This is a genomic window from Streptomyces sp. CNS606 (genome assembly GCF_000426325.1).
The window spans coordinates 1-55,863 of the sequence record NZ_AUFD01000014.1 but is presented as its reverse complement, the minus strand read 5'-3'; the positions used below and the strand labels follow the sequence as shown (position 1 = coordinate 55,863).

Sequence of the window (55,863 nt, the reverse complement as noted above, 5' to 3'; positions counted from 1 at the left end):
CTTCCTGGTTGGTCGTCCACGGCGTCGCGGCGTAGCGGGCCGCAGCGCGTTCGCGGGCCGCGAGCACCCGGGCGGCGACGGTGGCGGTGCTCTCCCCGGCGCCGGACGCGTTCAGCTCGGAGCGGGCCAGCGGCTCCACGGTCACACGCAGGTCGACCCGGTCCATCAGGGGGCCGGAGAGCCGGGCGCGGTAGCGGCGGACCGTCGAGGGGCGGCATTCGCAGTCGGCTCCGCGCACCCCGTGCCGTCCGCATGGGCACGGGTTCGCCGCCATGACGAGGACGAAGCGTGCCGGCATGCGCATCATCCCGCCCGCGCGGGCGACCACCACGTGGCCCGATTCCAGCGGCTGCCGCATCGCGTCCAGTACCCGCCCGCTGCATTCGGCCGCTTCGTCGAGAAACATCACGCCGTGGTGAGCGAGGGAGACGGCGCCGGGCCGGGGCAGGCCGCTGCCGCCGCCGACCAGGGCGGCCATGGTGGCCGAGTGGTGCGGGGCGCAGTACGGCGGCCGCTCCACCAGGGGGCGCCCCGGGGGCAGTGTCCCGGCGACCGAGTGGACCGCCGTCACCTCCAGCGCCTCCTGCGCGGTCAGGGGTGGCAGCAGGCCGGGCAGCCGCTCGGCCAGCATGGTCTTGCCGGCGCCGGGCGGGCCCTTGAGGAAGAGGTGGTGACGGCCGGCCGCGGCGACCTCCAGGGCGGTGCGGGCGACGGTCTGCCCGGCGACCTCGTCGAGGTCGACGGGGTGGTCGTCCACGGCGAGGGCGGCGCCGAGACCCGGACCCGCAGGGGCGGGGCCCAGGGGATCGGGGCGGACCGCGGCGGTTTCCTCGTCCTCCTCCGGCACCGGCTCGTCGCAGAGCAGGGCGATGAGCTGGCGAAGGCTGCGGACGCCGAGCACCGTCACGTCGGGGACCAGGGACGCCTCGGCGGCGGCCTGCTCCGGCACGACGACGTGCCGGTATCCGGCGTCGGCGGCTGCCAGCACCGCCGGGAGCACGCCCCGGAGCGGGCGGACGCGGCCGTCGAGGCCCAGTTCGCCGAACATCATGAGGTCGGCGATCGCGCGCGGGTCGATCCGCTCGGCGGCGGCGAGCACGGCGCAGGCGACGCTGAGGTCGAAGCCGCTGCCGCCCTTCGGCACGGAGGCCGGGCTCAGCCCGACGGTGAGCTTCTTCTGCGGCCATTCCGCGCCGGAGTTGACCACGGCGGCACGGACCCTGTCGCGGCTCTCGACCAGGGACTTGTCGGGCAGCCCTACCAGGGTGAAGTGGGCGACGCCCGGCTCCAGGTCGGCCTGTACCTCGACCGGGACGCCCTCGACGCCGACCAGCGCGACCGAGCAGGTGCGGGCGAACCCCATCAGGCCGCCCCCCGGACGTGCTCGACCAGCGGGGACCCGCGGTCCGGCAGCAGGATGCCCACCACGTCCAGCCTCACGCCCCCGGTGGGCGGCCTGCCGTACCGGGCGATCCAGCGCTCGGTGAGCCAGCGGGACGCGAGCCTGCGCAGCCGCGCGGCCTTGGCCGGGGTGACGGCGGCCATCGGGTGTTCCCACCCGCCGGCGCGGCGCGTCTTGACCTCGCAGACCACCAGGGCGTCACGGTCGCGCGCGACGATGTCGATCTCTCCGGCGGCGCAGCGCCAGTTGCGTTCCAGTACGGCCATGCCGGCGGCACGCAGCCGCCGCGCGGCCAGGTCCTCGCCGTAGCGGCCGAGTGCTTCTCGGGCATTCATGTGGGACCACCTCCGTCACCGACTGTGACGGAGGCGGAGCTGGGGCGGGGATGTCGGGCCGGATCTGTGGACCGGTGCCGGTCTGGGGATATCCCCGTCACCCCCGGGGGTGACGGGGAGAGGGGGGGGGGAACGGTGTGAAGGGCCCGCGGCCCGGAAGGTCCTGCTCAGGTCAGCCCTTGAAGCCGGAGTCCTCGGGCAGGTCGAGTTCGCTCTTGTTGAGCTCCTCGATGTTCACGTCCTTGAAGGTGAGCACCCGCACCTGCTTCACGAACCGCGCCGGCCGGTACATGTCCCAGACCCAGGCGTCTGCCATGGACACCTCGAAGAAGACCTCGCCCTGGACGGAGTGCACCTGCATCTCGTAGTCGTTGGTGAGGTAGAAGCGTCGTTCGGTCTCGATCACGTACTTGAACAGCCCGACGACGTCGCGATACTCGCGATAGAGCTTGAGCTCCATCTCGGTCTCGTACTTCTCGAGGTCCTCGGCGCTCATGGCGTGTTCCCCTTCAGCCGTGCGTGCCCCTATTGTGCGTCAGCTCCGGCGCCGGCCGTGCGAGGCCGCCGCCGACCGGCGGGACAGCGGCCCGTGCGCCGCCCCTCCCATGATCAGGACGGTACCCGCGACGACGGCGATCAGCATGGGGACCAGCGGTCCGGGCCGGGACACTCCGCCCGGCAGCTGCGCGAAGCCCTCGGGTCGTTCGACCATGCCGAAACCTTCCAGCGGCCAGGCCGTCGCGTCCACCCGCCCCCGCACGGCGTCGCGCGGCACGGCCCAGTGGTCGGCGTCACCCTCCAGGCGCATCAGGGAGTCCTGGGAGGTCGTGCGATGGTCGCCCAGCAGGAAGAGCCGGCCTTCGGGGACCCGCTCGTCGAAGCGAGTCATGGCCTTCCGGTCGTCCGGCCCGAGGTACTCCTCGTCGACGGGTTCGCCGTTCACGGTGATCCGCCCCTCGGCGTCGCAGCAGGCCACCGTGTCGCCGCCGACCGCCACGACGCGCTTGACCATGGGGACGTCCCCCCACACAGAGTCGTAGAAGACGACGACGTCGCCGCGCCGGACCTGGTCACCGCCGACGCGTTCGGCGAGTACCCGGTCGCCGGCCTGGATGGTCGGTGCCATCGAGCGGGTGGGAACCGTGTACGGCTGGTATACGATCGCGCCCCAGACGAAGCCGCCGAGGAAAAGCACGCAGCCGATCGCCACCGCGACGCCGGAGAGGGTGTCGCCCAGCCCACGGCGCGGCCGTGTGCCGCCCGGGCGTGCCGCACCGGTCGTCCGTACTGCGTTTCCCATCCCTGCGCTCCCGGGTCCGTCGCCGCCTCGCCGCCATCGCACCGCCGGGTCGCTGACGGCCACGGGGCGTCGCCCGACCTGCCCGGAGGTCTGGGCGAACCCTACCGGCGAGCGCGCGCTCTCCGGGAGTGCGGAGGACGGCACGCAGGAGCGAGGTGTCCACGTGGGGGGCGCCTCATCCGCCGGTCACCACGCGGGGGCCGAGCCGCGACACGTGTGTGGCCGGGCCCTCCGGGGCCCGGCCACACCTCGGTCCGTACCGGGGACGGGGCTCAGTCGCCCGTCGTGATCCGCTCCGCTCGGCGCGAGGCGTCCGCACGCACCGGGCGCCGGCGAAGCCACAGGGCCAGCGGTGCCACTCCGGCCACGCCCATCAGGGCGGGGGCGGCACCGACGGCCTGGGCGGCGACGCCCTTCTGGTCGAAGGTCCCCGGCACCGGGAGGGTCGCCCAGCGGTCGAGGGGCCAGGCGACGACCACGGCGCGGCCGATGGCCTCGTCGACGGGCACCATGCCGCCGTCGGGGCCGTCCTGGTGGTAGCGCGAGTCCCGGGAGTTCTGCCGGTTGTCGCCCATGACCCACATGTGGTCCTCGGGCACGGTGACGGGCCCGAAGGGCCTGTCGTCGCACGGCGTGCTGCCGGGCTTGAGGTACGACTCCTCGAGCGCGGCGCCGTTGACCTTCACCGGCCCGCCCTTGCGGCAGGAGACGGTGTCGCCGCCGACCGCGATGACGCGCTTGATCAGGTCCTGTTCGTCGGCGGACGGCATCAGCCCGATGAAGCTGAACGCCTTCTGCAGAGCGTTCTGCTCGTTGGGGATGTCGGGGAGCCAGCCGCCCGGGTCGTGGAAGACGACGACCTCGCCGCGCTCCGGCTCGGAGCCGAACCAGGGCGTCAGCTTGTCGACGAGGACGCGGTCGCCGATCTTGAGGCTGTCCCGCATCGACTCCGAGGGGATGGAGAACGCCTGGAGCAGGAAGGTCTTGATGACCAGCGCCAGCACCAGCGCGATGCCGACGAGCAGGGGCAGTTCCTTCCAGAACGGCCGTGCCTGCTTCTTCTTGCGGTCGCGGCCGGCCCCGCCGTGCCCCTCGCCGCCGTCACGGCCGTCACGGGCGCCGTCTCCGTCGTCCCCTGTGTGCGACACGCCCACGGTGTCCGTCTCGCCTCCCTGCGGGCTGGGCCGTTCGTCACTCATCAGCGGCGTCGGTCCGCGGCCGTCTCCCTCAGGTCCCTCGGGATAGTCGTGACCGGACCGCGCGCCGTAGCCCATGTCCCCCACTCTCACTCCTCACACTGCGCTTTCGTCGGTCCCGGTACCGGGCCAGACCCACCACTGTGACAACGAGCGAGAGTTCCAAGGGGCTCGGAAGCCCACTCCTTCGGATCTGCTCGGCAGCTTGTGCGGTCGCCTCCGTGCCGGAGGGGTCCGGCACCGCGGCGAAGGTCTCGTTCTCCGACAGCCGCTGCCAGTGGTCCACCGGCCAGGCTACGACCATGGCCCTGCCGACGATCAGTTCCTCCGGAACCGTACCCCGTCCGGGTGAATCGAGGTGGTACCGGGAGTCCGCCGAGTTGCCGCGGTGGTCGCCCATCACGAAGTACCGGCCCTCGGGGACCGTGACGTCGAACTCGATCTTCGACGGCGCGTTGCCCGGGTACAGGTACGGTTCGTCGACGGGGTGGCCGTTGACCGTGATCCGGCCGTCGGAGCCGCAGCAGCGGACGCGGTCGCCGCCGACGGCGACCACCCGCTTGATGAGGTCCTGCTCGTCGTCCGACGGGAGCAGGCCGACGAACGTCAGCAGGTCCTTGACCTGCTTGATCCCGACCGGATCGGTCCCCTGCTGCTGCTGTTGCGGTTCGCCGTCCAGCCAGCCGCCCGGGTCCTGGAAGACGACGACGTCGCCGCGTTCGGGCCGGCCGCCGAACCACGGGGTCAGCTTGTCGACGACGACGCGGTCCCCGATCCGGATGGTCTGCTCCATCGACCCGGAGGGGATCACGAACGCCTGCACCAGGAAGGTCTTCAGCACCAGCGCTATCACCAGCGCGATGCCGATCAGGATGGGGATCTCCTTGGTCACCGACAGCCGGCGGCGCCGCTTGATGCGCCTGGCCGCACGTCGCCGGTCGGCGCGGCCCTCGCCGGGGCCGCGCAGGGTGGCGGGCCGGTCGGCGGAGGGCTGCGGCGGGGGTGTCGCGTCGGGACGCCGGTGGTGACCGGCGGGTCTGCCGCGCCTACCCATGTGGCCCCGCCTCGCGAGCGGCGCGTTGCGTACCGGCGGACAGGGTGGTCCAGCGGTCGTGGGGCCAGGCGATCCAGTCGGCGCGGCCGATGACGCGGTCCAGCGGGACGGTGCCGCCGCCGGGCAGCCCCAGGTGGTCCCGGGAGTCGCGGGAGGCGGAGCGGTGGTCGCCCATGACCCAGAGCCGGCCTTCCGGAACGCGGATGTCGAAGCGGACGGCGGAGGGGGCGTCTCCTTGGTGAAGGTACGTCTCGGTCAGCGGTTCGCCGTTCACCACAAGCCTCCCCCGCTGGTCGCAGCACCGAACGCGGTCCCCGCCGACGCCGATGACCCGCTTGACGTACTCCGTGTCCGCCGGGTCCGACAGGCCGAGGGCGGAACCGAACCTGCGGAGCAGACCGGACAGCGCCCCCGAGCCGGTGCCGGACGGGAGGAAGGACCCCCTGCCGTCGAACACCACGACGTCCCCCCGTTCGGGACGGTCACCGAAACGGTAGGCCAGCTTGTTCACCAGGACCCGGTCCCCCACCTTCAGGGTCGGCGCCATCGACGAACTGGGGATCGAATAAGGCTGCACCACGAAGGCGCCGACCAGCAAGACCGCCACGAGAACGGCCGCGGCACCCGTCGTGAGCCGAAAAGAGCGCGGCCGACGCCGGTGCCCCTGCTCGGGGACCTCCGCGCGGCCGCGCTCCGTTCGCACGAACGAGATCAGTTCTCGCGCTTCTCCTTGATCTTGGCGGCCTTGCCGCGCAGGTCGCGGAGGTAGTACAGCTTCGCGCGGCGGACGTCACCGCGGGTGACGACCTCGATCTTCTCAACGATCGGGGTGTGCACCGGGAAGGTGCGCTCGACGCCGACGCTGAAGCTGACCTTGCGGACCGTGAAGGTCTCGCGCACGCCGGAGCCCTGGCGGCGGATCACGACGCCCTTGAACTGCTGCACACGGGAGCGGCTGCCCTCGACCACGCGGACGTGGACGTTGACGGTGTCGCCCGGGCGGAAGGGGGGGACGTCCTCGCGCAGCGAAGCCGCGTCGACGTTGTCGAGCAGGTGAGACATGATCGTCTGCTTTCCTCGCCGATGCCACAGGCCATCAGCGGAACATGGTGAACGGATGTACGGTCGCCGCCGCTCCGGTCGGGCGTTGATCCCCCTGTGGCAGGGTCGCGCGCCGGACGCGAGGCAGCGGCCTATTCTTCCACGGGCCTCGTCGTGCGCCCAAATCGGCCCCCGGTTCCGACCTCCCAGCCCAGTGCGGAGAGCGTCGCCCGGTCCTGCGCGTCGAGCCCGCCGGGATCGCACGCCTCGATCAGGTCGGGCCGGTGGGTGCTGGTGCGGGCGAGCGCCTGGTCGCGGCGCCACCGGGCGATCCGCCCGTGGTGGCCGCTGACCAGCACCTCGGGGATCTCCCGGCCGCGCCACTGAGGGGGCTTGGTGTACACCGGGCCTTCGAGCAGACCGGCCATGCTCCCGGGGGCGAAGGAGTCGTCGCGGTGGGACTCGGCGTTGCCGAGCACTCCGGGCAGCAGGCGGGCGACCGCCTCCACCATCACCAGTACCGGCGCCTCTCCCCCGGCGAGCACGTAGTCGCCGATGGAGACCTCGCGCACGTCCAGGCGCGACCCGTACTCCTCGACGACGCGGCGGTCGATGCCCTCGTAGCGGGCCGGGGTGAACACGAGCCAGGGTGCGGCGGCGAGTTCGACGGCGAGGGCCTGGGTGAACGGCCGTCCGCTGGGCGTGGGAACGACGAGGACGGGCTCGCCCTGGTCCGGGGCGCCGGAGGCGAGGATCTCGTCCAGCGCCTCGCCCCACGGCTCGGGTTTCATCACCATGCCGGGCCCGCCGCCGTACGGGGTGTCGTCCACGGTGTGGTGCCGGTCGTGGGTCCAGGTGCGCAGGTCGTGCACCCGGACGTCGAGCTGCCCGCGGGCGCGCGCCTTGCCGACCAGGGAGACGTTCAGCGGCTCCAGGTACTCCGGGAAGATCGTGACGACGTCGAGCCTCACGCGCCCTTCCCCTCCTCCTCGTCGAGCAGCCCGGGGGGCGGGTCGACGACCATGCGCTGCGCGGACAGGTCGATCTCCGGGACGATCTCGGTGACGAACGGAATCAGCGCCTCGCCGCCGTCGGGGCGCCGTACGACCAGCAGGTCCTGCGCGGGCAGGTGGGCGATCTCCTCGACCCGGCCGACGGCGCGCCCGTCGCGGGTGACGACGTCGAGGTCGAAAAGCTGGTGGTCGTAGAACTCCTCGGGGTCGTCCGGGCTCTGCTCCGGGTCGACCTCGGCGACCAGCAGGGTGTTGCGCAGCGCCTCGGCGCCGGTGCGGTCCTGCACGCCGGCGAAACGCAGCAGCAGGCGTCCGCTGTGCACCCGGCCCGTCTCGATGGTGAGCGGGCCGACGCCCGGCGGGTCGGTGGCCAGAACGGCTCCGGGCGCGAGTCGCACCTCGGGCTCGTCGGTGCGTACCTCCACGGTGACCTCGCCGCGGATGCCGTGGGCGCGGCCGACGCGGGCGACTACCAGCTGCACGGTCTCGGGTTCCCCTTCTTCTCGCGTGTCCGCCGCCGGGGCGGGTGGTGCGAACAGCGGCAGCGGCCGGGTGCGGCCGGAGCCGCCCCCGGCCGCTGCCGGTGGTGCGTGGTACTGCTCAGCGTGCTGCTGCTCAGCGGATCTGGTCCACGTCGACGAGGTCGACGCGGACACCGCGGCCGCCGAGGGCTCCCACGACGGTGCGGAGCGCACGGGCCGTGCGGCCGTTGCGGCCGATGACCTTGCCGAGGTCGTCGGGGTGCACCCGGACCTCCAGCACGCGCCCGCGGCGCAGGGTGCGCTCCGCGACCTGCACCTCGTCGGGGTGGTCGACGATGCCCTTCACGAGGTGCTCGAGGGCCTCCTCGAGCATCCTCAGGCCTCGGTCGACTCGGTGGCGGCGTCAGCGGACTCGGCCTTGGCCTCGTCCGCCTTCTTCTCGCCCTTGTCGGACTTCTTGGCCTTCGGCGTGATGGCCTCGCCCTTGGGCTCGTTCGCCGACTGCTTTGCCGCGGCCTCGAAGAGGGCCTTCTTGTCGGCCTTCGGCTCGGCGACCTTCATCGGCTCGGGGGCCGGCAGACCCTTGAACTTCTGCCAGTCGCCGGTGACCTTGAGGATGGCCGCGACCGGCTCGGTCGGCTGCGCGCCGACGCCCAGCCAGTACTGGACGCGCTCCGAGTCGACCTCGATGCGGGAGGGGTTCTGCACCGGGTGGTACAGGCCGATCTCCTCGATGGCGCGGCCGTCGCGGCGGGTGCGCGAGTCGGCGACGATGATGCGGTAGTGCGGCGAACGGATCTTGCCCAGTCGCTTCAGCTTGATCTTGACTGCCACGGGTGTGGTGTCTCCTGGTCTTGACGTGGTGGGGCGCGGCGGAAGGCCACGTGGGGTTGTGGTGTCCTGGCGCCCGACGGACGCGTCAGCCGGAGGAGAGAGGGGTCCTGGACGGCTGCCGAGTACAGCCGCCCATGATGCCACACCTCACCGGTCCGGCCGAACCGGGGGCCGGACCGGTGAGGTGTGGCCGCCGCCGGCGCGTTCAGCCCGCGACGGCCATCGGTTCCTTGGACGGCGCGGCGTCCGGGATGCGGAAGGGCTTGCCGCAGGCTCCGCACATGATGGGCGCCTGCGCCAGCACGGAGGGGACGACGCGGACGTTGCGCCCGCAGTCGCAGACCGCCTTGACCCGTACCCCGCCCCCGGAGGAGCCGTGCCGGGCCGCGGGCCCGCGGAAGCTGCGGCCGCTCTCGGTGGTGGTGGCCGCGTCGTGCGCCTTGAGGGCGCGGTGCAGTCGGTCGGCGGTGGAGCGGTAACGCCGGCGGGTGGCCGGGGTGAGGGCCACGAGGGAGAAGCCGCTGCTCGGGTGCGGCTCTTCCGCGTGCTCCAGCCCCAGCTCTTCGGCGATCGCGAGGAACCGGCGGTTGTGGTAACGACCGGCGCGCGAGGTGTCGCGGACGCCGCGGGCGGCGGCGATCCCGTGCACGGCCTCGTGCAGCAGCCGTTCGAAGGAGAGCTCGGCGCCGCAGGCGGACGAGGACTCTCCGATGAGTGATTCGGGCGCGGCCAGGTCCGGCAGCTCGGGATGGTGCCGTTGAATGTCGGCCCAGGCGGCTGCCAGCTCGGCGGCGAGAACTGGTGGTGTCGTGCTCACGTCGTGAACAACGAGCGAGGGGGTCCGGGTGTTCCGATTCGGGGCCATCCCAAATAATTTTCCCGTACCGGTCAGTTCACTCCGATGGGCCCTGACGAGGACGGGTGCGCCGATCTGCGGAGAAGACGCACAGTCGTGGCATTCCCGGACGTAGTTCCGATTCGTACGCCTTCGGTACGCCGGGCCGCCGCGCGGGCGAGCGCACGCTCCCCCGCGCTCACTGGGACGCGCGCGCCGCCGGTCGCGGTTCCCTCGCCCCTCCCGGATGCCACGACCATATGTCCCGATTAGCATGACTTCGCGTCGCGGCCCTCCGCCCGGCGCATGCTACGGCAGTGCCCCCGCGACGCCGGATGCCGGATGCCGGGCCCGGACGGCGACGTGCTGCGGCGTACGGCGGCGGCCCGAACCCCGCGGCCGATCGGACGGATCGACGGATCGAGGCGCCTTGATGACACCCACGCTGGTCCACCACCCGCAGCGCGCCCGCGACTGGGCGGAGATCCAGGAGCGGATGATGGTCCCGCTCTACGAGGCGGTCTTCGACCGGCTGGAGGTCGGCTCCGCCTCCCATGTCCTGGACCTCGGCTGCGGTTCCGGGCTGGCGCTGCTCCTCGCCGCGGCCCGCGGTGCGTCCGTGACGGGCGTGGAACCGGACGAGACGCGGCTGGCACTGGCACGCGAGCGCCTGATGCCGGAGCCCGGCGGCGCTCCGGGCGGCCGGAGGGTGCGACTGGTGGGCGCCCGCGTGGCGGACGAGGTACCGCTGCACGAACCGCTGCCCACGGTGGTGACCGCGTTCGAGGCGCTGCCCGGCCCCGAGGTGCTGTCCCGGACGGTGGCCTCGCTCGAACGGAACACGCCGGTGGTGCTGGCCGGGTGGGGGCCTGCCGAACGCTGCGGAGCAGCGTCGGTGCTGCGGGTGGCCGAGCGGGCGGCGGACACCGCGGACATGCAGGACGGGGAGGCCGGGGAGGCCGGGGAGGAAGCCGGGGAGCCGCCGCGTATGCCGGGGTGCTGGCAGCCCGGGGGGCGTGACGGGCTGGAGGAGCTGGCCCGCACCGCCGGTCTGCGGCTGGACGGCTCCGGGCGGGTTTCCTGCCCGTTCGGCTACGCCGACATGGACAGTGCCGTCCGCGGGCTGCTGTCCACCGGGCTGTACGACCGGGCGGAGCGGACCGCGGAGGAGGGGGTGGTGCGCGCGGAGCTGATCGAGGCGCTCGCCGCCCACCGGCGCGGCGACGGCACGGTGTGGATGCCGAATCTCTTCCGGTACGTGATCGCACGGGTCTGACGCCCTCCCGGTCCCGCGCGCGGAACCGGGAGGTCCAGGCACCGCGGAGGACGCCCCCTGCGGGGGAGGTGCCGGATGCCGGCCGGTCAGCGGGGCCGGACGGCGTTGAGCCGGGCGGCCTGGCGCGTGAGGTGGTCGCGCTCGGCGCGGTCGGGTGCCTTGTGGGCCGCCTCGGCGTACAGCCGGGCCGCCGTCGTCAGGTCGCCGTCGCGCTCGTGGAGGTAGGCCGCGACCGCCGTGTGGCGGGGCAGTGCGGCGTCCAGCGGCGCGAGGGCCGCCAGACCGGCACGCGGTCCGTCGGCCTCCCCGACGGCGACCGCCCGGTTGAGCCGGACGACGGGGTTGTCGGTCAGGCGCGCGAGCTCGTCGTACCACTCCACGATCTGCACCCAGTCGGTCTCGCCGGCCGTCGGGGCGTCGGCGTGGAGTGCCGCGATGGCGGCCTGGGCCTGGAACTCGCCCAGCCGGTCACGTGCGAGGGCGGCCTGGAGGATTCCGACGCCCTCGGCGATCGACGCGGTGTCCCACCGGTCTCGGTCCTGCTGGGCGAGCGGCACCAGGCTGCCGTCGGACGCGGTCCGCGCGGCCCGCCGGGCATGGTGGAGCAGCATGAGCGCGAGCAGCCCGGCCACCTCGGGGTGGTCGATGGCCGCCGCGAGCTGCCGGGTGAGCCGGATGGCCTCGGCGGCGAGGTCGACGTCGCCCGAGTAGCCCTCGTTGAAGACGAGGTAGAGGACGCGGAGCACGGTGGCGACGTCGCCCGGCCGGTCGAAGCGCGCTCCGGAGACGGTGCGCTTGGCCCGGCTGATGCGCTGCGCCATGGTCGCCTCGGGCACCAGGTAGGCCTCGGCGATCTGGCGGGTGGTCAGCCCTCCGACGGCGCGCAGGGTGAGCGCGACCGCCGATGCCGGGGTCAGCGACGGGTGGGCGCAGAGGAAGTAGAGCTGGAGGGTGTCGTCCGCCGAGGGAGTCGGGCCTGGCGCCGGCTCCTCCTCGACGCGGCCCTCGCGCCGGCGGCGGGAGGCCGCCGCCCGGGTCGCGTCGAGGAACTTGCGCCAGGCGACGGCGACCAGCCAGCCCTTCGCATCCCGCGGAGGGTCGGCCGGCCAGACCCGGAGCGCCTCGATCAGGGCGTCCTGCACGGCGTCCTCGGCCGCCGCGAAGTCGGCTCCGCGGCGGACGAGGACGGTGAGCACGCTCGGCGTGAGACTCCTGAGCAGGGCCTCGTCCATCTGCGGGGTCACTCCGTGATGGTGGGGGGCTCGGTCAGGAAGGGGCGCACCTCGAGCCACTCGTGGATCGGCTCGCCGCCCGCCCCGGGGGCGGCCGACAGCTCCCCGGCCAGTGCGACGGCGCGCTCGTAGTCGTCGACGTCGATGATCATCCAGCCGGCGATGAGGTCCTTGGTCTCCGCGAACGGCCCGTCCGTGACCGGCGGGCGTCCCTCACCGTCGTAGCGGACCCACGCCCCGTCGGGGGCGAGCGCCTGGCCGTCGACGTACTCGCCGGTCTTCTCCAGCCGGGCCGCGAAGTCGTTCATGTACTGCACGTGCGCCGAGATCTCCTCGGGGCTCCACCGGTCCATCGGCACGTCGTTGACCGGGGCGGGGGCGCCGCGGTAGTGCTTCAGCAGCAGGTACTTGGCCATGACGGTTCTCCTCGGTGCTCGTGCGGCCCATTGTGGCCGCCTTCACCCCGGGGACGGAGCCGGACGCGGGTTCTCGACATCTCCGTCCGACTTTCTTCCGGGCTCTCTTTGAACGGGCCCCGACGCGCCCGGTGCCGCCGTCAGGCCGCGCCGGGCCACTCCTCGGCGGTGAGCGCGAAGCGCTCGTGGTCGCGCCAGGCTCCGTCGAGGAAGAGCATGCGCGGCGAGAAGCCCTCGTGCCGGAAGCCGAGCCGTTTCGCCATGGCGAGCGAGCGTTCGTTCTCCGGCTGAACGTTGATCTCCAGCCGGTGCAGTCCCAGGCCGTCCGGTCCCTCGGCGAAGCAGCGGTCGACGATCAGCCGCATGCCCTCGGTCATCCGTCCGGTGCCCGCGTAGGGCACGTAGCTGTCGTAGCCGAGCGAGCCGTTGCGGAAGCGCGCGCGGACGATGTTGGCCACGTTGACGCGTCCCACCAGTCCGTCGTCCTCACGGTCGAAGATCAGGTAGGACCGCAGCACCGGGCCCTGGCGGCGCACCAGGTCGGGCAGGCCGTCCGGTTCGACCGGGTTCCAGGGACGCAGATGGTCGGCCGACCGGACGACGGCCTCGCTGTAGACCCGCTCGTCCTCGGGACGCGGGGGACGGATGTAGACGCGCATGGGTCACATCATCCCCCGCCCCCGTCTCACTTCGGCGGGAGCATGTCCTTGAACTCCTGCGGCAGCTCGAAGTCGCCGGCGTCCTGACCCGCACCGGGCATACCGAACGCGCCGCCGGCGGCACGCCGTTCGGCCGCGGCCTGCTCCTCCTGCCGGCGCTTCATCGGGTTGCCGGACTGGCGCTTGCCCTTGGCCTTCTTCTGCTGCTTGCCCTTCTTCCGCCCGCCGCCCACGCCGGGCATTCCCGGAACACCGGGCATACCGGGCATGCCGCCGCCCTGCGCCATCTTCGACATCATCTTGCGGGCCTCGAAGAAGCGCTCCACCAGGTTCTTCACGGCGCTGACGTCGACGCCGGAACCGCGGGCGATGCGCGCACGGCGGGAGCCGTTGATGAGCGTGGGCTCGGCCCGCTCGCCGGGGGTCATCGACTTGATGATGGCGGCGGTGCGGTCGACGTCCCGCTCGTCGAGGTTGTTGATCTGCTCCTTCATCTGGCCCATGCCGGGCATCATGCCGAGCAGCTTGGAGATGGAGCCCATCTTGCGGACCTGCTCCATCTGGGCCAGGAAGTCGTCGAGCGTGAACTCCTTCGGCCCCTTCGCCAGCTTGGCGGCCATCTTCTCGGCCTCTTGCTGGCTGAAGGTCTGCTCGGCCTTCTCGATCAGCGTGAGCATGTCGCCCATGCCGAGGATGCGGGACGCCATGCGGTCCGGGTGGAACGCGTCGAAGTCGTCCAGCTTCTCGCCGTTCGAGGCGAACATGATCTGCTTGCCGGTGACCTGCGCGACGGACAGGGCGGCACCGCCCCGGGCGTCGCCGTCCAGCTTGGAGAGCACCACGCCGTCGAAGCCGACGCCGCTCTGGAAGGCCTCCGCGGTGGTGACCGCGTCCTGACCGATCATCGCGTCGACGACGAACAGGATCTCGTCCGGGCGTACGGCGTCGCGGATGTCCGCGGCCTGCCGCATCAGTTCCTCGTCGATGCCGAGACGGCCGGCGGTGTCGACGATGACCACGTCGTGCTGCTTGTCGCGGGCGTAGGACACCGAGTCCTCGGCGACCTTCACCGGGTCGCCGACACCGTTGCCCGGCTCCGGGGCGAAGATCGCCACGCCGGCGCGCTCGGCGACGACCGAGAGCTGGTTGACCGCGTTGGGACGCTGGAGGTCGCAGGCCACCAGCAGCGGGGCGTGTCCCTGCGTGGTGAGCCAGCGGCCGAGCTTGCCGGCCAGGGTGGTCTTGCCCGCGCCCTGGAGACCCGCCAGCATGATCACGGTCGGCGGGTTCTTGGCGAACCGCATCCGGCGCGTCTCGCCGCCGAGGATGCCGACCAGCTCCTCGTTGACGATCTTGACGACCTGCTGGGCGGGGTTCAGCGCCTGGGAGACCTCGGCGCCGAGCGCGCGCTCCTTGACCTGCTTGATGAACGACCGGACGACCGGCAGCGCGACATCGGCCTCCAGCAGGGCGATGCGGATCTCGCGCGCCGTGGCGTCGATGTCCGCCTCACTCAGGCGGCCCTTGCCTCGGAGGTTCTTGAAGGTCGCTGCGAGGCGATCGGAAAGAGTGTCGAACACGGCGGTCGCGGATCCTTCGCGTCGGATGTGGTGCGGGCGGTCGACCCCCAAGGGTATCCGCCCGCACCGGGTGCGGTCAGGTCCCCTCGGCCGGGGCCCGTTCGGCCAGCGCGCGCTGCACGCCGCGGGCGACCTCCTCGGCCGCCGCCGGCGGCAGCGGCGCGCCCTGGACGTCGGTGACGTAGAAGGCGTCCACCGCGTTCGCGCCGAGCGTGCCGACGTGCGCACTGCGGACCCGTACGCGGGCCTGCTCCAGTGCCCGGGCGATGCGGTACAGCAGGCCGGGCGCGTCCGGCGCACGCACCTCCAGCACGGTCGCACGGCGGGATGCCTCCGGCGTGGCGACGGTGACGCGGGCCGGCGGGGGCGCCACGCCGCGCCGGGGCGTGCGGTACGCCGCCTCGCGCTCGGCGAGGCGGGCCTCGACGCGGAGTCCGCCGTCCAGCACGCGGTGCAGGTCGGCCCGGAGCCGTTCGGCGTCCGGCAGCCGCCCGTACGCGGCGGCGACCCGCCACCCGAGGAGCAGCACGGCCGGGTCGCCGGGGTCGGCCGAGGTTTCCCCGTCCCCGGGATCTGCCGGGTCGGGGTCTGCCGGACCGGGGTCGGTGCGGACCTCGGCGGTGCGCACCGTGAGGCGGTGGAGGGCGAGCAGGCCGGCGACGGCGGGGAGGCCACCCGGCCGGTCGGGCAGCGCGACGAGCAGGTGCGCGCCGTGCGGTGCGGTGGCCGCCTCGGCGTCCTGAGGTCCGGTGTCCGGTTCCGGGAAGAGTTCCAGCACCGGCGCGCCCGTGCGCCGGGCCCGTTCGACGAGACGTGCGGTGCGCGGGTCCTGGAGCCGGCCGGGAGCCGCCTCGGGCGCCTCCCCCGCGAGCACCGCGTCCACGCGCTTGACCAGGTCGGCGACGAGCGACGCGCGCCAGGTCGACCATGCGGCGGGCCCGGTGGCGAGCGCGTCCGCCTCGGTGAGGGCGTGCAGCAGTTCCAGCGTGCCGCGACGCTCCACGGCGGCTGCCACCGCCTGCACGGTGGCGGGATCGTCCGGATCGCGCCGGGTCGCGGTCTCGGCGAGCAGCAGATGGTGCCGGACCAGCGTGGCGAGGACCCTCGCGTCGTCGGGGCCGAAGCCCATCCGGGCGGCGGCGTCCCGCGCGATGGTCTCCCCCACGACCGAGTGGTCGCCCGGCCACCCCTTGCCCAGGTCGTGCAGCAGCGCGGCCACGAGCAGCAGGTCGGGGCGCTGCACCCGCCGGGTCAGCGCGGAGGCGCGTACGGCGGTCTCCACCAGGTGCCGGTCGACGGTCCAGCGGTGCACGGGGTTGCGCTGCGGACGGCAGCGCACCCGCTCCCAGTCCGGCAGCAGCACGTCCGTGAGCCCCGCCGCGTCCAGCGCCTCCCACACCGGCACCGTCTGCGGCCCTGCGCCGAGCAGGCTGACGAACTCCTCACGGGCACCCGGCGGCCAGGGCACGGGCAGGGGCGCCGCATCGCGTGCGAGCCGGCGCACGGCGGACGGGTTGAGCGGCAGTCCCGCCTGGGCGGCGGCCGCGGCGGCACGCAGCGGGAGAACGGGATCGCGGTCGGGGCGAGCGGTACGGGCCAGGGAGACCTCGCCGTCGAACGCGACCACGCCGTCGGCCAGCGGGGTCCGCTCCGGCTGCGCACCACGCGGGGCGCGACGCCCGGCGAGCAGGCGCGTGCGACCGGGGCGTGCTGCGCGGGCACGCAGGACGCGGGAGACGTCCCGCCAGGTGACGTCGGCGGCGTAACCGATGGTGTGCGCCGCCTCGTACACGCGGCGCAGCAGCGCGTCGGCGTCCGGCAGGCCGAGAGCGGCGGCGACCGGGTCCTGTTCCTGGAGGGCGAGCCGGTCGGTGGTGCGGCCGGTGGCGAGATGGAGGGCGTCGCGCACGTCGAGCAGCGCGGTGCGGGCGTCGGCCAGCCCCTCGCGCGGAGCATCGGCGAGCCAGGACGCGGCGACGGCGCGCAGCGCGACGGCGTCGCGCAGGCCGCCGTACGCCTCCTTGAGGTCGGGTTCGAGGAGGAAGCGGAGTTCACCGTGCCGGTGGGTGCGTTCGCGGACCAGTTCGCGGAGTTCGGGGAGGCGGCGGTGGGCGTCCGCACGCCACGCGGCGAGGGCGGCACCGCGTACGGAGGCGGTGAGCCGGGGGTCGCCGGCGATGTGGCGCAGGTCGAGGAGGCCGAGCTGCACCTTCAGGTCGCCGGCGGCGGCCTTCGCCGCCTCGGCGGGGGTGCGCACGGAGTGGTCCAGCGCGATGCCCTGGTCCCAGACGGGGTACCAGACGCGGTCGGCCAGGGAGGCGACGGCTGCCGCGCCGGCGCCCCCGCCCGCGCGCGGCTCGTGGAGGAGCACCAGGTCGAGGTCGCTGGCCGGGGAGAGTTCGGCGCGGCCGTAGCCGCCGGCGGCGGCGAGGGCGGTACCGGCCGGGGGCTGCCCGGCGCCGTGGAAGAGGGCGCCGTGGAAGAGGGTGACGAGCCACTCGTCGGTGGCCCTGGCGAGGGCCTCGCGGCGCGCCGGGCCCGCGCAGCCGGCGGGGTCGCCGTGGAGCGTGCGGTCCCGGAGGGTGGCGTACTCGGTCACGGTGGGCCTCCTTACTCCGTCCTCGGTCGCCGGACGGGCGCGGTCGCCGTCCGCGGTGCTGCTTCCGCCGCCTCGGCTCCCGCGCCGCCTTCCGGGCTTCTCTCCGCCGGGCCGGGGCCCGCAGCGGGTGTCGGCCCCGAGGCCGGACGCGGTCGCCGCGCGCGGGTGGATGAGACGCCGGCGCGTTCCGGAAAGCCCGGGGCGTCCGCCGCGCAGGGGCACGCGGCGGAGCGCTCGCGGAGCGTCAGAGCGCGTCGGGGCCGCGTTCGCCGGTGCGGACGCGGACCGCGGTGTCGACGGGAACGGACCACACCTTGCCGTCGCCGATCTTCCCGGTGTGCGCCGCCTTCACGATCACGTCGACGATCTGCTCGGCGTCGTCGTCCTCGACGAGCACCTCCACCCGCACCTTCGGCACGAGGTCGACGGTGTACTCGGCGCCGCGATAGACCTCGGTGTGGCCGCGCTGGCGCCCGTACCCGCTGGCCTCGGTGACCGTCAGGCCGTGGACGCCGAACGCCTGGAGGGCCTCCTTCACCTCGTCGAGACGGTGCGGCTTGATGACTGCGGTGATGAGCTTCACGCGTCCACCTTCCTGGTCGTGTTCTTCCCGGCCTGCGGGGCCGCGGCCGGTTCGTCGTGGGCGGCGCCGCCGGACGTCGCGGGCGACGCGGCACGGGCCACCGCCGTGGCGCCGACCGCGCTGAAGTCGTACGCCGTCTCGGCGTGGTAGGCGTGGTCGACGCCGGTGGTCTCGTCGTCCTCCGTGGCACGGAAGCCGACGGTGACCTGGACCAGTTTGGCGAGCAGCCAGGAGGCGACGAAGGAGAAGCCCAGCACGGAGAACGCCCCGATCGCCTGCTTCCCGAGCTGGGTGAGGCCGCCCACACCGTCGGTCGCGAGCACGCCGACCAGCAGCGTGCCGATGAGGCCGCCGACCAGGTGGACGCCGACGACGTCGAGGGAGTCGTCGTAGCGCAGCTTGTACTTCAGGCTGACCGCGGCCGAGCAGACCGCGCCGGCGACGACGCCGATGAGGATCGCGCCCAGCGCGTTGACGTGAGCGCCGGCCGGGGTGATGGCGACGAGGCCGGCGACGGCGCCGGAGGCGGCGCCGAGGGTGGTGAAGGCGCCGTGCCGGATGCGCTCGTAGGCCAGCCAGCCGAGCATCGCGGCGCCGGTGGCCACCTGCGTGTTGAGCGCCATCGTGGCGGCCGTGCCGTCGGCGGCGAGCGCGGAGCCCGCGTTGAAGCCGAACCAGCCGAACCACAGCAGGGCCGCGCCGAGCATCACCAGCGGGAGGCTGTGCGGACGCATCGGGTCCTTGCGGAAGCCGATCCGGTTGCCGACGACCAGCACGGCGGCGAGCGCGCCGATACCGGCGTTGATGTGTACGGCGGTACCGCCGGCGAAGTCGATGACCTCGAGTTCGTACAGCCAGCCGCCCTCGGCCCACACCCAGTGCGCGACGGGGAAGTAGACCAGGGTGACCCAGAGGCCGATGAAGAGCGCCCAGCCGCTGAACTTCACGCGGTCCGCGAGCGCGCCGCTCATCAGCGCGGGCGTCAGGACGGCGAACATCAGCTGGAAGAGGGCGTAGGCGAAGACCGGGATGCCCTCGTCGCCTCCGGTGAGGGACTCCACGGTGACGCCCTGGAGGCCGATGTGCTCCAGGCTGCCGATGACGCCGCCGTGGTCCGTACCGAAGGCGAGGGAGTAGCCGTAGAGCACCCACAGCACGCTGACCACGCCCAGCGAGACGAAGGACATCATCAGCATGTTGAGTGTGCTCTTCACCCGGACCATGCCGCCGTAGAAGAAGGCCAGGCCAGGGGTCATCACCATGACCAGCGCTGCGCTGATCAGTACGAATGCGGTATCCGCGCCGTTCACTGTGGGCGTCTCCTTACACGGTTGCGACCCGTGGGACACAGATCTGGGGACCGGTTCAGCCCAGAGTCCCGGGATCGCGTTTCGGCCGTGGTGGCGCGTTGTTTCGCCGTGGTGACGAAGACGACCGCGGTGTTACGGGTGGGTGAACGCGTGCGTCCGGGCGCCCCCGTGGAAAAGGGGACCGGCCGCGACGCCACCCGGTGTGACCTGGCGGGGGAGCCGAGTCGGGCAGTCCGGGGTGGCGGTCGCGGCCGGTGTTCGGGGGCGGCGGCTCAACAGGCCGCCGCGGTCTCTCCTTCGGGCAGTTCGTCGGCGAGGCGCTCGGCGAGACGGACGACCTCCGGGACCTGCCCGAAATCGCGGGTGGCCGTCGCGGTGGTCTTGCGGAGCCGGTTGTTGACCCGTTCGGAGCGGATACGGCGGGCCACGGTCATCGCTTCTGTGGCGCGGGTGGCGCAGCGCTCCGGCTCACGCTGGAGCAGATGGACGCTGGCCAGGCCGATGAGGTTCAGCGCGTAGCTGCGCTGGTGTCCCCCGCCCTCCTGGGCGGCCTCCCGGCCGAAGAGTTCCACGGCTCGTTCCATCGCGGGCTCGGCGAGCGAGGCGTAGGCGGGGCTGCGGCCGGAGGAGTAGGCGAGATCGCGGTAGGAGTGCGCGACCTCGGCGTTCAGCTCCCCCTCGCAGAAGAACCGGATCCAGTCCGGCTCGCCGTCGGGGGCACCGCGGTCCTCGAAGGTCTCCTCGGCCATCCGCACGGCGCGCCGGCACTTTCCGGGCTGGCCCATGTTGGCGTACGCCCGGGCCTCCATGGCGTGGAGCATCGCCTGGGTGCGCGCGGTGGCGCCGTCCCTGCTGCCGTACTGGGCCAGGTGGACGAGTTCCAGGGCGTCGTCGGCGCGGCCGAGGTGGATCATCTGCCGGGCCATGCTGGAGAGGATGAACGAGCCGAGCGGCCGGTCACCCGACTCCTTCGCGGCGTGAAGCGCGAGCACGAAGTACTTCTGCGCGGTCGGCTGCATCCCGATGTCGTACGTCATCCAGCCGGCCAGCTCGGCCAGCTCTGCCGTCACCCGGAACAGCCGGACGGTGATCTCGGGGTCGCGGCGGGCGAGCTGCTCGTGGAGCAGGTCGGTGACCTCGTGCAGCTGGCCGACGACGGCCTTGCGGCGCAGCCCGCCGCCGCACTGGGCGTCCCAGCGGCGGAACATCACGGTGGTCTGCTCCAGCAGCTCCAGCTCCGGGCCGGAGAGCCTGCTGCGGCGTTCGCCCGGGCCGCCGCCCTCGCGCCCCGCGTCGCCCGCAGCCTGTCCGCGGGACTGCGCGGGCACGGGCAGCGGGTACACACCCGCCTCTCCGCGAGCACCCGGTCCGGCGGGGCCGCCGCCCGGAGACGACACCAGCCAGCGCTGCATGGGCTCGACCAGCGCCGGTCCGGCGGCCATCGCCAGCGACGGGCCGAGGAACCCGCGCCGGCCCAGCATGAGGTCGCTGCGCGAGAACTCGTTGATCAGCGACACCGTCTGGGGGCCCGCCCAGGGCAGGTCGACACCCGAGGCGGTGGGCGCCTGCCGCGCGCACCGCAGCCCCAGCTCCTCGACGGCGACGACGCAGCCGAAGCGCTCGGAGAACAGCTCGGAGAGGAGCCGCGGGATCGGCTCGCGGGGCTGTTCGCCGTCCAGCCAGCGCCGTACCCGTGAGGTGTCCGTGCTGATGTGGTGGGCGCCGATCTGGCGAGCCCTGCGGTTCACCTGGCGCGCCAGCTCGCCCTTCGACCAGCCGCTGCGCACGAACCACGAGCCGAGCAGCTCGTTCGGGCGCTTCTGCGCGCTACTGCCACCGCCACCGTCGCCGGTCACGTGTCACGCCCCCATCCGGCCCGGCCGCCGCACCCGGAGTCCACGTGCCTCCGGCATAGGCGTTCGCCGAGCGATTTTCGTCGCTGTGAGCACCGAAAGTAATCCTACGATCACTGTCTCCGCGAGGGCGAGAGCGAAATCGCCACCATTCGCCACCCCTTCGAATGAACCTTTCGCCAGGCACACGCGCTTCACTTGACGCGGGGACGGGGGTCGCGAGGCCGCACCCTGGCACACTCCTCCGTCACCCTCCGCTGCGCGGACGTCACCAGCGGTCGTAACCATCGGCACTCGGGACCCGTTGGAGGGAGCATGGGCTTCACGATCGGCGCCATCGGCAGCGGCATCCGGGAGATGCGGGATCTCCGCGAGACCCGCCCCGGCGGACGGCGGCGCGGGCGCGCGCCGGAGGGCACCACCGTGGCGGAGTACACCGGGCTGTGGGGCTGGGCGGTGGTACCGGGCGCGCGCGCCGGGCGAGGCGGCCGGGGGGCTCCGGCCGGGGGGCGTACCGCGTGCTCGTGCGGTTCCGCCCGCTGCCCGGCACCGGGCGCGCACCCGTTGCCGGGGGCCGACGAGGTGCCGGCGGGCGCCACCCTGGACGAGGCGACGCGGGCGTGGGCACGGACGCCGGGTGCGGCGATGCTGCTGCCCGCCGGGCGGACGTTCGACGTGCTGGAGGTCTCCGAGGAGGCCGGGCGGCGGGCGCTGGTGCGGCTGGAGCGGATGGGGCTGCCGACCGGGCCGGTGGCGATCGCCCCGCACGGGCGCGCGTGGTTCCTGGTGGCACCGGGGGCTGCGGAGGACCTGCCGGAGCTGCTGTACCGGATGGGCTGGGACGACACCACCGGGCTCGACCTGCGATGCCTCGGCAAGGGCGAGCACATCACCGCACCCCCGTCCGACCACGGCGGTCTGGGGCCGGTGCAGTGGCTGCGGGCACCTGGGCTGGAGCAGGCGGCGTGCCCGCCGGAGGCCCGGCTGCTGCTGGGCACGCTCGCCTACGTCAGCCACCGGGCGCTGTCGCTGCGCGGGGCGCCCGGACGACTGGGCTGAACCCCTCCGCGCCGCGACCGGCCGACCGTGCGGCCGAGACCGGCGCCTCCTCAGGCCGGCCGAGGGGCACGGGCTGAGGCGGCCGGCTGCCCCGCTGCCGGGGCCGGCCACCTCTGGGCGGCGGCCTCGGGTGCACCGGCGAGGAGCGTGGCCGGGGCGGGCCGGCGCCGGCCCGCCCCGGAGGGGTCAGTCGCCGATGAGGGCGTCCACGAAGGCTTCGGGTTCGAAGGGGGCGAGGTCGTCCGCGCCCTCGCCGAGGCCGACGAGCTTGACCGGGACGCCCAGCTCGCGCTGGACCGCGACCACGATGCCGCCCTTCGCGGTGCCGTCGAGCTTGGTGAGCACGATGCCGGTGATGTCCACAACCTCGGCGAAGACCCGGGCCTGGACCAGTCCGTTCTGGCCGGTGGTGGCGTCGAGCACGAGCAGCACCTCGTCGACCGGGCCCTGCTTCTCCACGACCCGCTTGACCTTGCCCAGTTCGTCCATCAGGCCGGTCTTGGTGTGCAGGCGGCCGGCGGTGTCGATGAGGACCACGTCGGCACCCTCGTCGGTGCCCTCCTTGACGGCGTCGAACGCGACGGATGCCGGGTCGCCGCCCTCGGGGCCGCGCACGGTGCGGGCGCCGACACGCTCGCCCCAGGTCTGGAGCTGGTCGGCCGCGGCGGCGCGGAAGGTGTCGGCGGCACCGAGCACCACGGACTTGCCGTCGGCGACGAGCACCCGGCCGAGCTTGCCGGTGGTGGTGGTCTTGCCGGTGCCGTTGACGCCGACGACCAGGACGACACCGGGCCGGTCGACCGCGCCGCGCGTCTCCGTGTGAACGGTGCGGTCCTCGTCGGGGCCGACCAGGGTGAGGAGTTCGTCGCGCAGCAGACCGCGCAGTTCCTCGGGGGTGCGGGTGCCGAGCACCTTGACCCGTTCGCGCAGCCTTTCGACGAGCTCCTGGGTGGGGGCGACGCCGACGTCGGCGGCGAGGAGGGTGTCCTCGACCTCCTCCCAGGTGTCCTCGTCGAGGTGTTCGCGGGAGAGCAGCGTCAGGAGCCCCTTGCCCAGGGCGTTCTGCGAGCGGGAGAGGCGGGTGCGCAGGCGCACCAGCCGGCCGGCGGTGGGCTCGGGGGTCTCGATCTCCGGCGCGACGGGGGCGGGCGCCGCCTCGGGCTCGGCGACGGCGCCGGGGGTCTCCGCTTCCGGGAGCCCGACCTCCTCGATCGTTCTGCGCGGCTCCTCGAGCCGGGTCTCGGCGTCCTCGCCGAGGTGCGGTTCCGCGGGGGGCGCGGTGGTGGTCCTGGTGTCCCGGGATCCGGCGGCCTTCTTCTTCCGGCCGCTGACCACGAGCCCGGCGATCGCGGCGAGCGCGAGCACGGCGATCACCGCGGCGAGGATGACGATTTCCATCGGTGCCTTTCGAACGGGCGAGGACCGGCGGGGCCGGTTCCGGTTGTCGGGACGGGGCCGGTGGCAGGGCCCTTCGGCGCCGCCCAGTATCCCAGAAGGGTCCGGACCGGGCGGTGAGCCCGCCTCCGCCTGTGGAGAACCTGCGGCCCCGGCTCACGGGGAGCCGGGGCCGCAGTGGTGCCGAGGAGCGGGCAGCGGGGTTCAGCCCATCTCCTCCAACGCCTTGCCCTTCGTCTCCGGCACCCACTTGAGCAGGAACGGGACGGAGAGCACGGCGAAGACGGTGTAGAGGACGTACGCGCCCGAGAGGTTCCAGTCGGAGAGGCTCGGGAAGCTGACGGTGATCAGCCAGTTGGCCACCCATTGGGCCGAGGCGGCGACGCCGAGGGCGGCGGCGCGGATGCGGCTGGGGAACATCTCGCCGAGGAGCACCCATACGACGACGCCCCAGGAGAGCGCGAAGAACAGCACGAAGCTGTGCGCGGCGACCAGCGCGACGGTCCCCTGCAGGTCGGGGAGGGTGATGTCGTCCCCGGCGCCGGACTTGTACGAGAACGCCCAGGCGGCGAGGCCGAGCGAGACGGCCATGCCGACGGAGCCGACGAGCGCGAGCGGCTTGCGCCCGACCCGGTCGACGAGCAGCACCGCGATGACGGTGCCGACGATGTTGATGATGGAGGTGGTGAAGCTGTAGAAGAACGAGCCTGCCGGGTCGATGCCGACCGACTGCCACAGCGAGGCGCTGTAGTAGAAGATCACGTTGATGCCGACGAGTTGCTGGAAGACGGACAGCCCGATGCCGATCCAGACGATGGGCAGCAGGCCGAAGCGTCCGCCGAACAGGTCGCGCAGGGTGGGCTTGTGCTCGCTGCGCATCGACTCCTGGATCTGCGCGACGCGGGCGTCCAGGTCGACGTCGGCGCCCTCGACGCGGGCGAGGACGCCGCGGGCCTCGGCCGAACGGCCGGCCGCGATGAGGTAGCGGGGCGACTCGGGGATGACGAAGGTCAGCAGGCCGTAGAGGACGGCGGGGAGGACCATGACGCCGAGCATCCACTGCCAGGCCTCCAGGCCGGCGAGGACGCCGCGCTGGTCGCCGCCGGCGAGGTTGAGGATGCCGAAGTTGACCAGTTGGGAGACGGCGATGCCGATGACGATGGCCGCCTGCTGGAAGGACGCGAGCCGGCCGCGGTAGGCGGGCGGGGCGACTTCGGCGATGTAGGCGGGGGCGACGACGGAGGCCATGCCGATGGCCACGCCGCCCAGGACGCGCCAGAGCGCGAGGTCCCACAGGGCGAAGGGCAGCGCGGAGCCGACGGCGCTCACCGTGAAGAGCACGGCGGCGATCTGCATCACGCGGATACGGCCCACCCGGTCGGCGAGCCGCCCGGCGGTGGCGGCGCCGACGGCGCAGCCGATCAGAGCGGCGGCGATCACCTGCGCCAGCACCTCGGCGCCGACGGCGTAGCGGTCCTGGACGGCGACCACGGCTCCGTTGATCACGGAGCTGTCGTAGCCGAACAGGAACCCGCCCATGGCCGCGGCGGCGGCGATGAAGACGACATGGCTGAGGTGCTGTGGCCGGGCGCCCTGCGCATCCGACTGCACCTGGGTGGCGCTGGTCACGGTGTTCTCCATATGAACGTAAGAACGACTCCGCAGACACTATGCGTTCAACAACCGAAGTCAAGAGTGCGATATGTCACGCAGCGATCGGCAGCTGACCTCGAAGGACACCTTCACGATGTGAAGACAAGGGGAAGAACGAAACGGGGCGCGAGGAGGTCAGCCGGGTCAGCCGAGGCGCTGGCTGATCACCTTGGAGACGCCGTCGCCCTGCATCGACACGCCGTACAGCGCGTCCGCGACCTCCATCGTCCGCTTCTGGTGCGTGATGACGATGAGCTGGGAGCTGTCCTTCAGCTCCTTCATGATCCGGATCAGCCGCTGGAGGTTGGTGTCGTCCAGCGCCGCCTCCACCTCGTCCATCACGTAGAACGGGCTGGGCCGCGCCTTGAAGATGGAGACCAGAAGTGCGACGGCGGTCAGCGAACGCTCGCCGCCGGAGAGCAGCGACAGCCGCTTGACCTTCTTTCCGGGCGGGCGGGCCTCCACATCGACGCCGGTGGCCAGCATGTCGTCCGGGTCGGTCAGCACCAGGCGGCCCTCGCCGCCGGGGAAGAGCCGGGAGAACACGCCTTCGAACTCCCGCGCGGTGTCGTGGTAGGCCTCGGTGAAGACCTTCTCGACCCGCTCGTCGACCTCCTTCACCACCTGGAGCAGATCGGCACGGGTCTTCCGCAGGTCCTCCAGCTGCTCGCTGAGGAACTGGTGCCGCTCCTCCAGCGCCGCGAACTCCTCCAGCGCCAGTGGGTTGATCTTGCCCAGCTTGGTGTACGCCCGCTCCGCCGCGCGCAGCCGCTTCTCCTGGTCCGCGCGGACGAACGGCACCGGCTGGTTGCGGGGGTGCTCGGGGTCCTCGGGCAGTTCCTCGCCCTCGGCCGGCGGGGAGGGCGGCACGAGCTGGTCGGGACCGTAGTCGGCGGCCAGTCCGGCCGGCTCCACACCGAGTTCCTCCAGCGCCCGGGTCTCCAACTGCTCGATACGCAGACGCTTCTCCGCGCCGAGCACTTCGCCGCGGTGCACCGAGTCGGTGAGCTTGTCGTGCTCGTCCTTCAGCTCGCGTCCCTCGTTCCGCTCGGTCGCCAGCGCCTGTTCGCGTGCGGCCTTGGCACGTTCGGCCTGCTGCCGTTCCTCGTCGGCCCGCCGGAGCGAGACCTCGACGTACGCGAGGAGCTGCCGGGCACCGGACGCGACGGCGGTCGCCACCTCGGCCTCCCGGCGCATCCGGGCGCGGCGCGCCTCGGCGCGCGCCCGCGCCTCCCGCTCGGCGCGCGCCGCACGGGTCAGCGAGTCGGCCCGTCCCGCCAGGCCCTTCACGCGTTCCTCGTGCGTGCGCACCTGGAGGCGTGCCTCCATCTCGGTCTGCCGCGCGTTCGCTCCGTCGGCGGCCAGCCGGTCACGGAAGGAGGTGTCCGGCTCGTCGTCCTCCTCCTGCGCCTCCTCGGCCACGGCGAGGCGCTCGGCCAGTTCCTCGGCCTCCTCGGTGGCCCGCTGCAGCGCCTCCTCCGCGCGGGTCACGGCGGCGGCGGTACGTTCCGCCTCGCCGGCCGCGGCCCGGGCCTGCCCCCCGAGGGTGCCGAGGCGGCCGGCGACCTTGGACTTCTCCCGGTCGGCGGCGCTGCGGCGACCGCCCAGCTCCTCGACCTCGCCGGCACGGGCGCGGCGCGCCTCGGCGGCGTGCTCCTTCGCCCGTGCGGTCTCCTCACAGCGGAGTGCCAGTTCGTCCCGTTCGGCGGCGGCCTCGTCCACGGCCGCCTGCGCCTCGAGGAGGCTGGGTGCTCCGGCCGAGCCGCCGTGGGCGAAGTGGCTGCCGAGGGTGTCGCCCTCGGCGGTCACGGCGACCAGCTCGGGGCGGGTGGCGACGAGCAGTTCGGCATCCTCCAACGTGCCGACCACGACCACGTCGCGCAGCAGCCGCCGTACGGCGGGCATCAGGTCCGCCGGTCCCTGCACCAGAGCGCCCGCGGCGGGCCACGGGGACGGCGGCTGCCCCGGCGGCCCGGCGGCGGATACGTGCGCCTCGCCGGCGGGGCGGGTCTCGGCGGCGGGGCGGGTCTCGGCGGGGAGCGCCGCGGGCGGGTCGCCGCCGTGACGGCGGGCGGGCGGAACGGTGTCGGCGGCGAGGGTGTCGCCGCCGTCCGGGGCGGAGGCGGGCGGAGCGGCGTCGGTGCGCTGGGCGGGAACGTCCACCGGGCCGGCGAGCAGCAGGGACGCACGGCCCGCGTCGTGCTTGCGCAGCAGCCGCAGCGCGTCCGCGGCGGTGGCCGGGTCGGCGACCGCCAGCGCGTCGGCCGCCGCGCCGAGGGCGGCGGCGACCGGTACTTCGTGTCCGGGCCGGACGGTGAGGAGTTCTGCGGCCGGGCCGAGCAGGCCGGTGAGCCGGTCGGTGGCGGCGAGCAGGGCCTCGGAACCGTCCTTGCGGCGCAGGCCGAGGGCCAGCGCGTCGTGCCGGGCGGAGGTGGCGGCGTGTTCGCGCTCCGCGGCCACCGCCGCGTCGCGCGCGGCGCCGGCGGCGGTCTCGGCGTCGGCGAGGCGGCGCTTGGCCTCCTCGTGCGCGGCGGCGAGTTCTTCGTCTCCGGCGTCCAGCCCGTCGACCTCCGCCTGGAGTGCCTCGTACTCCTCCCTCGCTTCGGCGGCGCGCGTCAGCGCGTCCTCGTGGGAGGCGGCGAGCCGGTCGATCTCGGCCTGCGCCGACGCGGCGCGGCTACGGGCCGCCCCCGCCTGCGCGTTGAGCCGGGCGAGTCCTTCGCGGCGGTCGGCGAGTGCGCGCGCGACGTCCTTGAGGCGCCGGTCCTCCTCGTGCAACCGGCGTTCCAGCTCGGCGCGGTGCTCGACCGTGTCGTCCAGGGCGCGGGACGCCGCCTCCAACGCGGCCTCCAGTTCGGCCTCCTGCTCCCGTACGCGGTCGGCCTCGCGTTCCAGATCCTCAGGATCACGGCCGCGTCGCTCCTCCTCCGGCTGCGACGTGGCGCTCCTGACCCGTGCGTCCGCGAGGCTGACGGTGCCGCGTACGCGCTCGGCGAGCTGGGAGAGTTCCTGCCAGGTCTCCTGGGCGCGGCGCAGCCGGGGGGCGAGGGTGCGCACCTCCTGTTCGAGGTCGGACTCCCGCTTGAGCGCGGTCTTCAGCGCGGCCTCGACGGACTCGCGGCGCTCCTTCAGCGCGGCCTCGTCGGCGACTTCCGCCTTCAGCGCCTCACGGAGCGTCACCAGGTCGTCGGCGAGCAGGCGGAGGCGGGCGTCGCGCAGGTCGGCCTGGATGACCTGGGCGCGGCGGGCGACGGCGGCCTGGCGGCCGAGCGGCTTGAGCTGGCGGCGGAGCTCCTCGGTGAGGTCCTGTACGCGGGCGAGGTTGGCCTGCATCGCGTCGAGCTTCCGCAGCGCCTTCTCCTTGCGCTTGCGGTGCTTGAGGACGCCGGCCGCCTCCTCGATGAACGCCCGGCGGCCGGTGGGGTCGGCGTGCAGGACGCCGTCGAGCTGGCCCTGGCCCACGATGACGTGCATCTCCCGGCCGATGCCGGAGTCGGAGAGCAGTTCCTGGATGTCGAGCAGCCGGCAGGTGTCGCCGTTGATCTGGTACTCGCTGCCGCCGTTGCGGAACATGATCCGGGTGAGGGTGACTTCGGCGTACTCGATGGGCAGGGCGCCGTCGGCGTTGTCGATGGTGAGCGAGACCTCGGCGCGGCCGAGCGGCGGACGCCCGGTGGTGCCGGCGAAGATGACGTCCTCCATCTTGCCGCCGCGCAACGACTTGGCGCCCTGTTCGCCCATCACCCAGGAGAGGGCGTCGACGACGTTGGACTTGCCGGAGCCGTTGGGGCCGACCACGCAGGTGATGCCGGGCTCGAAGCGCAGCGTGGTGGCGGAGGCGAAGGACTTGAATCCTCGCAGGGTGAGGCTCTTCAGGTGCACGCCGTCGGACTCTACCGTTCAGGTCCGCCCGGAGGCCGTCTCCCGCCCCGGCACGCCTCGCCGGATGCTCTTGGTTTCGGCCCGTCGGGCCGGGGGCACATCACACGGTAAGCGGGCCGGGAACGGACGGTAGCCGGGAGACGGAGGGGGTCACCTCAGGGCGAGGCGAAGGAGGAACGACGAAGGGACGCCGGAGCGTCCCTTGAGTTCCCTGAGCGGTGCCGTACGCCGGGAGTTGACCGGCGTGCGCCTGACCGACCTGCCCTGGTGGGGCGATGTCAGGTGAGCGCGGGCTCCGCCGTGGACACGTCGATGCCTTCGAGCAACGAGTCTTCGCGACGTGCGGCAGCGGACAGCGCGTCGTTCTCCGCCTGGATCCGTACGATCTCGGATTCCAGGTCCTGTACACGCTGCTGAAGCCGTCGCATCTCGGAGAGGACTCGGGGGTCGGAGCCGCCGACGTAACCGAGAAGCGCCTTTGCCATGATGGATGGTCCTCCACACTGAATGACCGACCGGAACGGGTGGTGGGTCGTGAGGGAATCGCACCCGCGGTGTCTGCTCTGCACTTTTCTCTTCAGGGCACACAAATCAGGTGCGCGGGGTGATTCCAGAGTCTCACCAAATGCGGGGACGGTCAACACGATCACGCTCCGCCACCCGGGGGGCCTCGTCTCGACGGCTCGGACTGTCGTGCTCATGAGCCGGAGGCGGCGTCCCGGGGAACTGCGGAGATCACCTTCCGCGGAAGCCTTGCATGCCTGGCCAGAAATGGCAACCAGTCCTTGACACGCTCGTCGATCATCGGATTTCGAAGCCTTCGTACCCTCCTCTGGGAGATCCCCAGATCTCGGTGACGCCGTCCACGCGTCCCGGCGTGTCGCCGGCGCGGAGCCAGTCGAGCAGCTCTTCGCACAGCGCGGGTGACCCCTCGGCGACGACGTGAACCCTTCCGTCTCCGAGGTTGACGGCGAACCCCTCGAGCGCGCCGATGCGCAGCGCCGCCTCCCGGGTGAACCAGCGGAAGCCCACCCGCTGGACCCGTCCGCGCACCCACACCGTCATGCGCACCGACTCGGCCCCGGGCGCGGCCGTTCGCGACGTGTCCTCCGTCACCTGTCGTCCCTCGTCTCCGGTCGCCACCTGCACGTCCGGAAAGGTATCCGGCGATTGGTCCGGTAGTTCCAGCGGGGCGGGGGTGAATGCCGTAGTCTCCCGGGGCAATGGAGTCACCCGTACGGGTGAGTGCCACCCCTGTAGCCGAGTCATGCGAGGACGGCAGAGATGGGCCGCCACAGACGTGCCACCCCCACCAGCACCGCCCCTCAGCGCTCCCGGACCACAGTCGGCGACCCGGCCGCAGTAACCGTACGGACGCCGGACCCGGCACACCGCTACGGCCGGCACCGGGGGGCGCGCCGCCGGCCCGCCCCGGTGCGCACCGGCCTGCTGGGCGCGTCGGCGGCGCTGGCCGTCGGCGCGGTAGGCGTCTCCTCGGGCCTCATACCGGGGCCCGACGGTGTGTTCACCGTCGGGGACGCCGGAACGAGCGGACGGGTGCAGGCGGACGGCGCCTCCGTCACCCCCTACGGCGGGACCTCCGGTTCCCCCTCGGACCGCGCGTCGCGCGGCGCCGAGCGTGACGGGCTGCGGGACGGCTCCGCCTCGCCCTCCGACAAGGCGTCGAAGACGCCGGAGGAGCAGAAGAAGGGCGAGAAGTCCGCCGCGCCGACGAAGACGGCCGAGCCGTCGGACACCCCGAGCCGGACCGACTCGCCCGGTGGCAGCGCCTCCGACGGCGACGAGACCCGGAGCGCCCCCTCCCGGACCCGGTCCGCGGACCCGGGAACCGGCGGCTCCGGTGAGGGATCGGGCGGCGGCTCGTCGCAGGACACCTCCGCCGAGGCGCAGGTGCTCAGCCTGGTCAACGCGGAGCGCGCGAAGGTGGGTTGCTCGCCGGTGACGGCCGACTCGGAGCTGGCGGCGCTGGCCGAGGGCCACAGCCGCGACATGGCCGAGCGCGGCTACTTCTCGCACACGACGCCGGACGGCAGGAGCCCGTGGGACCGGGCCGACGCTGCGGGCGTGGACAACATGGGCGGCGAGAACATCGCCCGCGGCCAGTCCGACGCCCAGGCCGTCATGGACGCCTGGATGAACAGCGACGGCCACCGCGCGAACATACTGAACTGCGACTTCCGGACGCTGGGCGTGGGCGCGCACTTCGCGCAGGGCGGCCCCTGGTGGACGCAGGCGTTCGGCTACTGACGGCGGGCGGCGGGACCGGTCGTGCCGGTGCCGCCGCCGCTCGTACCGGCCGGACCAAGTGAGCGCGGCGCGTACGGCCGCTGGCAGCGCGGGCAGAAGTAGCTGGACCGGTTCATCCACGGCCTGCGGCGCATCGCCGTGCCGCAGCGCCGGCACGGCTCGCCCTCCCTGCCGTACGCGTCCAGCGAGCGGTCGAAGTAGCCCGATTCGCCGTTCACGTTGACGTACAGGCTGTCGAAGCTGGTGCCGCCGACGGCCAGTGCCGCGTGCATCACGTCCCGGACGTGGCCGAGGAGTTCGGCGGACCGGGGCCGGGTGAGCGTCGCGGTCGGCCGGTCGTAGTGCAGCCGGGCCCGCCACAGCGCCTCGTCGGCGTAGATGTTGCCGACCCCGCTGATCAGCGACTGGTCGAGCAGCGCGCGCTTGATCGTGGTGCGGCGCCGGCGGAGCGAGGCGGCGAACGCGCCCTCGTCGAACAGCGGGTCGAGCGGGTCGCGGGCGATGTGGGCGATGACGTCCGGCAGCCCGTCGGCGGCGCCCTGCACCTCGGGATGGAGGGACAGGCCGCCGAAGGTGCGCTGGTCCACGAAGCGCAGTTCGGTGCGCGCGTCGTCGGCGAACCGGAAGCGGATGCGCAGGTGCTTCTCGTCAGGGGCGTCCTCGGGCTGGATCAGCAGCTGCCCGCTCATGCCCAGGTGCGCGAGGATCGAGGTGCCCTCGCCTGCGAGGGGAATCCACAGGTACTTGCCGCGGCGGTGGGCGGTACCGAGGGTGTGACCGGTGAGGCGCGCGGCGAAGTCGGCCGCGCCGGCGGGATGGCGCCGGACGGCGCGGGGGTGGCGGACCTCGACGGACGCGACGGTGCGCGCGGCGGCCCACCGTTCCAGGCCGCGGCGCACGACTTCGACCTCGGGCAGCTCGGGCAACGGGCTCTCCTCCGGAGGGTGGAAGGCGCCTGCTCCGTTTACGGCCCGGACGCCCGCCCCGGAAGCGCCGGGCGGGTCCGCGGGAACAGGCCCGCCCGGCGCCACCGGGCGTGTGCGGTCAGGAAGCCGGGGGCGGTTCGGGAGCCGGCGTGGCGGCGGAACCGTCCGCGGCCGACTGGGCCGCGGCGTGGATGGCGCGGTACGCCGCCTCCGCGGCCTGCTGCTCCGCTTCCTTCTTGCTGCGGCCGGTGCCGGTGCCGTACGCGACACCACCGACGCGGGCGGCAGCCGTGAAGGTCTTCTCGTGGTCGGGCCCGGTCTCGGTGACCGCGTACTCCGGGACGCCGAGCGCCTCGGCGGCGGTCAGCTCCTGGAGGCTGGTCTTCCAGTCCAACCCGGCACCGAGTCCGGCCGACTTCTCGATCAGCGGGTCGAAGAGCCGGTGCACCAGCGCGGACGCCGCCTCCAGGCCCTGGTCGAGGTAGACGGCACCGATGACCGCTTCGAGGGTGTCGGCCAGGATGGACGCCTTGTCGCGTCCGCCCGTGCCCTCCTCGCCGCGTCCGAGCCGTACGAAGGAGCCGAGTTCGAGGCCGCGGGCGACGTCCGCGAGGGCGCGGGAGTTGACCACGGCGGCGCGCAGCTTCGCGAGCTGCCCTTCGGGCAGGTCGGGGTGCGTCCGGTAGAGGGTGTCGGTGACCACGAGGCCGAGGACGGAGTCGCCGAGGAACTCCAGTCGCTCGTTGGTGGGCAGCCCGCCGTTCTCGTACGCGTACGAGCGGTGTGTCAGCGCACGCACCAGAAGGGCGGACTCGAGTCGGTACCCGAGCCGCCCTTCCAGAAGCGTGAGGGACGAGGCCGCGTCCACCAGGTCCGCCGGGGCCGCCTCGGGCGGCGTCGTGGCGTCTGACATGGAGCGTGTCACCCGCCGATCAGACCTCGAGAACCTGACGCTTGTTGTAGGTGCCGCAGCTCGGGCACGCGATGTGCTGCTGCTTCGGCTCCTGGCAGCGCTCGCACTTCACCAGGGTCGGGACCGCAGCCTTCCACTGCGACCGGCGGTGGCGCGTGTTGCTGCGCGACATCTTCCGCTTCGGAACAGCCACGGCTACTTCTCCTGCTTCTCGTCGGCGCCCGGTGCGGCGCCGTTCTGATCGTCCTTCTCGCCGTCCCGGATGGTCTCGGCGAGTCCCTGCAGTGCCGCCCAACGGATGTCGACGGCGTCGTCGTGCCCGTGGTCCGGCTCGTCCGCGAGCCGCGCCCCGCAGTCGGGACACAGGCCCGGACAGTCGTCCTGGCACACCGGCTGCAGCGGCAGCGACAGCACCACCGCGTCCCGCAGCACGGGCTCGAGGTCGAAAAGATCGCCCTCGAGGAAGAGCGTGTCCTCCTCCTCGGCGTCGTCGCCGGTCTCCGCACTTCCGCGGCTCCGGTCGTCGGCGTCGGGGTAGGAGAACATCTCCTGGAAGTCCGCCTCGGCCTCCTGCTCCAGCGGCTCCAGACACCTTACGCACTCCCCCCGCAGCGGCGCATGTGCGGTGCCTGTGACGAGCACCCCTTCCATGACCGACTCCAGGCGGAGATCGAGCTCCACGGCCGTACCCTGCGGTACCCCGAGGAACTCCACCCCCATGTCCGCGGGGGCGGGGACCGAGCGGGACAGGCGCTTCATCGCACCGGGCCGCCTGCCCAGCTCGCGTGTGTCGAACACGAGCGGGTCACGGTGGTCGAGCGGGGCGTTCAGAGCTTCCTGCCTTCTACGGGGTGGGCTGGTGCCGTCCGGGGCCGGCCACGGCCCGCGGTGCGGACGCCGTCCGGGCAGCCCGCAGCGCGGGCGCAGGTACGGCCGAACAGACAGGATACGGCACGGGCCGCCCCGTACCCAATTCGGGACGGGCGGACCTCGCCTGGCCGGGTCAGCCGCGGCCGTCGCCGCCCGGGCCGTACGGGCCGGGGTCGTAGGACTGGCGGTAGCCCTGCGGATACCCCTGGTCGCCCTGGTACGTGCCGTCGCCCCGGTACGCGGGGTCCTGCTCCTGGCCGTACTGCGGCGGGTAGCCCGCGTCCTGCTGGTACGGGCCGGCGGCGTACTGCTGCTCGTAGCGGGCGACCTGGTCCAGGTCGATCATCCCGGTGTCGAAGAAGCTGGTCTCGTCCAGCGCCGCGGCAGGCTGTCCGCCGTACTGCTGCGCGCCGTAGCCGGGCTGCTGCGCGCCGTAGTACGGGTCCTGCGGGTAGCCGGCGCCCTGCCCGGCGTCGTAGTAGGCACCCTGGCCGTACGGGTCCTGCGCTGCCGCGGCCGGCTGGGCGTACGGATCGGCCGGCTGCTGCGGGACGGCTCCGGGCGGGACCGTTCCCGGCGGCATCGCGTCCGGCACCTGCGGCGGCACGGCGGCCGCCGGGGACGCCTGCGCCGGCACGTCCGCCAGACCGGCGAGGTAGTCCGCGTCGCTGGTGTGCGGCGCCTGTTCTCCGCCCAGGTCCTGCGCGGCCAGGTGGGCGCCGAGTTCGTCGACCGGGCGGTGCCCCAGAAGCTTCTGCCGCCCGCGGCCGACCGCCTCCAGCGTCTTGGTCAGCACGGCCGCGACGGAACCGAGGCGGGCGTCCACGTACTCGTCGGCGCGGTGCCGCAGCTCCTCCGGGTCGGCGGTGCGCTCCGGCGCGTCGTCGTCGGCGTCGTCGTAAGCGCCCTGCGCGCCGCCGAGCAGCTTCTCCCGGCCCCGCTCGACGGAGCCGATGGTCTTGCTCAGCACGACCTCGAAGTTGGCGAGCTTGCTGTCGACGTAGTCGTCGGCCTCCGCGCGGATCTCCTCCGCCTCGCTCCGGGCCTCGGCGAGGATGCGGTCGGACTCCTGCTGCGCCTGCCGGGCGATCTCGGTGCCGGCGACCAGCGAGCCGCGTTCGGCGCGGGCGCCCTCGATGATGCGCTGCGCCTCCTGCTGCGCCTCGGCGACCATCTGCTCCCGGCCGCCGAGCAGTTCCTGCGCCTGCGCGAGGGAGCCGGGCAGCGCCGCCCGCACCTCTTCGAGCATGGCGAGCAGTTCGGCCCGGTTCACCACGCAGGAAGCCGACATGGGCATCGACCGGGCACCGTCGACGGTGGCCACGATCTCGTCGAGTCTCTGCTGTACGTCCACGGGTGTGACTGTACGGCCCGGGAGCCCGCAGGGGCGACGCTACTTCCGGGAGAGCCGGTCGTTCAGCGCGGTCAGCACCTGCGGCGGCACCAGGTGCGAGACGTCCCCGCCCCAGGCGGCGACCTCCTTGACCAGGCTGGAGGAGAGGAACGAGTAGGTGGGGTTGGTCGGCACGAAGAGCGTCTCGACGCCGGACAGGCCGTTGTTCATCTGCGCCATCTGGAGTTCGTAGTCGAAGTCGCTGACGGCGCGCAGCCCCTTGACGATGGCCGGGATGTCGCGCTGCTTGCAGTAGTCGACCAGCAGGCCGTGGAAGGCCTCGACCTCCACGTTGCCGTAGTCGGCGGTGACCTGGCGGATGAGGTCGATGCGCTCGTCGACGGTGAAGACGCCCTGCTTCGACTTGTTGATCATCACCGTGACGTGCACCACGTCGTACAGCTTCGAGGCCCGGCCGATGATGTCGAGGTGCCCATTGGTGATCGGGTCGTACGACCCCGGACAGACGGCGCGGCGCACTGGCGTCTCCTCGCTCTCGGAACTCAGCATGACTGGGGAGCAACCTCCCGTGCGGCGGCGCGACCGTACCAGAGCGTGCCCTCGCCGTAGCGACGGGACCGCAGCCCGGTGTACCCCTCCGGCCAGCCGAAAACGCCGCCCCGGGTGCTCCGTTCCACCGTGGCGAGAGCGTCCTCGGTCAGCCAGCCCCGGGCACGGAGTGTGAGGAGGATCTCGCGCAGGTCGTCGTCGGACACGGCGTAGGGCGGGTCGAGGAAGACCAGCCCGTACGGCTCCTCCGGCCCGGGCCCGGCGAGGATCTGCTCGGCGCGGGCCGCACGCACCTGAGCGCCGCGCAGCCCGAGCGCCCGCACGTTCTCCCGGATCGTGCGCGCCGCGCGCGCGTCCGACTCGACCAGCAGGACGTGGGACGCGCCACGCGAGAGCGCCTCCAGGCCGACCGCGCCCGAGCCGCCGTACAGGTCCAGCACGCGCAGGCCGCGCCAGGCGGCCGGACCGCCGAGCTGGGCCTCCCAGCTGGAGAACATGCCCTCCCTGGCCCGGTCGGACGTGGGGCGGGTGCCGGTACCCGGCGGCACCGCCAGCCGTCTGCCGCCGGCGACGCCGGCGATCACGCGGGTCATGGGCTCGAGTCCTCCGTGCGGTGCGGTGCGGTCGTGCCGGCCGCGCGGGCGCCGCGTGCGCGGCCCCGCGGGCACGGTCCACGATATGGCGTGGCCGCCCGGCGGCACCGCCTCACCCCTTGTCCAGGTAGTCGGCCCGCTCCTTGTCCAGCAGGGCGTCCAGCGCGGTGCGCAGCTCCGGGTGGGCCGCCAGTTCCGGGTCCCCGGCGACCAGGGCGGTGGCCTCCCGGCGGGCGTCGGCGATGACGTCCTCGTCGTCGATGACCGCGAGCATCCGCAGCGACGAGCGCACCCCGGACTGCGCCTGCCCCAGCACGTCGCCCTCGCGACGCTGTTCGAGGTCGATGCGGGAGAGCGCGAAGCCGTCGGTGGTGCTCGCGACCGCCTCCAGCCGGGTGCGGGCGGGCGAGACCTCGTGCGCCTCGGTGACCAGCAGGCAGAGTCCGGCCGCCGCTCCGCGGCCGACCCGGCCGCGGAGCTGGTGGAGCTGGGAGACGCCGAACCGGTCGGCGTCCATGATCACCATGACGGTGGCGTTGGGGACGTTGACGCCGACCTCGATGACGGTGGTCGCCACCAGCACGTCCACCTCGCCGTCGGCGAAGGCGCGCATCACCCCGTCCTTGGCGTCCGGCTGCATGCGGCCGTGCAGCGCGGCGACGCGGAGCCCGGACAGCGGCCCGGAACCGAGCTGTTCGACCAGGTCGAGGACGGCGAGCGGCGGCCGGCGTTCGCCGTCGGCTTCCGCAGAGGCGCCCCCGGAGGGGTCTGCGGAGGCGTCCGGGGAAGAGCCGTCCTCCGCGGCGTCGCTGCCGGTCTTCTCCCGTGCGCCGGCGGCCGGTTCGTCCTCGTCCCCGATCCGCGGGCACACCACGTACGCCTGGTGCCCCGCCTCGGCCTCCTCCCGTACGCGCTCCCACGTTCGGGCGAGGAAGTGCGGCTTGTCGGCGGCGGGCACCAGGTGGCTGGCGATGGGCGAACGCCCCGCGGGCAGCTGGTCCAGCACGGACGTCTCCAGGTCGCCGAAGACGGTCATGGCCACCGTGCGCGGGATCGGCGTCGCGGTCATCACCAGCAGGTGCGGCGGCTGCTTGCCCTTGGAGCGCAGCGCGTCGCGCTGCTCCACCCCGAAGCGGTGCTGCTCGTCGACGACCACCAGACCCAGGTCGTGGAACTGCACCTTGTCCTCGATCAGGGCATGGGTGCCGATGACGATCCCGGCCTCGCCGGTGGCGAGTTCCAGCAGCGCGCGACGGCGGGCCGCGGTGCCCATCGAGCCGGTGAGCAGCACGACCTTGGTGCCGTGCTCGGCGCCGCCGAGCATGCCGCCCTCGGCGAGTTCGCCCATCATCTCGGTGATCGACCGGTGGTGCTGCTGGGCGAGGACCTCGGTCGGGGCGAGCAGGGCGGCCTGGCCGCCGGCGTCCACGGCGGTGAGCATCGCGCGCAGCGCGACCAGGGTCTTGCCGGAGCCGACCTCGCCCTGGAGGAGGCGGTGCATGGGGTGTTCGCCGGCGAGGTCGTCCAGAATCTCGCGGCTGACCTGCTGCTGCCCTTCGGTGAGGGTGAACGGCAGGCGGGCGTCGAAGGCGTGCAGCAGCCCGTCCCGGGCCGGACGGCGTGGCACGGCGGGCAGGTGCGACTCGGCGAGCCGGCGCCGCGCGAGCACGGTCTGGAGGACGAACGCCTCGTCCCATTTCAGCCGCGCCCGCGCGTCGTGGAGGTCGGCCCGCGTGTGCGGCCGGTGCACCTTGCGGAAGGCCTCGGGAAGCGGGATCAGCCGGCGCGCGTCGCGGAGCGGGGCGGGCAGCGGATCGGTGAGGGCGGACCAGCCGGTGGCCTCCATGGACGTCAGCACGGTGTCCACGGCCTGCTCGATCTTCCAGGACGAGAGCTGGGCGCACGCCGGGTAGAGCGGCAGCAGCGCACTCGCGAACCGTTCCACGGTCTCGCGGTCGTCGCCGTCGTCGTCGAGCAGCTTGAACTCGGGATGGGAGAGCTGGAGCTTCCTGTTGAAGACGCCCACCTTTCCGGCGAACATGCCGCGGCGGCCGGGAAGCAGCTTCTGCTTGGCGGCGAACACCGCGCGGCCGAAGAAGACGAGCTGGAGGCGGCCGCTGCCGTCGGTGAGGTTGACCTCCAGGCGCTGGCCGCGGCCGCGGTTGAAGGAGTGCACGCGGGCGTCGGCGATGCGGGCCACGACGGTGACGTGCTCGTCGAGCGGCAGGTCGGCGAGCCTGGTGAGTTCGCCGCGCTCCGCGTACCGGCGCGGGTAGTGGTGCAGCAGGTCGCCGACCGTGTGCAGGTCGAGGTGGTCGGCCATCACCTTCGCGGTGTTGCCGCCGAGGGCCTTCTTCAGGGGTTCGTCGAGCGAGGGCACGTGCTCCATTGCACACCATGACGGTGACAGTGCGGCGTACGCCGCCGCCCGGAGCCCGCCCGGGTCACTCCACGCCGACGAGCAGCGGGCCGGCGCCCGCACGGCCCTCGTAGACGACCGTGTCCACGCCCAGGTGGCCGCGGCGCACCTGCGCCTCCAGGCGCGCGGCGAGCCCGTCCGGGGCGTGCGGGCCGACGACCAGGGTGACCATCTCGCCGCCCGCGGCGAGCATGCGTTCCAGCACGTCGGAGGCGGTGCGGGCGATGTCGTCACCGATCACCGCGACGTCGCCCTCGACCAGGCCCAGGACGTCCCCGGCCTGGCAGACGCCGGCCGTGGTCCACGCCTCGCGCGCGGCCACCGCCACCTCGCCGTAGCGGGTGGCGCCGGCCGCGGACGTCATGGCGACGACGTCCTCGTCGAACCGCGCGCCGGGGTCGTGCACGGCGAGGGCGGCGATGCCCTGGACGGCGGCGCGGGTGGGGACGACGGCGACGCGCACGCCGTGGGGGCGCGCGCGTTCGGCGGCGCGTACGGCGGTGGCGTGCAGCTCCGGGTCGTTGGGGAGCAGCACGATCTCCCGTGCTCCGCAGCCGCGTACGGCCGCGGTCAGGGTGTCCTCGTCGGCGCCGCCGCCGGCCGGTGCGCGGACGACGCAGGCGCCGGCCTCCTCGCACAGCCCGGCCAGGCCCTCGCCGCGGACGACGGCGACCACGGCGCGGGTCCGCTCCGGCGGCGGCTCCCCCGCGCAGTCCGGCGTCGCCCCGGCCGCGTGCCGGTCCGGCGCGGAGGCGAGGTGGGTGATGCGGACGCGGTGCGGCCGCCCGGCGGCGATCCCGGCCTCCACGGCGGCGCCCGCGTCGTCCACGTGCACGTGCACGTTCCACAGGCCCTCGCCGCCGATGACGACGAGGGAGTCTCCGAGGGCGTCGAGAGCGCCGCGCAGGCGGTGCACCGCGTTCTCGTCGGCGTCCAGCAGGTACATCACCTCGAAAGCGGGAGAGGGCTGCTCTTCTCCGTCTGCGCGCGGGGCGTGCCGGGGCTCCGGGACCGGACGGCGGGGGGTGTCCGGTGCGGCGGGCGGCCGAGCCGGTTCCGGCGGGTCGGGCTCCTCGCCGGAGAGGGTCGCGGCGAGGGCGTCCAGGACGACCAGCAGGCCGCGCCCCCCGGCGTCGACGACTCCGGCGCGGGCCAGTACGGCGAGCTGGCCGGGAGTGGCGGCCAGGGCCGTCCGCGCGCCGTCACGGGCGGCTCGGGCGACGGCCGCGCCGTCGTTTCCCGGGGTGGCCGCGGCGGCGTCGGCGGCGGCGCGGGCCACCGACAGCATGGTGCCCTCGACGGGATGGGCGACCGCCTCGTACGCGGCGTCGGCGGCCCGGCGCAGGCCGCGCCGGAGCAGGTCACCGCCGGAGGGCTCCCCTCCGCCGTCGGGGTCGGCGTAGGCCTCGGCCATGCCGCGCATCAGCTGGGCCAGGATGGTGCCGGAGTTGCCGCAGGCGCCGAGCAGGGCGCCGTGGGCGGCCGTCCGCATCGCCTCGGCGACGGTGCGGCACTCGGCCCCCGGCGCGCGCAGCGCGCGGTCCGCGGCGGCGAGGGTGAGGCAGAGGTTGCTCCCGGTGTCGCCGTCGGCGACGGGGAAGACGTTGATGGTGTCGATGTCCTCGCGGCCGCGCCGGAGCGCGTCCAGGGCGCGGGTGCACCAGTGCCGTACCGCTGCGGGATCGAGCGTGGACGGCACGGGGCGGCCTCCTCGGGAGGGGGGACGGGACGGGCGCCATGCTAGGACCTGTCCGGCGCGTGGGGCGCGCGCCGCCGCCTCGCGCGCACCGCCGCCTCGGGTGCACCGGCCCCTCGCCTGCACCCCTCCCGCTCCGGAGGGAGCGGAGCCGGTTTCACTGTTCGCGCGGGACCGTTGTATGCTGCTCCGGTTGCCCGATGTGGTCGGGCGCGAACTCTTCCCGGGCCCCGCCGGTCAGGCTCCTGCACCAGCGACGCCGGGATTCACCGTAAGCGCATCTGAAGTCTTTGGAGTGACCCGTGGCTGCCAACTGCGACGTCTGCGGCAAGGGGCCGGGCTTCGGCAACAACATCTCCCACTCGCACCGCCGTACGCCGCGTCGCTGGACCCCGAACATCCAGCGCGTGCGTGCCGTGGTCGGCGGGACGCCGAAGCGCCTCAACGCCTGCACCTCGTGCATCAAGGCCGGCAAGGTCTCGCGCTGACGTCAGCGCGGCCACCTGCTGGTTGCTGCGAAGCCGGTCCGCCTCGAGGGCGGGCCGGCTTTCTCGTGTGCGCGGAACGTACGCGCCCGTGTGCGCGGAACGTGCGGGAGGCACGCGCCCCGGGCCCGGGGCGTCGCCGGCCGGAGCTCAGCGGCGGGTGCGCCAGCCGTGGTCGACGGGACCGATGCCGCCGCCCAGCGCGAAGCCTGCAGCGATCGCCCCGGTGACGTAGTCCTTGGCGGCGGCGGCCGCGTCCGGCACCGTACGGCCCTTCGCCAGTTCCGCGGCCAGCGCGCTCGCCAGGGTGCAGCCGGTGCCGTGCGTGTGGCGGTTGTCGTGCCGGGGGGCGCGCAGCCAGTGTTCCTCCGCGCCGTCGGTGAGCAGGTCGACGGCGTCCCCGCGAAGATGCCCGCCCTTGATCAGCGCCCAGCGCGGTCCGTGGGCGAGGACCGCCTCGGCGGCCTTCCGCAGGTCGTCCTCCTCCCGCACCCGCACACCGGTGAGCTGCGCCACCTCGTCCAGGTTGGGCGTGGCGACGGTCGCGGCCGGGAGCAGCGCGTCGCGCACGGCGTCCAGGGCGTCGGACGCGAGCAGCGCGTCGCCGTGCTTGGAGACCCCCACCGGGTCCACCACGACGGGGACCGTGACCTCGGCGAGCAGGCCGGCCACCGTCCGCACCAGTGTGGCGGAGGACAGCATGCCGGTCTTCACCGCCCGCACTCCGATGTCGTCCACGACGCTGCGGAACTGGGCGCGGACCGCCTCCTCGGGCAGGTCCCAGGCGCCCTGGACGCCCAGCGAGTTCTGCGCGGTGACGGCGGTGAGCACGCTCATGCCGTGGGTGCCCAGTGCCAGCATGGTCTTCAGGTCCGCCTGGATGCCGGCGCCGCCCCCGGAGTCGGACCCGGCGACGGTCAGCACGCAGGGCGGCGCGGCTGCGGACGGTGGCGTGGTCATGGCTGCGAATGTACCGGCCCGGCCGCAGCGGCTCAGTCCTGGCCCGGGCCGAAGTGGTCCCAGCCGCCGGCCCGGTCCCACGGCGCACCGTCGACGGTCACCTGCGGCGTGCCCGCGGGGCGAAGCACCTCGCCGATCACCCGCCAGCGGGCCGGGAGTTTGCGGTCGCGCGGGAAGGTGGCCACGATCGCGTGGTCCTCTCCCCCGGTGAGCACCCACTGCAGCGGGTCGACGCCGACCGCCTGGCCGATGTCCGACATCTGGAGCGGCACGTCCAGTTGCCGGGACCGTACGTCGATCCGCACGCGGCTCGCGACGGCTATGTGGCCCAGGTCCGCGATCAGCCCGTCGCTGACGTCGGTCATCGCGGTGGCGCCGAGCCCGGCGGCGGCCGGCCCCGCGTGGTACGGCGGCTCCGGACGGCGGTGGGCCTCGACGAACGCACGCGGCGAACGGAAGCCGCGGGACAGTACGGCGTGCCCGGCCGCCGACCAGCCGAGCCAGCCGGTCACGGCGACCACGTCGCCGGCGCGGGCGCCGGAGCGGGTGACGGGCGCCTTGTCCCGGAGGTCGCCGAGCGCGGTGATGGCCACGGTGATGACGTCGCCGCGGGTCACGTCCCCGCCGACCACCGCAGCTGCGGCGACGCGGGCCTCGTCGCGGATGCCGTCCATCAGCTCCGTCGGCCAGTTCACCGGCAGTTCGGCCGGCACGACGAGGCCCAGCAGCAACGCGGTGGGCACCGCGCCCATCGCCGCGACGTCCGCCAGGTTCTGAGCTGCGGCCTTGCGCCCCACGTCGTACGCTGTGGACCAGTCGCGGCGGAAGTGCCGCCCCTCGAGCAGGATGTCGGTGGTCGCCACCACCCGCCGGTCGGGAGCCGCCACCACCGCCGCGTCGTCGCCGGGTCCCAGGTGCACGGACGGTGTGGTGTCCAGGCGGGACGTCAGCTCCCGGATGAGTCCGAACTCGCCGAGTTCGGCCACGGTGCTGGGGTGGTGGGGGTTTCCCCCCGGAGAACTCAGCATGCCTCTGCCCCTTCACGTTCCGCACGCGCTGCGCGCGCTCCACGGTCCTCGTCCACCGGGCGGCCCGCACGCGCCGGCCGGCCCGCGCCGGCACCCCCGTGGGTCTCCCGGCACCGGCGGCGGCGCGGTACCGTAACCTCCCTCTTCCCCACCATGATCCCCGAAACGACCGGCGAACCGGTCGCCGCAGCCGCCCTGGAGGTCCCGTGGTACAGGCGTACATCCTCATCCAGACCGAGGTCGGCAAGGCGTCCACCGTCGCCGAGGTCGTCGCCGGGATAGAGGGCGTGATCCAGGCGGAGGACGTGACCGGCCCGTACGACGTCATCGTGCGTGCGCAGGCCGACACGGTCGACGATCTCGGGCGCCTGGTGGTGGCGAAGGTGCAGCGCGTGGAGGGGATCACCCGCACCCTGACCTGCCCGGTCGTTCATCTCTAGCTCCCCCGTATGCTCGCGCGGTGAGTTCCGCATCGTCCCTGTCGTCCGCCTCGTCGGCCTCGTACCGCCGTCGCGCAGCCCGCCGGTTCCTCCCTGTGTACGGGCGGCTGCTGCTCGCGTTCGCCCTGTGCGGGGCCGTGGCGGGCTGCTCCACGGACGACGCCGGCCCTGCCGTCCCGGCCCCGTCCGGCGAGGCCGCCGAGGCGTGCCGGGCGCTGCACGCGGCACTGCCGGAACGGGTCGCCGGGCTGGAGCGCGGGGAGGCCCGGAAGAGCTCCCCGTACACGGCCACGTGGGGCGACCCGGCGGTCGAGCTGCGGTGCGGAGTGGCGGAGCCCGAAGTGCTCAGGCCCGGGAGTGAACACTACAACCCCACCTCCGACGCGGCGGAGGTGAACGGCGTCTCCTGGCTTCTGGAGGAGCAGGACGAGGGATACCGCTTCACGACGACGGAGCGGGCGCCGCGTGTGGAGGTGACCGTTCCGGCCGCGTACGCACCGGAGATCGGCGTGCTGACCGGCCTCGCGGACGCCGTGCGCTCCGCCGTCCCCCGCCAGGCCTCCTGACCTCCCGGGTCTCGGACCTGCCCGACGGGGCGCGCCCGCACGCCCGGCGCGCGCCGGGCGTGCGGGCGCGCGCGGCGGTCAGCGCAGGCCGGTGGGGCGGCGGAGCGCGGCCTGGAGGAGACGGTCGACGAGCTCCGGGTAGCCGATGCCGGCCTCCTGCCACATCCGCGGGTACATGGAGATCGGCGTGAACCCCGGCATCGTGTTGATTTCGTTGATCACGAACTCGCCGTCCTCACAGAGGAAGAAGTCGGCGCGGACCAGGCCCTCGCAGGAGACGGCCTCGAACGCGGCGACGGCCAGCTCCCGGACGCGCGCGGTCTGCTCCTCGGTGAGCGGCGCCGGGACGATGCCCGTCGCGGAGTCGATGTACTTGGCCTCGAAGTCGTAGAAGTCGTGCGCCGAGACCGGCGGGATCTCCGCCGGGACGCTGGCGCGCGGACCGTCCTCGAACTCCAGCACTCCGCACTCGATCTCGCGGCCGCGCAGCAGCGACTCGACGATGATCTTCGGGTCGTGACGGCGGGCCTCTTCGACCGCGTCGTCGAGACCGGCGAGGTCGTCGACCTTGCTGATGCCCATGGAGGAGCCGGCGCGGGCCGGCTTCACGAAGACCGGCCAGCCGTGCTCACCCGCGAAGTCGACGATCTTCTTGCGCGCGGCGGCCGCGTCGGACTCCCACTCGCGGGGGCGGATCGCGACGTACGGGCCGACGGGGAGCCCGAAGGAGGTGAAGACCCGCTTCATGTACTCCTTGTCCATGCCGACCGCGGAGGCCAGCACGCCCGCGCCGACGTAGGGCACACCGGAGAGTTCCAGCAGTCCCTGAAGGGTGCCGTCCTCGCCGTACGGGCCGTGCAGGACGGGGAAGACGACGTCGACCTCGCCCAGCGCCTTGGGCACCTGGCCGGGCTCGGAGAGGACGACCTCGCGGCTCCCCGCGTCCACCGGCAGCACGACGCCCGCGTCGGACTCGGCGAGCTCGGCGACGGCGGGCAGCCGGCGGTCGGCGATGGCCATCCGCTCGGGGTCGTCGCTGGTGAGCGCCCACCGTCCGTCGGCGGTGACGCCGATGGGGAGCACCTCGTACTTCTCGCGGTCGATGGCGCGCAGGACCGCGCCCGCCGTGAGGACGGAGACGCCGTGCTCGGAGCTACGGCCGCCGAAGACGACGGCGACGCGGGGCTTGTCGCCGGCGGCCTTCGACACGCCGGCGCTGGGGCTGGTGCTGGGGGTCTCGCTGCTCATATCGCGTCGACTTTACCGTCTGGGAGGGCTCGTGGACCCTCACACACCCTCGGCCTTCGCGCTGCGCGACATGAGTTCCTTGAGGGCGACCAGCGGCGGCGTGCCCTTGTGCACGATGCTCACCACCGTCTCGGTGATCGGCATGTCGACGCCGTGCCGCCCGGCGAGATCCAGCACGGACTGGCAGGACTTGACGCCCTCCGCGGTCTGCTTCGTCGCGGCGACGGCTTCCTCCAGGGTCATGCCGCGGCCCAGGTTGGTGCCGAAGGTGTGGTTGCGGGAGAGCGGGGAGGAGCAGGTGGCGACGAGGTCGCCCATGCCCGCCAGGCCGGCGAAGGTGTGCGCGTCGGCGCCCATGACGAGCCCGAGGCGGGTGGTCTCGGCGAGGCCGCGCGTGATGAGCGAGCCTTTCGCGTTGTCGCCCAGCCCCATGCCGTCGGCGATGCCCACGGCGAGGCCGATCACGTTCTTCACGGCGCCGCCGAGTTCGCAGCCGACGACGTCGGTGTTGGTGTAGGGCCGGAAGTACGGGGTGTGGCAGGCGGCCTGGAGCCTGCGGGCCACGGACTCGTCGCGGCAGGCGACGACGGAGGCGGCGGGCTGCCGGGCGGCGATCTCCTTGGCGAGGTTGGGGCCGCTGAGCACGGCCACCCGGTCGTCGCCGGCGCCGGTGATCTCGGCGATGACCTCGCTCATCCGCTTGGCGGTGCCGAGTTCGACGCCCTTCATCAGGGAGACCAGCACGGTCTCCGGATGCAGCAGGGGCGCCCAGCGGCCGAGGTTCTCGCGGAGGGTCTGGGAGGGCACGGCGAGGACGGTGAACTCGGCGTCGCGGGCGGCCTCGGCCGGGTCGGTGGTGGCGGTGACCGCGGCCGGCAGTTCGACGCCGGGCAGGTAGTCGGGGTTGGTGCGGGTGGTGTTCACGGCCTCGGCGAGGTCCGGGCGGCGGCCCCACAGGGTCACCTCGCAGCCCGCGTCGGCGAGCACCATGCCGAACGCGGTGCCCCAGGAACCGGTTCCGTAGACGGCGACGCGGCTCACGCGTTCCTCCCCTCCTCGGCGCGCGGGGCCCGAGGCGACGCGGCCTGCTGCGGCTGCGCCGCGGACGGCTCCGGGCCGGACCCTTCGCCGGCGCGCAGCCCGGCGTCCTGCTGCGGTCGGGTGCGTACGGCACGGGTGGTGCGTGCGGAGACGGCCTTGCGGTGGTCGTAGCGTTCGGCCGGCGGCTTCTCGCCGCGGATGTCGGCGAGCTCCGCGGCGACGGCGTCCATCAGGGTGTCGGTGACGGCCCGCAGGATCTCCGCCGTCGGTTCCCGGCCGTGGAACGCGGAGAGGTCGACGGGCGGACCGGCCTGCACGGTCAGGGTCTTGCGGGGGAAGAGACGGAGCCGCTTCTTCCGGGCGTACGGCGGCATGACGTGGTTGGCGCCCCACTGGGCCACCGGGATCACCGGGGCCCGGGTCAGCAGCGCGACGCGGGCGGCACCGGTCTTGCCGGTCATCGGCCACAGGTCGGGGTCGCGGGTGAGCGTCCCCTCGGGGTAGAAGGCGACGCATTCGCCCTCGTCGATGGCCTCCACGGCCGCCTTGAAGGCCCCCACCGCGTCCGCGGACTCCCGGTACACCGGAATCTGGCCGAGGCGGCGCATGAAGCCGCCCATGGGACCGCCCTTGAAGAGGGAGTTCTTGGCCAGGAAGCGCGGGACGCGCCCGGTGTTGTACTGGTAGTGCGCGTAGGAGAGAGGGTCGAGATAGGAGTTGTGATTGACCACGGCGATGAATCCGCCGTCGGCCGGAATGTGCTCCATTCCTCGCCAGTCCCGCTTGAACAGCACCAGTAGCGGCGGTTTCACCAAAACCGCGGCTAGGCGGTACCAGAAGCCGATTTTGCGGCGGGACACCGGGACACCATCTCCTCTTGGCCGATCGGGACAGCCGCCCAAGTGTGGTGCCGCCGTACGCACTCTGTCGAGCGGATAGCTGTCGTGCACACCGTAACCCCGCGGTCCTCGGGCCGGGACGGGCCCGGGGGAGGTCACGGGCCCGGAGGGCGGCGGGGGAGGCACCGGGGGCGCGGAGGAGAATGGGCGGGATGAACGGCGACGTGGTGGGGGCGGGCGGCACCGGATGGCGTCTGGTGATGCCGTTGAAACCGCTGGCACGGGCCAAGAGCAGGCTCGGCGCGACGGCCGGCGACGCGGCACGGCCCGGCCTCGCCCTGGCCTTCGCCCAGGACACCGTGAGCGCGGCGCTGGCCTGCCCGGAGGTGCGCGGTGTGGTGGTCGTCACGGACGACCCGCGCGCGGCGGCGGAACTGGCCGCGCTGGGCGCGGACACGGTGCCGGACGCCCCGGGGCGCGGCCTCAACGCGGCGCTGGCCCACGGCGCGCAGGCGGTGCGGACCGGCCCAGGGGGAGCGGAGGCCCCGGTGGCCGCACTGGGCGCCGACCTGCCCGCGCTGCGCCCGGAGGAGCTGGGCCGGGTGCTGGCCGCGGCCGCGGCGCATCCGCGGGCGTTCGTGGCGGACGCCGCGGGCGTGGGGACGACGCTGCTCGCCGCGCGGCCCGGCAGCCCGCTCGCACCGGCGTTCGGGGGCCCGTCCCGGAGGCGTCATCTGGCGTCGGGGGCCGTGGAACTGGACGCCGCGGCGCTGGACGGCCGGGAGGTGGCCAGCGTACGGCGGGACGTGGACACGGCGGAGGACCTGCGGGTGGCGCTGCGGCTCGGGGTGGGGCGGCACACCGCCGCGCGGACCGGGCCGGCGGCGCGTACGCTACCGGCCATGCAGGCCACCTCGTACACCTACGACCCCGGGACCAGAACCGGCAGCGTGCTGCTGGACGACGGCACGCCGCTGCCGTTCGACGCGGCGGCCTTCGACGCCGGCGGGCTGCGGCTGCTGCGGCCCGGCCAGCGGGTGCGCATCGAGGTCGAGGGCGAAGCCGACGCGCGCCGGATCGTCCTGGTGACGCTGCAGACCCTCTGAGAGCCGTCGGGCGGGGCCCGGGTCCCGGGGAACGCCCGCGGGCCGGGCTCCCCCGAGGGAGCCCGGCCCGGCGCGGAGACGTTCCTGCTGCCCGGGTGCGCGGTCAGCGCCTGCGGGCGGTGGTCTTCTTCGCGGTCGTCTTGCGGGCCGAGGTCTTGCGGGCGGGGGCCTTCTTGGCGACGCTCCGCTTGGCCGGGGCCTTCTTGGCGGTGGCCTTCTTGCCGGTGGTCTTCTTCGCCGCCGACTTCTTGGCCGTGGACTTGGCGGCCGTCTTGCGCGCGGTGGTCTTGCGCGCGGTCGCCTTCTTCGCGGTGGTCTTCTTGGCCGGGGCCTTCTTCGCCGCGGCCTTCCGCGCGGTGGCCTTCTTGGCGGTGGCCTTCTTCGCCGCCGCCTTCTTGGTGGCGGCCTTCTTGGTGGAAGTGCCACCGGAGAGGCTGCCCTTCGGCGCCTTCTTCACGGCCACGTCGTTCTTGGGGAGCTTCTTGGCCCCGCTGACCAGGTCCTTGAAGCCCTGGCCCGCCCGGAAACGGGGTACCGAGGTCTTCTTGACCCGGACCCGCTCGCCGGTCTGCGGGTTGCGGGCGTATCGCGCCGGGCGGTCGACCTTCTCGAAGGAGCCGAACCCCGTCACCGACACTCGGTCGCCCGCGACCACTGCGCGGACGATCGCGTCCAGGACGACATCGACCGCGTCCGCGGCCTGCTGGCGTCCACCGAGCTGATCCTGAATTGCTTCAACGAGCTGCGCCTTGTTCACGTCTTCCCCTTCAACCAGACGGTGCCGGAACTATCGGGTCCAAGCTTTTTCGCACGGTAGGCAGATATATACCGCAAATCAAACGCGAAACGGGCGAATCACCCTTGTGCCGCAATGAAGTCGACCGTCAGGAAGGCCCGTCGGAGCCCGCCGCACCGGTTTCACCGCGGCGTTGCCCGTCGCCCACTCCGCCTCGCTCGGCCGGGAACCGCCCCTCGTCGATGTCCGTCATGAGCCGCGCCAGACGCCGCTCGGCGTCCGCCGGATCGTGTTTGGAGGCCGCCGTGACGACGAGCAGCTTCCGCGTCAGCGCCACCCGTACGCCCTCCGGGACTTGCAGGGTGCGTACGCGTGTGTGCGCCTCCTTCAGGCGGGCGGCGAGTCGGTCGTAGAGCTCGAGTTGACCGTCGCTGTCCATGTTCCGATTGTGCCACCTGAGGTGAGTTGTCACCTTGCGGGGACCCAACACGGCGACGCGCCCCCCGCCTGCGGAACAGTGTCCTGCGGGCGGGGGGCGCGTGGGCGGCCGTCCGCCCTCGCCGGGAGCCGTCAGGCGGCCTGGGTCCGGGGCTTGAAGGCCGGGCGGCGGCTCTCGTAGGCGGCGATGGCGGTCTCGTTCTGGAGGGTGAGGCTGATGTCGTCCAGCCCTTCCAGGAGCCGCCAGCGCGCGTTCTCGTCGAGCTCGAAGTCGGCGTCGACCCCCTCGGCCAGGACCTTGCGCCGCTGCAGGTCGACGGTCACCGGGGCCTGCGGGTCGCGCTCCGCCAGCTGCCACAGCCGCTCCACGGTCTCCTGCGGGAGCACGACCGTGAGCAGGCCGTTCTTGAGCGAGTTGCCGCGGAAGATGTCGGCGAAGCGGGAGGAGACGACGGCCTTGAACCCGTGGTTCTGGAGCGCCCAGACGGCATGCTCGCGGGAGGAGCCGGTGCCGAAGTCGGGACCCGCGACGAGCACGGTGCCGCCTGCGTACCGCGGCTGGTTGAGGACGAAGTCCGGGTCCTTGCGCCAGGCCTCGAACAGCCCGTCCTCGAAGCCGTCCCGGGTGACCTTCTTCAGCCAGTGGGCGGGGATGATCTGGTCGGTGTCGACGTTGCTGCGGCGCAGCGGTACGGCCCGGCCGGTGTGGGTGGTGAAGGCTTCCATGGCTCAGGCCTCCTGGAGTGCGGGGACGTCGGCGAGGTCGGCGGGCGAGGCGAGGCGGCCCAGCACCGCGGTGGCGGCGGCGACCTGCGGCGAGACCAGGTGGGTGCGACCGCCCTTGCCCTGCCTGCCCTCGAAGTTGCGGTTGGAGGTGGACGCGGCGCGCTCCCCCGGTTCGAGCTGGTCGGGGTTCATGCCGAGGCACATCGAACAGCCGGCGTGCCGCCATTCGGCACCGGCGGCGGTGAAGACCTTGTCCAGGCCCTCCGCCACGGCCTGGAGGGAGACCCGCACCGAGCCGGGCACCACCAGCATCGTGACGTCGTCGGCGACCCGGTGCCCCTCCAGTACGGCGGCGGCGGCGCGCAGGTCCTCGATGCGGCCGTTGGTGCAGGAGCCCACGAACACGGTGTCGACGGGGATCTCGCGCAGCGGCTGCCCGGCGGACAGGCCCATGTACTCCAGCGCCTTCTGGGCGGCGTACCGGTCGCTGTCGTCGGCGAACGACGCCGGGTCGGGCACGGACGCGGAGAGCGGGGCGCCCTGTCCCGGGTTGGTGCCCCAGGTGACGAAGGGGGCCAGCTGGGAGGCGTCCAGGACGACCTCGTGGTCGAAGGCCGCGTCGTCGTCGGTGCGCAGCGTCCGCCAGTACTCCACCGCGGCGTCCCAGTCGGCGCCCTGCGGGGCGTGGTCGCGGCCCTTCAGGTAGGCGAAGGTGGTCTCGTCCGGGGCGATCATGCCGGCGCGGGCGCCCGCCTCGATGGACATGTTGCAGATGGTCATCCGGGCTTCCATCGAGAGCTTCTCGATGGCCTCGCCCCGGTACTCGATGACGTAGCCCTGGCCACCGCCGGTGCCGATGCGGGCGATGACGGCGAGGATCAGGTCCTTGGCGGTGACGTCCTCGGGCAGTTCACCCCGCACCGTGACCGCCATCGTCCGGAACGGGGCCAGCGGCAGGGTCTGGGTGGCGAGCACGTGCTCGACCTGGCTGGTGCCGATACCGAAGGCCAGCGCGCCGAACGCGCCGTGCGTGGCGGTGTGGCTGTCGCCGCACACCACGGTGGTGCCGGGCTGGGTCAGTCCCAGCTGCGGTCCCACCACGTGGACGATGCCCTGCTCGACGTCGCCCAGCGGGTGCAGCCGGACGCCGAAGTCCGCGCAGTTCTTGCGCAGGGTCTCCAGCTGGGTGCGGGAGACGGGGTCGGCGATGGGCTTGTCGATGTCGAGCGTGGGGGTGTTGTGGTCCTCGGTGGCGAGGGTGAGGTCGGTCCGGCGCACGGGGCGGCCGGCCTTGCGCAGCCCGTCGAAGGCCTGCGGGCTGGTCACCTCGTGGAGCAGGTGGAGATCGATGAAGAGGAGGTCGGGTTCGCCCTCCGCACGCCGGACGACATGGTCGTCCCAGACCTTCTCCGCGAGTGTCCGTGCCATCGCTTTCCCTCCGTGACCGGCAGCGCCGCCGGGCACATGTCGTTGCCCTTCGCCTCCCGTACGCGCCCCGGGGGGCGCGTGGCGACTCTCACTCCAGACTGGAGGGTCCGGGAGGAAATTGAACTTGCGTTTCATACTCTGAGACGTGAGTATCGACGCATGGACAACAGTAGCGGCGCCACGAGCGGAGTGGGCGTTCTCGACAAGGCGGCTCTGGTGCTCAGCGCACTGGAGTCCGGGCCGGCGACCCTCGCCGGGCTGGTCGGGTCGACCGGGCTGGCACGCCCGACGGCCCACCGGCTCGCGGTGGCGCTGGAGCACCACCGCATGGTGGCGCGGGACATGCAGGGCCGGTTCATCCTGGGCCCGCGGCTGGGCGAGCTGGCCGCCGCGGCCGGCGAGGACCGGCTGCTCGCCTCGGCCGGCCCGGTGCTCACACACCTGCGGGACATCACCGGGGAGAGCGCGCAGTTGTACCGGCGCCAGGGCGACATGCGGATCTGCGTAGCGGCGGCCGAGCGGCTGTCCGGCCTGCGGGACACCGTCCCGGTCGGGTCGACGCTGCCGATGAAGGCCGGGTCGGCGGCGCAGATCCTCATGGCCTGGGAGGAACCGGAGCGGTTGCACCGAGGGCTCCAGGGGGCCCGTTTCACGGCGACGGCCCTGTCCGGCGTACGGCGGCGCGGCTGGGCGCAGTCGATCGGCGAACGGGAACCGGGAGTGGCGTCGGTGTCCGCGCCGGTGCGCGGCCCGTCGAACCGCGTGGTCGCGGCGGTGTCCGTGTCCGGGCCGATCGAGCGGCTGACGCGGCACCCGGGGCGTATGCACGCGCAGGCGATCGTGGACGCGGCGGCGCGGCTGAGCGAGTCGCTGCGGCGCAGCGGCGGAAGCTGAGGCCTCGCGGCCGGCCCCCGGGGCCGGCCGCGGAACGCGAAGAAGCCCTCCCGGGGGGAGGGCTTCTTCGGTGAGCGGGAGGTCTTCGCGACCGTGTACCCCCGACCGGATTCGAACCGGCGCTACCGCCTTGAGAGGGCGGCGTGCTAGGCCGCTACACAACGGGGGCTTACCGCTGATCCTCCGAAGAGGATCCGTACCCCCGACCGGATTCGAACCGGCGCTACCGCCTTGAGAGGGCGGCGTGCTAGGCCGCTACACAACGGGGGCATCGATCTGCGAGGAGCTGCTGCTCTGCGAGATCGCGCTGGGCTACCAGGACTCGAACCTAGACTAACTGAACCAGAATCAGTCGTGCTGCCAATTACACCATAGCCCACCAAAACGCAACCCCTGGGGGGATTGTGTTCGGGTGGCCGCCTCGCGGTGGTCCGGCCTTCCGGCCCGCCCCGTTCGGCGACAGGAAGAACATTACCCGATCGACGACCGTGCTCCAAAACGGGTTCCCCGTCGGCCACGGGCCCGTACGCCGGTGAGGGCCGGAGACGTCCTGACGACGTCTCCGGCGCTCACCGGGCCGGGCACGGGTCTCAGCCCTCGGGCTGGGCGGCGAGTTGGGCCAGTGCGGCGTCGACCCGGGCAAGCGTGCGCTCGCGACCGAGCACCTCCAGCGACTCGAACAGCGGCAGGCCGACGGTGCGTCCGGTGACGGCCACGCGCAGCGGCGCCTGCGCCTTGCCGAGCTTGAGACCGTGGGCCTCGCCGGCGGCCAGCACGGCCTCCTTGAGCGGGTCGGCGGCCCAGGAGGGGCCGTCCAGCTCCGCCAGGCGCGAGTGGATGGACCGCAGCACGTCCGCGGCCCCCGGCTTCATCGCCTTCTGCCAGGACTTCTCGTCCCGCACCGGCTCCTCGAGGAAGAGGAAGTCGACGTTCTGGGTGATTTCCGAGAGGACCGTCAGCCGGGTCTGGGCCAGCGGCGCCAGCGCGGCGAACGCCTCCTGGTCGAACGCCTCGGGCTTCCAGGGCGCGAACGGGTCGCGCAGCCAGGGCGCGCAGGCGGCGGCGAAGTCGGCGGCCGGCATCTCCCGGATGTGGGTCGCGTTGATGGCCTCGCACTTCTTCAGGTCGAAGCGCGCCGGATTGGCGTTGACGTCCGCCACGTCGAACGCCGCCACCATCTCCTCCAGGGTGAAGACGTCCCGGTCCTCGGCGATCGACCAGCCCAGCAGCGAGAGGTAGTTGAGCAGACCGGCGGGCAGGAAGCCGCGCTCGCGGTAGAGATTGAGCGAGGACTGCGGGTCCCGCTTGGAGAGCTTCTTGTTGCCCTCCCCCATCACGTACGGCAGGTGACCGAACGCCGGTACGGTGCCGCCGCCCACGCCGACCTCGGCGAGCGCCCGGTACAGCGCGATCTGGCGCGGCGTGGAGGACAGCAGGTCCTCGCCGCGCAACACGTGCGTGATCTCCATCAGCGCGTCGTCGACCGGGTTGACCAGCGTGTACAGCGGGGCGCCGTTGGCGCGCACGATGCCGTAGTCGGTGACGTTCTCCGGCTGGAAGGTCAGTTCGCCGCGCACCAGGTCGGTGAAGGTGATCGGCGTGTCCGGCATCCGGAAGCGGACGATCGACGCGCGGCCGGCCTCCTCGTACTCGGCAACCTGCTCGGCCGGCAGGTCGCGGCACAGACCGTCGTAGCCGGACGGACGGCCCTCGGCCCGCGCCAGCTCGCGGCGCGTCTCCAGCTCCTCGGCGGTGCAGTAGCAGCGATAGGCGTGACCGGCGTCGAGCAGCTTCCCGGCCACGTCCCGGTAGAGGTCCATGCGCTGCGACTGGCGGTACGGGCCGTGCGGGCCGACCTCCGCGCCGGAGGCGCCGTCGAAGGCCGCCGGGCCCTCGTCCCAGTCCAGGCCGAGCCAGCGCATGGCGTCCAGCAGCTGTTCGTAGGACTCCTCCGAGTCGCGGGCGGCGTCCGTGTCCTCGATACGGAAGACCAGCGTGCCGCCGTGGTGCCGGGCGAAGGCCCAGTTGAACAGCGCGGTGCGGACGAGCCCGACGTGCGGGTTGCCGGTCGGCGAGGGACAGAATCGGACGCGTACGTTTGCGTCAGCCACGGTTGACAACCTTGTTGGTGAGAGTGCCGATGCCTTCGATGGTGACGGCGACCTCGTCGCCGGGGTGGAGGGGGCCGACCCCTGCCGGGGTGCCCGTGAGGACGACGTCGCCCGGGAGCAGCGTCATGGCCTCGGTGATGTGCACGATCAGGTCCTCCACCGGGCGGACCATCTCGCTGGTGCGGCCCAGCTGGCGCTGCTCGCCGTTGACCGTGCACTGCACGGCCAGGTCGGCGGGGTCCAGCTCCGTCTCGATCCAGGGTCCGAGCGGGCAGGAGGTGTCGAAGCCCTTCGCCCGCGCCCACTGGCTCTCCGCGCGCTGCGCGTCACGGGCGGTGACGTCGTTGGCACAGGTGTAGCCGAGGATCACGTCACGCGCGCGCTCGCGGGGCACGTCCTTGCACATGCGGCCGATCACCACGGCGAGCTCCGCCTCGTGGTGCACCTCGGACGAGAAGCCGGGGTAGACGACGGGATCTCCGGGCCCGGCGACGGAGGTCGAGGGCTTGAAGAAGACGACCGGCACGTCCGGGACGTCGTTGCCCAGCTCCCTGGCATGCTCCGCGTAGTTGCGGCCGATGGCCACGACCTTGTTCGGAAGCACCGGGGAGAGCAGGCGGACCTGTTCGGCGCCGAGGGGGAGTTTGTGGCCCGAGCGCTCGAAGTCGGCGAAGGGGTGGCCCTTGATGATCTCGAGTTCGTCGCCCTCGACGACGCCGAAGGCGACGTTGCCGTCGAGGGAGAAGCGGGCGATGCGCACGGGGATTTCCTTGGGGCTCGGCGTCTGCGGGTGCGCCCCTCAGCCTATTGCACGCCTCCGCGGACGCCGGACGGGCTCGGCCCTGCCGGAGCCCGTCCGGTGTCCGCGGGGATCGGTGGGTTCGCTCAGCGGAGCCGGGCCATCAGCGCGTGCTCGACCAGGGTGATCAGCGCACTCTTGGCGTCGGCGCGGTGCCGGGCGTCGGTGGTGATGATCGGCGCGTCCGGGCCGATCTGCAGCGCCTCCCGCACCTCCTCCGGTGTGTACGGCTGATGACCTTCGAAGCCGTTGAGCGCGATCACGAACGGCAGACCGCTGTTCTCGAAGTAGTCCACGGCCGGGAAGCAGTCCGCCAGCCGGCGGGTGTCCACCAGCACCACGGCACCGATCGCACCGCGCACCAGGTCGTCCCACATGAACCAGAACCGGTCCTGACCCGGCGTACCGAACAGGTACAGGATCAGGTCCTGGTCCAGGGTG

At 73.3% G+C, this 55,863-nt stretch carries 54 protein-coding genes, 3 tRNA genes and 1 pseudogene (1 of these 58 only partly in view); 8 read left to right on the top strand and 50 right to left on the bottom strand.

Annotation, left to right across the window (positions count from 1 at the left end; genetic code table 11):
- The 13 genes from K304_RS0111565 to K304_RS0111505 all read right to left on the bottom strand — a co-directional run.
- Positions 1-1,363 carry the 5' portion of a YifB family Mg chelatase-like AAA ATPase gene (locus K304_RS0111565; protein ID WP_027763877.1) on the bottom strand. The gene continues 239 nt to the left of window position 1, outside the view, so the window shows 1,363 of its 1,602 coding nt (coding positions 1-1,363); it begins with the start codon at positions 1,361-1,363; its stop codon lies beyond the left edge, outside the window.
- Positions 1,363-1,737, bottom strand: coding sequence for a YraN family protein (locus K304_RS0111560; RefSeq protein WP_027763876.1), 375 nt, complete (start codon positions 1,735-1,737; stop codon positions 1,363-1,365). Before K304_RS0111560 ends, K304_RS0111565 begins: the two co-directional genes overlap by 1 nt.
- A 172-nt stretch (positions 1,738-1,909) precedes the next feature.
- Positions 1,910-2,233 (bottom strand): DUF2469 domain-containing protein, encoded by a 324-nt coding sequence (locus K304_RS0111555; RefSeq protein WP_023527784.1) that lies wholly within the window; start codon positions 2,231-2,233, stop codon positions 1,910-1,912.
- Between the two features lie 39 nt (positions 2,234-2,272).
- A complete protein-coding gene (gene lepB, locus K304_RS0111550; protein ID WP_027763875.1) occupies positions 2,273-3,037 on the bottom strand; it encodes a signal peptidase I in 765 nt (254 codons plus the stop codon).
- Positions 3,038-3,309: 272 nt separating this feature from the next.
- Positions 3,310-4,311, bottom strand: coding sequence for a signal peptidase I (lepB, locus tag K304_RS28545; RefSeq protein WP_037790057.1), 1,002 nt, complete (start codon positions 4,309-4,311; stop codon positions 3,310-3,312).
- Positions 4,265-5,287, bottom strand: a complete 1,023-nt coding sequence (gene lepB / locus K304_RS0111540) for a signal peptidase I (protein WP_027763874.1) — start codon at positions 5,285-5,287, stop codon at positions 4,265-4,267. The genes lepB (K304_RS28545) and lepB (K304_RS0111540) overlap by 47 nt, the downstream gene beginning before the upstream one ends.
- The gene (gene lepB / locus K304_RS0111535) at positions 5,280-6,002 is read right to left on the bottom strand and encodes a signal peptidase I (protein WP_027763873.1); all 723 of its coding nucleotides are present in this window, start codon (positions 6,000-6,002) and stop codon (positions 5,280-5,282) included. The genes lepB (K304_RS0111540) and lepB (K304_RS0111535) overlap by 8 nt, the downstream gene beginning before the upstream one ends.
- Entirely contained in the window at positions 5,999-6,349 is a 351-nt protein-coding gene (gene rplS, locus K304_RS0111530; protein ID WP_027763872.1) for a 50S ribosomal protein L19, read from the bottom strand. The genes lepB (K304_RS0111535) and rplS overlap by 4 nt, the downstream gene beginning before the upstream one ends.
- A 131-nt stretch (positions 6,350-6,480) precedes the next feature.
- Positions 6,481-7,299: a tRNA (guanosine(37)-N1)-methyltransferase TrmD gene (gene trmD / locus K304_RS0111525; RefSeq protein WP_027763871.1), complete on the bottom strand. Its 819-nt coding sequence runs from the start codon at positions 7,297-7,299 to the stop codon at positions 6,481-6,483.
- Complete coding sequence (gene rimM, locus K304_RS0111520; protein WP_027763870.1) at positions 7,296-7,823, bottom strand: ribosome maturation factor RimM; 528 nt, start codon at positions 7,821-7,823, stop codon at positions 7,296-7,298. The genes trmD and rimM overlap by 4 nt, the downstream gene beginning before the upstream one ends.
- Positions 7,824-7,956: 133 nt before the next feature.
- Complete coding sequence (locus tag K304_RS0111515) at positions 7,957-8,196, bottom strand: RNA-binding protein (protein ID WP_027763869.1); 240 nt, start codon at positions 8,194-8,196, stop codon at positions 7,957-7,959.
- A 2-nt stretch (positions 8,197-8,198) separates the two neighbouring features.
- Positions 8,199-8,657 carry a 30S ribosomal protein S16 gene (gene rpsP / locus K304_RS0111510; RefSeq protein WP_027763868.1) on the bottom strand — a complete coding sequence of 153 codons (459 nt, stop codon included), beginning with the start codon at positions 8,655-8,657 and terminating at the stop codon, positions 8,199-8,201.
- A gap of 205 nt (positions 8,658-8,862) precedes the next feature.
- The gene (locus K304_RS0111505; protein WP_078528942.1) at positions 8,863-9,522 is read right to left on the bottom strand and encodes a hypothetical protein; all 660 of its coding nucleotides are present in this window, start codon (positions 9,520-9,522) and stop codon (positions 8,863-8,865) included.
- 403 nt (positions 9,523-9,925) lie between these two features.
- Here K304_RS0111505 and K304_RS0111500 point away from each other — a divergent pair, with 403 nt between their 5' ends.
- Positions 9,926-10,768, top strand: coding sequence for a class I SAM-dependent methyltransferase (locus K304_RS0111500; RefSeq protein ID WP_027763866.1), 843 nt, complete (start codon positions 9,926-9,928; stop codon positions 10,766-10,768).
- 86 nt (positions 10,769-10,854) lie between these two features.
- On the opposite strand, the gene K304_RS0111495 is transcribed toward K304_RS0111500, so the two are convergent.
- The 8 genes from K304_RS0111495 to nsdA form a co-directional block, all read right to left on the bottom strand.
- Entirely contained in the window at positions 10,855-12,000 is a 1,146-nt protein-coding gene (locus K304_RS0111495; protein ID WP_027763865.1) for a DUF6596 domain-containing protein, read from the bottom strand.
- Positions 12,001-12,008: 8 nt separating this feature from the next.
- A complete protein-coding gene (locus K304_RS0111490; protein WP_027763864.1) occupies positions 12,009-12,416 on the bottom strand; it encodes a YciI family protein in 408 nt (135 codons plus the stop codon).
- Between the two features lie 140 nt (positions 12,417-12,556).
- A complete protein-coding gene (locus tag K304_RS0111485) occupies positions 12,557-13,075 on the bottom strand; it encodes a GNAT family N-acetyltransferase (protein WP_027763863.1) in 519 nt (172 codons plus the stop codon).
- A 26-nt stretch (positions 13,076-13,101) separates the two neighbouring features.
- Entirely contained in the window at positions 13,102-14,655 is a 1,554-nt protein-coding gene (ffh, locus tag K304_RS0111480; RefSeq protein ID WP_027763862.1) for a signal recognition particle protein, read from the bottom strand.
- A gap of 76 nt (positions 14,656-14,731) precedes the next feature.
- Positions 14,732-17,254: a [protein-PII] uridylyltransferase gene (locus tag K304_RS28540; protein ID WP_051308320.1), complete on the bottom strand. Its 2,523-nt coding sequence runs from the start codon at positions 17,252-17,254 to the stop codon at positions 14,732-14,734.
- 244 nt (positions 17,255-17,498) lie between these two features.
- Positions 17,499-17,837, bottom strand: a complete 339-nt coding sequence (locus K304_RS0111470; protein ID WP_027763861.1) for a P-II family nitrogen regulator — start codon at positions 17,835-17,837, stop codon at positions 17,499-17,501.
- On the bottom strand, positions 17,834-19,147 hold the full coding sequence (locus tag K304_RS0111465; protein WP_027763860.1) for an ammonium transporter: 1,314 nt from the start codon (positions 19,145-19,147) through the stop codon (positions 17,834-17,836). Before K304_RS0111465 ends, K304_RS0111470 begins: the two co-directional genes overlap by 4 nt.
- Before the next feature lie 272 nt (positions 19,148-19,419).
- Positions 19,420-21,003, bottom strand: a complete 1,584-nt coding sequence (gene nsdA / locus K304_RS0111460) for a transcriptional repressor NsdA (protein WP_027763859.1) — start codon at positions 21,001-21,003, stop codon at positions 19,420-19,422.
- Positions 21,004-21,315: 312 nt separating this feature from the next.
- Here nsdA and K304_RS0111455 point away from each other — a divergent pair, with 312 nt between their 5' ends.
- Positions 21,316-22,059 carry a bifunctional DNA primase/polymerase gene (locus K304_RS0111455; RefSeq protein WP_027763858.1) on the top strand — a complete coding sequence of 248 codons (744 nt, stop codon included), beginning with the start codon at positions 21,316-21,318 and terminating at the stop codon, positions 22,057-22,059.
- A gap of 186 nt (positions 22,060-22,245) precedes the next feature.
- Here K304_RS0111455 and ftsY read toward each other — a convergent pair whose 3' ends face one another.
- From ftsY to K304_RS0111430, 5 genes are all read right to left on the bottom strand, one after another.
- Positions 22,246-23,457: a signal recognition particle-docking protein FtsY gene (gene ftsY, locus K304_RS0111450; RefSeq protein ID WP_027763857.1), complete on the bottom strand. Its 1,212-nt coding sequence runs from the start codon at positions 23,455-23,457 to the stop codon at positions 22,246-22,248.
- Between the two features lie 201 nt (positions 23,458-23,658).
- Positions 23,659-25,095 carry a sugar porter family MFS transporter gene (locus K304_RS0111445; RefSeq protein WP_078528941.1) on the bottom strand — a complete coding sequence of 479 codons (1,437 nt, stop codon included), beginning with the start codon at positions 25,093-25,095 and terminating at the stop codon, positions 23,659-23,661.
- A 156-nt stretch (positions 25,096-25,251) separates the two neighbouring features.
- Positions 25,252-28,989: an AAA family ATPase gene (locus tag K304_RS0111440; RefSeq protein WP_027763855.1), complete on the bottom strand. Its 3,738-nt coding sequence runs from the start codon at positions 28,987-28,989 to the stop codon at positions 25,252-25,254.
- Positions 28,990-29,267: 278 nt separating this feature from the next.
- Entirely contained in the window at positions 29,268-29,474 is a 207-nt protein-coding gene (locus K304_RS0111435; RefSeq protein WP_027763854.1) for a hypothetical protein, read from the bottom strand.
- Between the two features lie 316 nt (positions 29,475-29,790).
- Entirely contained in the window at positions 29,791-30,105 is a 315-nt protein-coding gene (locus K304_RS0111430) for an acylphosphatase (protein ID WP_486591638.1), read from the bottom strand.
- A gap of 168 nt (positions 30,106-30,273) precedes the next feature.
- Between K304_RS0111430 and K304_RS0111425 the strand changes: the two genes are divergently transcribed.
- Positions 30,274-31,257: a CAP domain-containing protein gene (locus tag K304_RS0111425; protein ID WP_078528939.1), complete on the top strand. Its 984-nt coding sequence runs from the start codon at positions 30,274-30,276 to the stop codon at positions 31,255-31,257.
- On the opposite strand, the gene mutM is transcribed toward K304_RS0111425, so the two are convergent.
- The 9 genes from mutM to K304_RS0111380 form a co-directional block, all read right to left on the bottom strand.
- Positions 31,251-32,183, bottom strand: coding sequence for a bifunctional DNA-formamidopyrimidine glycosylase/DNA-(apurinic or apyrimidinic site) lyase (gene mutM / locus K304_RS28535; RefSeq protein ID WP_051308318.1), 933 nt, complete (start codon positions 32,181-32,183; stop codon positions 31,251-31,253). The two genes, K304_RS0111425 and mutM, sit on opposite strands and share 7 nt — an antisense overlap.
- 118 nt (positions 32,184-32,301) lie before the next feature.
- Positions 32,302-33,096 (bottom strand): ribonuclease III, encoded by a 795-nt coding sequence (gene rnc, locus K304_RS0111415; RefSeq protein WP_027763851.1) that lies wholly within the window; start codon positions 33,094-33,096, stop codon positions 32,302-32,304.
- Positions 33,097-33,115: 19 nt separating this feature from the next.
- Entirely contained in the window at positions 33,116-33,289 is a 174-nt protein-coding gene (rpmF, locus tag K304_RS0111410) for a 50S ribosomal protein L32 (protein WP_023527756.1), read from the bottom strand.
- Positions 33,290-33,291: 2 nt separating this feature from the next.
- Positions 33,292-33,927 carry a DUF177 domain-containing protein gene (locus K304_RS0111405; RefSeq protein WP_027763850.1) on the bottom strand — a complete coding sequence of 212 codons (636 nt, stop codon included), beginning with the start codon at positions 33,925-33,927 and terminating at the stop codon, positions 33,292-33,294.
- Between the two features lie 172 nt (positions 33,928-34,099).
- On the bottom strand, positions 34,100-35,320 hold the full coding sequence (locus K304_RS28530; RefSeq protein ID WP_486591637.1) for a F0F1 ATP synthase subunit B: 1,221 nt from the start codon (positions 35,318-35,320) through the stop codon (positions 34,100-34,102).
- 39 nt (positions 35,321-35,359) lie between these two features.
- On the bottom strand, positions 35,360-35,869 hold the full coding sequence (gene coaD / locus K304_RS0111395) for a pantetheine-phosphate adenylyltransferase (RefSeq protein ID WP_027763849.1): 510 nt from the start codon (positions 35,867-35,869) through the stop codon (positions 35,360-35,362).
- Positions 35,863-36,462 (bottom strand): 16S rRNA (guanine(966)-N(2))-methyltransferase RsmD, encoded by a 600-nt coding sequence (gene rsmD, locus K304_RS0111390; protein WP_027763848.1) that lies wholly within the window; start codon positions 36,460-36,462, stop codon positions 35,863-35,865. The genes coaD and rsmD overlap by 7 nt, the downstream gene beginning before the upstream one ends.
- A gap of 112 nt (positions 36,463-36,574) precedes the next feature.
- Positions 36,575-38,851, bottom strand: a complete 2,277-nt coding sequence (gene recG / locus K304_RS0111385) for an ATP-dependent DNA helicase RecG (RefSeq protein ID WP_027763847.1) — start codon at positions 38,849-38,851, stop codon at positions 36,575-36,577.
- A gap of 55 nt (positions 38,852-38,906) precedes the next feature.
- Positions 38,907-40,580: a DAK2 domain-containing protein gene (locus K304_RS0111380; protein WP_027763846.1), complete on the bottom strand. Its 1,674-nt coding sequence runs from the start codon at positions 40,578-40,580 to the stop codon at positions 38,907-38,909.
- 299 nt (positions 40,581-40,879) lie between these two features.
- Between K304_RS0111380 and rpmB the strand changes: the two genes are divergently transcribed.
- Positions 40,880-41,065, top strand: a complete 186-nt coding sequence (gene rpmB, locus K304_RS0111375) for a 50S ribosomal protein L28 (RefSeq protein ID WP_027763845.1) — start codon at positions 40,880-40,882, stop codon at positions 41,063-41,065.
- A gap of 147 nt (positions 41,066-41,212) precedes the next feature.
- On the opposite strand, the gene thiD is transcribed toward rpmB, so the two are convergent.
- Positions 41,213-42,022 carry a bifunctional hydroxymethylpyrimidine kinase/phosphomethylpyrimidine kinase gene (gene thiD, locus K304_RS0111370; RefSeq protein ID WP_027763844.1) on the bottom strand — a complete coding sequence of 270 codons (810 nt, stop codon included), beginning with the start codon at positions 42,020-42,022 and terminating at the stop codon, positions 41,213-41,215.
- 32 nt (positions 42,023-42,054) lie between these two features.
- Positions 42,055-43,050, bottom strand: a complete 996-nt coding sequence (locus tag K304_RS0111365) for a thiamine-phosphate kinase (protein ID WP_051308316.1) — start codon at positions 43,048-43,050, stop codon at positions 42,055-42,057.
- A gap of 206 nt (positions 43,051-43,256) precedes the next feature.
- On the opposite strand from K304_RS0111365, the gene K304_RS0111360 reads away from it, so the two are divergent.
- Together K304_RS0111360 and K304_RS28525 are read left to right on the top strand one after the other, a co-directional pair.
- Positions 43,257-43,490, top strand: coding sequence for an Lrp/AsnC family transcriptional regulator (locus K304_RS0111360; protein WP_027763842.1), 234 nt, complete (start codon positions 43,257-43,259; stop codon positions 43,488-43,490).
- A 20-nt stretch (positions 43,491-43,510) separates the two neighbouring features.
- Entirely contained in the window at positions 43,511-44,056 is a 546-nt protein-coding gene (locus K304_RS28525; protein ID WP_486591636.1) for a DUF3515 domain-containing protein, read from the top strand.
- Positions 44,057-44,134: 78 nt separating this feature from the next.
- On the opposite strand, the gene K304_RS0111350 is transcribed toward K304_RS28525, so the two are convergent.
- The 3 genes from K304_RS0111350 to K304_RS0111340 are packed head-to-tail and all read right to left on the bottom strand — an operon-like array spanning position 44,135 to position 47,205.
- Positions 44,135-45,304, bottom strand: coding sequence for a D-alanine--D-alanine ligase family protein (locus K304_RS0111350; protein WP_027763841.1), 1,170 nt, complete (start codon positions 45,302-45,304; stop codon positions 44,135-44,137).
- A 39-nt stretch (positions 45,305-45,343) separates the two neighbouring features.
- Positions 45,344-46,345 (bottom strand): NAD(P)H-dependent glycerol-3-phosphate dehydrogenase, encoded by a 1,002-nt coding sequence (locus K304_RS0111345; protein ID WP_027763840.1) that lies wholly within the window; start codon positions 46,343-46,345, stop codon positions 45,344-45,346.
- The gene (locus K304_RS0111340; RefSeq protein ID WP_027763839.1) at positions 46,342-47,205 is read right to left on the bottom strand and encodes a lysophospholipid acyltransferase family protein; all 864 of its coding nucleotides are present in this window, start codon (positions 47,203-47,205) and stop codon (positions 46,342-46,344) included. Before K304_RS0111340 ends, K304_RS0111345 begins: the two co-directional genes overlap by 4 nt.
- Positions 47,206-47,396: 191 nt before the next feature.
- On the opposite strand from K304_RS0111340, the pseudogene cofC reads away from it, so the two are divergent.
- Positions 47,397-48,071 (top strand): annotated as a pseudogene (gene cofC / locus K304_RS28520) (2-phospho-L-lactate guanylyltransferase); the annotation flags it as partial.
- 322 nt (positions 48,072-48,393) lie between these two features.
- Here cofC and K304_RS0111330 read toward each other — a convergent pair.
- From K304_RS0111330 to leuC, 4 genes are all read right to left on the bottom strand, one after another.
- Positions 48,394-49,047, bottom strand: a complete 654-nt coding sequence (locus K304_RS0111330; protein WP_027763838.1) for an HU family DNA-binding protein — start codon at positions 49,045-49,047, stop codon at positions 48,394-48,396.
- A gap of 127 nt (positions 49,048-49,174) precedes the next feature.
- Positions 49,175-49,465, bottom strand: a complete 291-nt coding sequence (locus K304_RS28515; protein ID WP_051308312.1) for an SCO5555 family protein — start codon at positions 49,463-49,465, stop codon at positions 49,175-49,177.
- A 131-nt stretch (positions 49,466-49,596) separates the two neighbouring features.
- Complete coding sequence (leuD, locus tag K304_RS0111320) at positions 49,597-50,190, bottom strand: 3-isopropylmalate dehydratase small subunit (RefSeq protein WP_027763837.1); 594 nt, start codon at positions 50,188-50,190, stop codon at positions 49,597-49,599.
- 3 nt (positions 50,191-50,193) lie between these two features.
- Complete coding sequence (gene leuC / locus K304_RS0111315) at positions 50,194-51,618, bottom strand: 3-isopropylmalate dehydratase large subunit (RefSeq protein WP_027763836.1); 1,425 nt, start codon at positions 51,616-51,618, stop codon at positions 50,194-50,196.
- 159 nt (positions 51,619-51,777) lie between these two features.
- Between leuC and ndgR the strand changes: the two genes are divergently transcribed.
- Positions 51,778-52,512: an IclR family transcriptional regulator NdgR gene (gene ndgR / locus K304_RS0111310; RefSeq protein ID WP_027763835.1), complete on the top strand. Its 735-nt coding sequence runs from the start codon at positions 51,778-51,780 to the stop codon at positions 52,510-52,512.
- A gap of 96 nt (positions 52,513-52,608) precedes the next feature.
- Here the strand turns inward: ndgR and K304_RS0111305 are convergent.
- The 6 genes from K304_RS0111305 to K304_RS0111275 form a co-directional block, all read right to left on the bottom strand.
- A tRNA-Glu gene (locus tag K304_RS0111305) sits at positions 52,609-52,681 on the bottom strand.
- Between the two features lie 28 nt (positions 52,682-52,709).
- Positions 52,710-52,782: transfer RNA gene (locus tag K304_RS0111300), tRNA-Glu, on the bottom strand.
- A gap of 37 nt (positions 52,783-52,819) precedes the next feature.
- A tRNA-Gln gene (locus tag K304_RS0111290) sits at positions 52,820-52,891 on the bottom strand.
- A gap of 211 nt (positions 52,892-53,102) precedes the next feature.
- Entirely contained in the window at positions 53,103-54,623 is a 1,521-nt protein-coding gene (gene gltX / locus K304_RS0111285) for a glutamate--tRNA ligase (RefSeq protein WP_027763834.1), read from the bottom strand.
- Positions 54,616-55,383 carry a fumarylacetoacetate hydrolase family protein gene (locus K304_RS0111280; RefSeq protein WP_027763833.1) on the bottom strand — a complete coding sequence of 256 codons (768 nt, stop codon included), beginning with the start codon at positions 55,381-55,383 and terminating at the stop codon, positions 54,616-54,618. Before K304_RS0111280 ends, gltX begins: the two co-directional genes overlap by 8 nt.
- Before the next feature lie 125 nt (positions 55,384-55,508).
- On the bottom strand, positions 55,509-55,863 hold a 355-nt coding region (locus tag K304_RS0111275; protein ID WP_027763832.1), incomplete at its 5' end, for an ATP/GTP-binding protein.

Bases quoted from the DNA above. Each gene is read 5' to 3' on its own strand.
- K304_RS0111560 (WP_027763876.1), bottom strand. From the start codon at position 1,737: ATGAATGCCCGAGAAGCACTCGGCCGCTACGGCGAGGACCTGGCCGCG.
- K304_RS0111555 (WP_023527784.1), bottom strand. From the start codon at position 2,233: ATGAGCGCCGAGGACCTCGAGAAGTACGAGACCGAGATGGAGCTCAAG.
- lepB (WP_027763875.1), bottom strand. From the start codon at position 3,037: ATGGGAAACGCAGTACGGACGACCGGTGCGGCACGCCCGGGCGGCACA.
- lepB (WP_037790057.1), bottom strand. From the start codon at position 4,311: ATGGGCTACGGCGCGCGGTCCGGTCACGACTATCCCGAGGGACCTGAG.
- lepB (WP_027763874.1), bottom strand. From the start codon at position 5,287: ATGGGTAGGCGCGGCAGACCCGCCGGTCACCACCGGCGTCCCGACGCG.
- rplS (WP_027763872.1), bottom strand. From the start codon at position 6,349: ATGTCTCACCTGCTCGACAACGTCGACGCGGCTTCGCTGCGCGAGGAC.
- K304_RS0111515 (WP_027763869.1), bottom strand. From the start codon at position 8,196: ATGCTCGAGGAGGCCCTCGAGCACCTCGTGAAGGGCATCGTCGACCAC.
- K304_RS0111505 (WP_078528942.1), bottom strand. From the start codon at position 9,522: ATGGCCCCGAATCGGAACACCCGGACCCCCTCGCTCGTTGTTCACGAC.
- K304_RS0111500 (WP_027763866.1), top strand. From the start codon at position 9,926: ATGACACCCACGCTGGTCCACCACCCGCAGCGCGCCCGCGACTGGGCG.
- K304_RS0111495 (WP_027763865.1), bottom strand. From the start codon at position 12,000: ATGGACGAGGCCCTGCTCAGGAGTCTCACGCCGAGCGTGCTCACCGTC.
- K304_RS0111490 (WP_027763864.1), bottom strand. From the start codon at position 12,416: ATGGCCAAGTACCTGCTGCTGAAGCACTACCGCGGCGCCCCCGCCCCG.
- K304_RS0111485 (WP_027763863.1), bottom strand. From the start codon at position 13,075: ATGCGCGTCTACATCCGTCCCCCGCGTCCCGAGGACGAGCGGGTCTAC.
- K304_RS0111455 (WP_027763858.1), top strand. From the start codon at position 21,316: ATGGGCTTCACGATCGGCGCCATCGGCAGCGGCATCCGGGAGATGCGG.
- ftsY (WP_027763857.1), bottom strand. From the start codon at position 23,457: ATGGAAATCGTCATCCTCGCCGCGGTGATCGCCGTGCTCGCGCTCGCC.
- K304_RS0111445 (WP_078528941.1), bottom strand. From the start codon at position 25,095: ATGGAGAACACCGTGACCAGCGCCACCCAGGTGCAGTCGGATGCGCAG.
- K304_RS0111435 (WP_027763854.1), bottom strand. From the start codon at position 29,474: ATGGCAAAGGCGCTTCTCGGTTACGTCGGCGGCTCCGACCCCCGAGTC.
- K304_RS0111425 (WP_078528939.1), top strand. From the start codon at position 30,274: ATGGGCCGCCACAGACGTGCCACCCCCACCAGCACCGCCCCTCAGCGC.
- rnc (WP_027763851.1), bottom strand. From the start codon at position 33,096: ATGTCAGACGCCACGACGCCGCCCGAGGCGGCCCCGGCGGACCTGGTG.
- coaD (WP_027763849.1), bottom strand. From the start codon at position 35,869: ATGCTGAGTTCCGAGAGCGAGGAGACGCCAGTGCGCCGCGCCGTCTGT.
- rsmD (WP_027763848.1), bottom strand. From the start codon at position 36,462: ATGACCCGCGTGATCGCCGGCGTCGCCGGCGGCAGACGGCTGGCGGTG.
- recG (WP_027763847.1), bottom strand. From the start codon at position 38,851: ATGGAGCACGTGCCCTCGCTCGACGAACCCCTGAAGAAGGCCCTCGGC.
- thiD (WP_027763844.1), bottom strand. From the start codon at position 42,022: ATGACCACGCCACCGTCCGCAGCCGCGCCGCCCTGCGTGCTGACCGTC.
- K304_RS0111365 (WP_051308316.1), bottom strand. From the start codon at position 43,050: ATGCTGAGTTCTCCGGGGGGAAACCCCCACCACCCCAGCACCGTGGCC.
- K304_RS0111350 (WP_027763841.1), bottom strand. From the start codon at position 45,304: ATGAGCAGCGAGACCCCCAGCACCAGCCCCAGCGCCGGCGTGTCGAAG.
- K304_RS28515 (WP_051308312.1), bottom strand. From the start codon at position 49,465: ATGGACAGCGACGGTCAACTCGAGCTCTACGACCGACTCGCCGCCCGC.
- leuD (WP_027763837.1), bottom strand. From the start codon at position 50,190: ATGGAAGCCTTCACCACCCACACCGGCCGGGCCGTACCGCTGCGCCGC.
- leuC (WP_027763836.1), bottom strand. From the start codon at position 51,618: ATGGCACGGACACTCGCGGAGAAGGTCTGGGACGACCATGTCGTCCGG.
- ndgR (WP_027763835.1), top strand. From the start codon at position 51,778: ATGGACAACAGTAGCGGCGCCACGAGCGGAGTGGGCGTTCTCGACAAG.